The organism is Mesotoga sp. Brook.08.YT.4.2.5.2. (genome assembly GCF_003351125.1).
Classification (GTDB): Bacteria; Thermotogota; Thermotogae; order Petrotogales; family Kosmotogaceae; genus Mesotoga.
Window position 1 is genome coordinate 57,672 of sequence record NZ_JPGZ01000040.1, and the last position, 57,671, is coordinate 115,342.

Sequence of the window (57,671 nt, forward strand, 5' to 3'; positions counted from 1 at the left end):
TGGTAATCAAGACCTCTATCGAGATTTTTTGGGAAACCAACTACGAGCTGATGGATGGACTGAAGCCGGGCGACAATGTTTACAACATAATCTTCGAAGCGGTTGAAAGAGTTCCGGGAGTTCACAACCCTCACAAAGTGAGAGTAAGAAAGATGGGTTACAAGTATCTTGTTGATCTAGACATCGAAGTCGACCCCAGGCTGTCTGTTAGGAACGCCCACTTCCTTGCCAAGCAGGTTGAGGCCGCGATAAAGAAGGATCAGGAAAACGTCTATGATGTACATGTTCACATTGAACCTTCGGGAAATGTTGAAGATGAGAACTTCGGAATAGACTCTTCGAGGGAATTTGGAGAAGGCACAGATAAAGACCAGTAGAAACTGAGGTGCCTTTCTTGAGACCAAGTTTCCGTGTCGGTTTTCTTTAGAGAGATTCGTAATTGTAATCGACTTTGTACTATAATTATGTGGATATGTTCTTTCTCAACTGTAATAAGTTCACACAAAAATATTCGAAAACAATATCTCGTATCGGGGGTGAAATCGTGAATCTAAAAGGCACAAAGACTCTTGAGAACCTAATGAAGGCATTTGCAGGCGAATCACAGGCAAGAAACAGATACACTTTCTACGCTTCCGTAGCCAAGAAGGAAGGATTCGAGCAGATTTCCGCTCTTTTCAGGGAAACTGCCGATAACGAGAAGGAACACGCAGAAGTTTTCTTCAAGCACATCATAGAAGGTATGACAGGCGAACTACCGGTTATGGTCCACGTAGATGCTGACTATCCTGTAGATCTTAGAGGAACGAGAGAGAATCTCAAAGCTGCCGCTGCCGGAGAAAACGAAGAGTGGACGGAACTGTATCCAACATTTGCCGATGTCGCGGAAAAGGAAGGCTTCAGAACTGTTGCAGAGAGCTTCAGACAGATAGCCAAGGTGGAAGAACGCCATGAGACGCGCTATTTGAAACTGCTCGAAAACGTCGAAACCGAAAAGGTATTTAAGAGAGAAGAGAAGGTCCTTTGGAAGTGCGGAAATTGCGGGTATATACTTGAGGCAAAAGAAGCGCCCGAGCAGTGCCCTGCATGCAAACATTCGAAGGCTTACTTCGAACTCTTCGTTGAGAACTATTAGATCATCTTGAAGACATCTGGGTCCGGTATTGCCGGGCCCTTTTTGTCTCTACTATTCCAGGCGGGTCAGAGAACTGAATCCATCTTCGAATACCCTGAATTCCTGATCTTCGAGATCTTTCATCTTCGAATTGTCTATTAGAAACTCAAGAAAACTCACAACTCTTTCACAGGCGATATCGTTATACTTTATGTTCTCAAAACTTGAGCGCGCAGCAGAAACGATCCGTCCGATCAGAGTCTGTAAAGTGAATAGCTCCAGCTTCCCAAATTCTAGATGTCCTGCAAGCTTCTCTAGGAGAACTACCCATGTTTCCAAAGGACCGGAGGTTCCGAAGTGATCTTGCAATACTGGCATGAGTTGCCCGTAATAAAAGTGGTGAGTAGACTCGCTCTGCCAGGGTTCAATTCCAAAGATAGCTTTTGCCTCTTTCTTTTTCTTTTCTGGCATTGAGAAGAGCGCTTTTGCAATCGTGTCCTGCTTTGCAAAAACATAGTACTCCTCTCCGGCAAGATAACGCAGTTCGCTGAGACAGTCAAGATATCCCTCTTTCATGAAGTTTCGAGAGACTTCGGGATCGAAGTCAAGAACATCTCCATAGAATTCTCTCGGTTTGATTACAAGATGTTTCACTTCATCAAGTCTCTTTAGTGAAACAAGAGTCAGAAGATCTCTAATTCTCTTCGGACCGAGATCGACAATAATAATCTCCTTGAACCCTCTGCTCAAAGCCATATTAACGGGAATATTTCTGTAAATGCCACCATCTATGAATTTTTCCAAGCCAATTTGCTCTCTTCTGAAGACTGGATGATTAGCGCTTGCCAGAATGTAGTCTTTTAGCTCTCCTTCAGGAATATCTTCGATAAAGAGCTCCCTCGGCTCCATATTGCTGAGAGAATAAGTGACGATACCAACATCGATCGGGGCTTTTCGAACTTCCTCTTCCTTAAGGAGACGGCCAAAGTTTTTTCTAAGTGGAGCAGGATCGAACCCGCCGGTCTTGAGTGCACCAATCGCTTTTTCGATCAAGTTGCCGTCAGTTCCATCTACTACCACTTTATTGAAATCGATTTTCAGCCATAATTCGCGTGCGTCTTCGAACTTGTCCATAGCAACTGCCATTGAGTTTAAGGCGCCTACCGACGTCCCATAGACTCCCCCGATCTCAATTCCACAATCCTTCAGAGCCTTCCAGACTCCTATCTGATAAGCGCCTCGGGCTCCGCCTCCCGAGAGCACGAGTCCAATTTTACCGTCGAAATTGACCCTTTCCTTAGCCGGAATAAGAAGTTCGGACAGATTCAACTTACCCACTTTGGTCACCTCTATCCAATTGTATATTAGGCTCCCTCCGAAATCCACAGAAAATTTCCCTCATGGTGCATGTTCAGCTACAATGCTTAAAGGAGGTGCTATATGAACTTGGAAAGTTTTAGAAAGCGCTTCGCGAAATAACGTCTGAATTGGAGAAGCTAGTTGCTGAAGGTGAGATTCCTGGAATCTACTGCGGGGTACGTTTTAACGACACAGTTGAAACTGCCTCTCTTGGGGTCATGAATATCGACCATCCCTTGAAGGTAAATGATGAGACTTTTTTCAGATCGGCTCGATAACCAAGACTTTCGTAGCTCTTGCTGTTATGAGATTGGTCGATGCCGGCAGGATCGATCTGGAAAGACCAATTAAGGAACTCCTCGAAGATTTCGTTCTTTCAGATAAAGGAGCTGAAGAAAAGATCACGATGAAACATCTTCTGACCCATACTTCTGGCACGAAGGGGGATTACTTCAAGGATTTTGGTTATGGTAAGGATGCCCTGGAGAAACTGGTTAGGAACATGTCTTCTCTTCCTCAGATCAACCCTCCAGGAAGAATCCTTTCTTACTGCAATTCAGGTTTCTATGTGGCGGGAAGAGTCATTGAGGCGGTTACCGGGAAGACCTTCGAAGAAGCAATCATCGAACTGGTTTCTGAGCCTCTCGGTCTGGAGAACATTCATTTCTTCCCCGAAGATATAATAACAGAACGTTTTACGGTCGGGCAGCTGATCGCAGAAGATCGTATATCTATTGCACGTCCTTGGGCCGTTGGAAGAACAATACATCCAGCTGGAGGCATCGTCACTAATATTAAGGAACTACTTAACTATTCAGCCTTTTATTTTAGTGGCAGAGCTTCGGATAGAAATGGAATCATAAGTGTTGATTCCTTCACAAAACTCATAACTGGAAAGATTGGCGCTTCCCCTGCATCTAAGGTCGCACTTGGCTGGTTCGTTGAAGAGATCGATGGAGTGGCGACAATACAGCACAGTGGTGGCACCAACGGTCAAATATCATTACTGATGGTCTTCCCGGAGATGGACTTTTCAGCAGCCATTCTAACCAACAGCAATGAAGGTAGTAAAGCGACCTCTCTCTTTTCAAGAATGGTCGTTGAAGATCTTCTGGGACTGAATCCGGTAATTATTGAACCCGCAACAAATTATCTGGAAAGGGGAGAAGATTGCCGGGCTCTAAAAAGGAGAGATGTCAGATCTGGAGATCTTCATTGAGCAAGGGAAGAGCTTCATTAAGGAAATCCCGCGAGTAGGTTTTCCTGATGAAGACTCGGAACCAGCTTCTCCATCCACTCCACAGGAGATCTCAATATCGGGCGGAGGTTTCATAATTAATCTTAGCGAACCTTATTTGGCAAGTGCGGGGGAGTTCATCGTTAATGAATCCGGCAGAATAGAAGGTCTAAGGATCGGACTTCGTATCTATAATGAGATCCTGAGCTAATAGAATTATTATGGTATGATTCGATCTTTCCTCTGCCCTTACCTCTGATAAAATAAGAGTGCGGTCGTATCTTCTTAACTCGATGAAAAGATTGGAGGGTTATTATGAGCCAGCTCGTTGTTATGGGAAATACACGTCTCAAAGGCGAGATAAGGGCAAGTGGCTCCAAAAATTCAGTGCTACCGATTCTTGCGGCTACAGTAATGATTGAAGAGCCAGTCGTCATAAAGAATGTGCCAGAATTGCGAGATGTCCAGACGATGATATCAATACTTCAGCAAATTGGAAAGACAGTTGCTTTCGAAAATGAAACCGTCACAATAATGCCTGGAGAGATTCTAGTAGGAAACGTTCCATATGAACTCGTAAGAAAAATGAGAGCCTCATTCAACATTATTGGTCCTCTCGCCATGATTTGTGGGTGGGCCAAGGTTGGAAAACCTGGTGGCTGCAATATCGGCCAGCGTCCTGTTGATTTTCATCTCAAGGGTTTGGAGGCTTTTGGATTCAAGATAACCGAAGAGCACGGCGACGTTATGGCCGTAATCCCGCAGAATTTCGAGAAAGAGATAATCTATGCTCTTCCGTTTCCCAGTGTGGGAGCTACCGAGCAGCTAATGACTACGGCAACGCTTATGGAGGGGAGCGTGGTAACGATTGAAAACGCCGCGCGTGAACCCGAAATTTCTGATCTTCAGAACTTTCTTAACAAGTGTGGTGCACAAGTCAGTGGTGCCTCAACTCCAACCATCAAAGTGACAGGAGTTGGAAAGCTTACTGGAGCAGAGTATTCAGTTATTCCAGATAGAGTAGAAATCGGAACGTATTTACTCGGAGCGATCGCCACCAAAGGTGACATTAAAATCCATGGGGCAATTGCAGACCATTTGATCGCCCTTTTGAGAATTCTCGAAGAGATGGGTGCAGGCATTGAAAAGGGCCATGAATACTTGCGAGCTTTCTGGAAAGGCCCCTTGAACCCTGTTAGAGTATCATCTGAACCATACCCTGGATTTCCAACAGATCTTCAACCAATAATAACGGCCGTCTTAGCGACGGTTGAGGGCACTTCGGTGCTTGAGGAAAACGTCTTCGAAAATCGTTTTGGATACGTAGATGAGCTAAACCGTATGGGGGCTCAGATAAAAGTCTCGAGCAGCCATGCGAATATTCGTGGTGTGAAAAAGCTAAGTGGTGCAGAAGTCGTTGCGCCAGACATCAGGGCCGGTGCTGCTCTGGTAATGGCCGGGCTAGCTGCGGACGGAGAGACAATCATCAACAATGCCACACACCTCTTCAGAGGGTATGAAAGATTCCAGGAGAAACTGAGGACACTGGGAGCAAAGATAACTTTCTATCCCGATGAAGAATGAGGGAGAAACGAGGTTAGGGGTTGGTTGGAGGTCGGATCAAGAAAACTATGGGCCGTTGAGCGGTTTTCCGCTGGCGAAGAAAAAGGAACTGGATGCTGAAACAAGTTCAGCTTGACGGGATGTAAGACTCTCAGTACGATGTTAGATTGGTTGTACGTAAGGGATTGTTGGTTAGGCGAACTTGCCCGAAGTGTTCCTTTTCCCTCGCATAGCCCAAACGCAATCTTAGTCTCCCTAGACTCGAATTTGTGTGATAGTATCAGCTCACGGTCTTCCGACAACCTTTAGAGTGAAGAGAAGGAATGGATTGAATGGATTCAAATTTAGAAAAACTCGACAGAGTACATAAAGCAATAGAAAAAACGAGAGAAAGACTGCACTCTTGTGACCTGTGCCCTAAGAAATGTCATGTGAACAGGTATGAGACTTCTGGTTTCTGCATGCAGAGGATTGAACCGAGAGTCTCAGCAACAGTACTACACTTTGGGGAAGAACCACCTTTGGTGAAGGAAGGCGGTGCAGGTGCTGTCTTTTTTAGTGGCTGCACAATGAGCTGCCTCTACTGTCAAAACTTCGCTTTCAGTCAAAAGAACGCAGGCAAGGTCTTTTCTTTTGAAGAGCTATCGCAACACTTCATGAAGATTCAGGAGGAAGGGGCCGCTTGCATCGATCTCGTCACTCCGACTCCCAATCTGTATGGCTTCCTCAAAGCCTACGAACTTGCACTTGAGGAGGGCTTTTCCCTTCCAGTAGTGTTCAACACTAGCGGTTATGAAGAAGTAAGTACTTTGCAGCTTCTCGATGGAATCGTCGACATCTATCTCACAGATATAAGATACACCGACGATGCGCTTGGAGAGAAATACTCCCTTGTCCCCGATTACTGGACTGTCACAAAGAAGGCAGTGAAGGAGATGTTTAGACAAACTGGCTCTTTCAGAGAAGAAAGAATGCGAGGAGTTATTGTCAGGCACCTTGTTCTACCTGAAGGAATAGCGGGTACAGAAGAGATGGCGGAGTTTGTGGCCTTTGAACTGTCTTCGTCCGTTCCCATATCGCTTATGTCACAGTATCGACCAGTTTACAGGGCGAGAGAGCACTACGAACTATCAAGAAAAATCTCGGAAGAGGAATACGATTATGCACTTGATGTGATAGATAGATTTGGTCTCACTGGATGGATGCAGCATTTCGAATCTAAGGAGAATTTCAGGGCCAAACCTTTGAGGTGGGACTAGATGATTTTCACTATTTCTTTCTTCTTGTGGATCACTTTCTTTGGCAGATTCACGCCGGCCTCTGTAGTTTCGGGGCTGCTAGTTTCGGTACTTGCTCAGTATATATCGTCTAGACTTATTCGTCCCGGTCCTGTTCTTGGTACCGTATTTCGAATTATGCTCGCTTTACCTGTTGCGGTCTTCCAATCATTCAGAATTATCTTCTCGAAACCCGTATTCACGGTAAGAAGCGAAAAGGCACCGGAAAACAGAATCGTTGAATTTGGGAAGATCATCTCTATTACAATGACCCCTGAGGAAGTTGTCATTTCGAAGGACAGGGAAGGGCTGTTGATCCACGAGGTGAAAAAGTGACCTTCTATATCACAATGGCGGCAATGATTTCTTCTATTGCGATGCTGGTCTGGTTTGCTGCAAGTAGCGATCCCTGGAAACTACTAATAGCCTACTCTTCCATTTCGACAAGGCTTCTCATAGGCGTCATATTTATTGAAATGGTTACTGGAGTTGATTTCATATCCAGTGTTGCCTTGCTGTTTCTCATTCTCAACACGAGCGGCACAATTATCGCTGCATATTATCTGGGGGTACGACGATGATGAGAATAATCGGATACTTATTCCTCATACCCGGCCTCTTTTTCGTTGTCGCAGGCACGTTTAGGGCAATCCTCGCTCACACAATCATCGGGACTCTCCATTTTCTAACGGTTGCCGACACAGTCGGACTTATATTCATCGTCATCTCTGCTTCTTTCTTTGGCCTGCTGACGATAATTGAGATGTTTGCGTTTATTGTCGCTTTGATGGTCACTGGACCGCTTGTAACTCACGTAATTGCCAGGGCCTTCATAAACTCGGGGGGAAAAGAGAGATGAGTTTCGTCTTAATCGGAATCAGTTCTCTTTATCTTGTTAGCGCGATAATCGTCCTTTCATCAAGGACTAACTTCCAGAGTGTTATCTGGTTTGGAATTATGGGTTCGGTCTCGGCCGTAATTATGATGATAATAGGCGCGCCGGATGTTGCGATGACCCAGTTTTCTGTCGGGGTTGCACTAGTTCTAATAGTCTACATAATGGCACTTAAGAAACAGCGCCGTGTCCGTCTCGGATTTCTCGATGTGCCTTCGATGATAGAGGAGTTGCCTTCCGGTCTGAGAGGGCTGGAGTGGGAGATCATTCGGCTTGTTGACGAAAAGGAAGGTTATCACGTTGAACCAGTTAAGTTCTCTTCAAAGGAAGAAGCATTGAAAGCCGTTGAGAATCATGATGTCGATTTGGTTTGTGGAGCATTTACAGAGGACGACGTTTCAGGTAGAACAAAAGGCATCCCTTATCTGGAGACTTCAATATTTGTCTGTAACGGAGAGGAAATTGATTTTGTGAGACTGAAACACTTGAGCAGAAACGCTATTTCTCCTACGCCAGAATTCCTGAAAAAGAGCAGCTATGTCTTTGTCATTTCCATGAATTCGCCGGATCTGGAAAGAGATATTCTTGAAGGATTGAACGAGATTAGATCTTCAGGGAATATCGAAGAGATAGTGGGGCGGTACCTGTGAAGATAGCAGGAATCATAGCAGTTACAACAATCTTTGTCATTGTTATGCTTTCATTTGATCCCTCTGAAAGTATCCCCAGGCCGATAGAGCAAATAGTGGAACGAGTTAACGTGCCCAACGCAGTTACAAGCGTTTATCTTGAGACGAGACTCTATGACACGATATTCGAGATAATCGTCTTCACTATAACGGCTCTGGGAGTCGCCGCCCTTCTTGCATCGCTTCCAGTGAACATCGATGAAGGCCAGCAGGTATTTGGTACAGTAACTGTCTATAGCGGGGGCTTGGCCGCCTTGTCGATAACCCTTTTCCTATATGTGGTAATAAACGGCCACATCACCCCGGGTGGAGGTTTTGTTGGCGGAGTTGTACTTGCAACAGGCGTAATCACTTACGGTCTCACTTCCAGTTTCAAGAAGGCAAGTCTTCATTATGATATGCTAAAGATCGGTATGTTTGAGAAAATCAGTCTCGTGCTAATTTTCGCATTCTCAACTTTGATCATCCTTTTACCAGAAACCCACTCACAATTACTTTCTGAGGCTGGCTTTGGTTCTACTTTCAGCGGTGGGCTGATCCCGATTCTGAACATTCTTATCGGAATCAAAGTATACGCCGGCGCATGGAAGATGTCCAGCGAGTTTATTAGCAGACGAGGAACACTATGACAGGAACTCTCGTAATCTATTTCTCAATTTTGGGAATGCTGGTGGGAACGATCGGTATGATTCTCTCGAAGGACCTTATAAAGAAGATTCTCTCTTTAGGTATCGTGGAGACTTCTATAAACCTCATGTACACAGGAATCTCAGCAAGAAGCGGGATAATACCTCCCATAGTCAGCGGCGATTTCTCAAGAACCACCTACGCCGACCCCATACCTCAAGCAGTCATAATCACAGGTATTGTGATATCATTTGCCCTGCTTTGTCTTTCACTCGTATTCACGATCATAATATACAACAAATACCACACAATGAACGTCGAGGCGATCGAAATAATCTTCGAGAGGGAAGAACGGTGATCGCGCTCGTCTTTCTGCCCGTCCTGGGAGGAATTGTCTGTCTGGTGCTGAAAGACAGGAAGTCGGTCAGTCCGACTGTAGCGATTGTGACTACTTTTGCAAGTGGAAGCGTTCTTCCTTTCGTTATCTTTGAAGATGCTTCGATTATTCTTGGGAAGTGGGGTTCGCTTGGAATCGGTATGGCTGTCGATGAATTCGCAATTCCCTTTCTTTTGTCTACATTCATCGTGATGCTTGCGGTGATCCTGAATTCTATCAAGAGAGGTTATGACGGCTTCTTCTACGCCTTGATCCTCATACTTTATGGAACTCTGAATTCGATATTCCTTTCGAGGGACCTTTTCAGCATCTTCGTAACCATAGAACTCGCGTCGATTATTTCCTTCATTCTGATTTCCTACGAGAAAAAGCCCCGTCAGGCCTGGGCCAGCCTTAAGTATCTGCTCCTCTCTTCCCTAGGGCTGAACTTCTATCTACTGGGAATCGGGATTGTCTATATGGAGACGGGTTCATTTGCGATGGATAGTCTGGAACAGGTTTCAACTATCGCAACCGTTCTGATCTTCGGAGGACTGGCCGTGAAGTCCGGCCTTTTCTTTTTCTCCATGTGGCTTCCAGACGCTCATTCCAATGCGCCCATAGAAGTCTCTCCAATACTATCCGGCCTCATTGTCAAGCTTGACGTGTACCTGTCTATAAGGTTCATCACGTATTCCTCTTTCGGCTGGATGAGAGATACCTATATGATAATCGGCATCGTTAGCGCAATTGTCGGCGTTATCTTCGCCGTCAATTCAAAGAACGCCAAAAGGGTCCTCGCATACCATACTATATCTCAAGTTGGCTTCATGCTCGTAAACTGTGACAAGTCCTCTGCCTGGCACGGCTTTAGCCATGCAATATTCAAAACGCTACTCTTTCTGGTCGTCGGGAATATATCGGCTAGACTTGGTACAAAGGAGTATTCAAAGTGGTCGGGGAAGATCACAAAAGTCGAGTATGCCTTTCTTTTGATCGGTTCGCTTGCTATAGCGGGATTTCCTATGACATCCGGGTGTGTAACTAAAGAGATCATCATACACGGCGCTTGTTGTCCCTCATTGAAGATCCTGCTTCTTATTGCTTCCGCTGGAACGGCAATGAGCTTCTCGAAGTTTATCTTTCTCAAACCCGGTAAATCTTCCTCCTGGCCGGCCGCGAATACCGTTGCTGCTTACTCCATCTTGTCCGGAGTCATAATAATACACGGGATCATCGGTTTCGAAATATACATGTTCGAATCATTACTTACCGTTATCGCGGGAATGGCGGGGTATCTTCTGCTGCGCAAGTTCCTTAGACCTCTGCCGGTTTACTTCGAGAGAATCGATTCGGCACTTTCTTCTTATCTCATACTCTTTCTTATTTCGATCGTGCTGGCAATAATCCTCTCCTCTTGAAAAGGAGTATCGATTCCGCTATAATCGTCTTTGTAGGCGAGTAGCTCAATTGGCAGAGCGACGGTCTCCAAAATCGTAGGTCGGGGGTTCGAGGCCCTCCTCGCCTGCCAGAAAAGAGAGGAATCATCCTCTCTTTTTCTTTTTATTTATCTCCGATCGCCTTGGCCATATTCATACTGGTTACTTCATATCCCATCTTCTTGTAAAGAGCAACCGCCACGGTGTTATGTGCGAAGACGTGAAGCGAAAGCTGTTCTACTCCGAGCTCCCTGGCATATTCTTCAAGCGCTTCGAGGCTCAGCTTTCCGTAACCTTTTCCTCTGAATTCTTTGTAGATCACGAAATCATAGATGAATCCCTTATTTTCCGTAGCGGAGAAAACATGCAGCCAGAGATAACCTATCTTCTTGCCTGTCTCCCTTTCTATAAGGCTCAGGAGTTCATGATTCTCTGTGTTAAGCCCGTTGGTAAGCAATGAATCGATTTCTCTTCTCGATTTCTCGAGCGCGTCCTTCTCTTCCCATCTTCCCGATTTGACATTCTCTATCGCATAGTTTCTTACCAATCCTTCGGTAAAGATCTCGAACTCATCGGGCTTCATCTTTTCCAGCCTTATCATTCAGTTACCTCCTTCCTAGACAAGATCCAGCAAGTGTTTCTTCAAGAGTTCTTTTACTGAAAAGACGATGATTATCCCAAGAATGGTTATAGTTGCAGTTCTAACACTGAAACCGTCAAGAGTCAACCCCAATGCAAGTCCGGCAGCCGGTGGATGCTCTGAATCGGTTATCACCATGGCAAACATAGTTAGACCTATCGCCAAAGATCCCATGAAGGCGAATGAGATGTTATCAGACCACTGAATATTAGTATGTTTAGTCAGCAGATCCAAAACATGAACTCCAAAAGCTACCAGCAGACCGATTGCGTTGCCTCCCAGAACGTACCTTGCGCTGGATGCCCTAAGATTTGGCATCGCAAAGACAATGAATGTCGATGCCCCAAACGAAGCAACAACAACTGCTTCAGAGAGCGCATCAATAAAGAGCAGAATCACGAAGACCGAAATGATCGTGAGCAAAGTCTGGAAAACGTACTTGAGCGGATATTGTCGGAACTTGGAATCTAGTGTTATCATCTTACCTCCTGATTCGCCAAGAAATAACTGCATCTCTCAAGAGAAAGATTTAGGTACCATCAACTGATAGAATCTTCCTATGAAGAGATAGGAATATTCTAAACCATAGGGAGGTCAAGTCGTAGTGTGAGAACGGTTGAAGTTACTCTCGAAGGGAGAGTTCAGAGAGTTGGAATGAGAAACTTCGTGAGGCGGCTTGCAGAAAAACACAGAATCACCGGGTATGTAGAAAACCTGGAAGATGGGTCCGTAAGAATTGTCGCTAGAGGCAATGAGACTGAACTTGCATTGTTCTTGAGAAAAGTGAAAAAGGGATCTCTTCCCGTAAGGCTTTCTGGAGGAAAGATCACCAGAATAATCGAACAGCCCTCTCAAGAGCTGGAATTCAGGGGCTTCGAAAAGAGGTAATTCCATATGGAGGGAAAAAATGATAATTGCCGTAATAATTTTAGTTGCTGTTGCATTTCTGGCCATTGTGGGATTTGTTCTCTCAAATAGGGTCATAAAACCCAGACAGATCCCTTACGAAGAGACCTACCGCATCGAAGTCGAGAATGGCAGAATGGATCCAGATTGGTTCGAAGAGGTCGAAAAGGAAGAGATTTGGGTTGATTCTCCTTATGGATACAAACTCCACGGGTTTCTGATTCCTAACGACAATTCCGAAAGAACCGTAATTATCTGTCACGGCATCACTTATTCACTTTTCGGTTCCATAAAGTATGCAAAGGTTTTTCACAAGCTGGGCTACAACATCATCGTATATGACCACAGGAATCACGGAAAAAGCGGAGGTACGAATACGACTCTAGGCTTCTACGAGAAGCATGATCTTGCCGCTGTAAAGAAATGGGTTCTGGAAAGACTTGGGGCGAATACTCGAATCGGCCTACACGGAGAATCGATGGGTGCTGCAATAGCTCTTCAATACCTTTCTCTTGATAACGAGATCGATTTCTGCGTCGCCGACTGCGGTTTTTCTGACCTCGAAGAATTGCTGTCGGTAAGGTTGCGTGAGGACTTTCACCTTCCCTCGATTCCATTCATTTGGCTGGCTCGATTCTTTGCAAAACTCCTGACTGGCGCGAATCTAAAAGAAGTAAGCCCAATAAAATCCGTAAGAGAGTCGTCAGTTCCAGTGATGTTCGCGCACGGAGCTGAAGACCATTACGTTCCAACCTATATGAGCGAAAAGATGTACAGAGAAAACAATTCGAAAAACCATCTTCTAGTAGTTCCCGGAGCTGCTCATGCAGCGTCTCTCCCAACCGATCCGATCACATATGAAAAAGAAGTTGAAAGCTTCCTTCGCAAGCATAAGCTCCTATGAAAGATTACACTCTCCTTATCATTTATCATATTAAATAAAATATCCAACAAATCGCACTTCAGACTTGAGAATCTAATCTCCTTACCGTACTTTTTCGTATTTATGTGCCTATGTTTGTCATATTAGCAGTCAAAGGGCCTTATAACTTTGAAATTAGCTGCACTTTATGGATAATCACTTCTCATACTTCTTAATCATTGAATACCTTAACTTGGCACTCTTAGAATTATTATGTTGGACTTTGTAATACTTTGATATATGTTCTAATTATTGCAAAATACTGTTGTGTATTACTATGTGTTTTTATAATAATTGCCATTGAGATGATAATAGTGCACCAAAAAAAATTATTCTACACTATACGTACTAATTAGACGTTCTGTGCAATGTCACAGAACTAAATTAAAAAGGGGGCGAAAGAAATTGCGTAAGAGACTTACCTTGTTTCTTCTCGTAACTGCACTAGTTTTTGGTGGCAGTATTTTCCTACTGAGAAGGGACCAATATCTGATATCATCTACTTCAACGTTAAGATGTCTCAAGAACTAGGTCTGAGGGCAGTCGCCGAAGGACTAACGGATATTTTCATGGAAGGAGTTCCCGGCCCAACCCTGATGGGAATGGATCAGGCAACTCGAGAAAAATGGATATCTACTCCGTTCCGTCGCTGACTTATACTCTTTTCGTCAATCCATACCCGAACGAAGCTCCTTATGTGGGAGAGGTTAATGGAAAAGACTTCTTCAACGTAATGGCTATCAACGAGTTCAGGTATGCTCTCAATGATCTGATCAACAGGTAGTATATCGTTGACGAGATCCTCGGAGGAGCCGGCGGACCGATGCTCTCTATCGCAACTCCAGGTCAGCCCGGTACCTACAGATACGGTCTGGTAGCGAACAAACTCGGCCTTAGCTTTGAAGGTAACGAGACGAGAGCTATCGAGGCCATGAAAAAAGCTCTTGAAGAAGCCTCCAAGATTCCTGAGAATCAGGGGAGGCTCGTTGAAAGAGCCGGCAAATGGTGCTTCGACAACGAACCCGTCACCGTAAGGTTCGTTACGCTATGAACCCTGCACTCTCGCAGTGAAGCTCTCGACAATGCTCTTTCTCGATTGATCCTTTCGGTGGACGGGTTCATGATCTGGGACGATGGACCAAGGATGTCTCCTCAAAGCTGATCGCTGCTAAAAACAACGTTGAACCCAGCAAAAGCTTCCCAGACGAAGTGGGCATTGCGTCCCTGAACAATCTTCGCCGGCATTCCGATTCGGAGGACGATGGACCGTTGACGGTCAACGTTGTGCTCAGCAGCGTTCAGCGAAAAGCGTCTCTTTCCCCGCGAAGCGGGCACTGCGACCTAGCGTGATCTTCGCTAGCCTTGCGTCTGATGTTTTATTCCAGCATCACTTTCTGGGGCAGCCAACCTTGCGCCCCGCCGAAGGCGGCAATACATCTTGTGTCAGCGATAACCGGCTCTTGCCATTCGTCTTATCGACTTCCAGGAAGATTTCTCAACTATGAAGTGAAGGTATAAAATCTTTCTCTTCAGTGATGACTCTGTTTATTTCGCCAACTTCAGCCATCTTGAAGGGAGCAATAACATCGAATTTGCTCCTGTCTATTAGAAGTATTCTCTCACTCGAGTTGAGAAGCATTTTTCTCTTTATACTAGCAGAAAACGGACTGAGTTCGAAGGTACCTATCTTGCTTCTGAACGAGGCTGCCGAAAAGAAGAACTTGTTTGCATATATGGAGCTCACGAGACTTTCGGCTCTAGGTCCGATGAGCGAATCAAATCCATACTGTAGGCTTCCGCCGCTCGATTCAACTGAAAACCCCTGTATTTTCGATAGGGCAAGCAGGATGTTGATTCCATTCGTGATTATGTGCAGTTTATTGAAAGCCCTGGATAGCTTCAAAGCAAAAACGTAGCATGTGGTGCTTTCATCTATGAAGAGGACATCGTTTTCTTCAACATACTCTATAGCTTTTGAGGCTATTATCTCCTTTGACTCTCTCTCTACTCTGAGTCTTCTCAAGAAGAAGCTGTTGGGATCTGTTTCTTGATTCACCGCTCTTACGACTCCGTATCCGTTGATAAGGAGGCCGGATTTCTGCAGATCTCTCAAGTCTCTTCTCAGCGTGACGAGAGAAACATCCATTAGGGATGCAAGTTCTTGAGTATTGATCGATTCTCTTTCGGAAAGAACGCTGAGAATGTTTTGTCTTCTGTCTTCTTTCTTCAAAGCCATTTGCTCAACTCCAGCATATCTGTTTTATCTGACTCTCCTCCTGGCTAATCTTAGAGCCTCTACACCAAGGAGGAGTGCACCCCAAAGCGCCAGCGTGAGAAACTGACTTATCCCAAGAAGGTTCAGGCCGCTTGAGATCACTTGCAACAAGACCAACCCAAGGAAAACACCGGACACCTTTCCAAATCCACCATTTGGATTGATTCCACCCAGAACTGAAACTAACACGGTAACTAGAAGATATGAAGAACCATAACCGGCTTTTGCGGAATTGAATCTGGCTATCATTATCAGTGATGCGATACCTGCAAGAAGACCAGATATCATGTATACGAGAATAATCACTTTGTTCGTATTTATCCCAGAGAAACCGGTCGCCTTGATGTTCGAACCAATCATGTAAGTGGATAGACCCAGACGAGTCTTGTTAAGCAAAATCGCCACTGCTATCGCGACCGCTATCAGAATGAACATAGGAACGGGGACTCCCAGAAATGTACCGTTGCCGATTACCAGAAGACTCCTGGGGAGGCCCGAAATCACGTACCCCCTTGTTATTACGAGGCTTATTCCTTCTAGAAGCGTCATCGTACCAAGTGTCGCAAGAATCGGAGAGATCCCTATATATGCTATTATCACTCCGTTCGCAAGACCCACTATCAGCGAAATGGACATTCCTGCGAGAATCGCCAGAAACACTATCCAGCCCAATTCACTCCCTCCCATGTTGGGAGTCACATTTCTTGTCAGAATCATTGCCATGATTATTCCCGAGAGATTCGCCGAGCTTATTATGGAGAGGTTTATCCCACCCGTAAGCATAGTTATCATCATCGCGAAGGCAAGCACTCCCAGTTCGGGAAGCTGGAAGGCCATAGACTGAAGATTGCTTGGTCTGAGGAACTTGCCGGGGAGAGCGAGTGAAAACAGCAAGACGAGAATCGCAAGTATTACTCCCAGGGAGAAAATCTCTGAGTTCTTCGACAGTATTCCTCTCTTAGTGTCACTCTTCGACATTGATTATCGCCCCTTTTCTCTCGCGCAGTTTCCTCTGGTATGCTGTTATTCCTACGCTAATGACAATTATGGCCCCAACGAAGACCTTGTGCCAATAAGAAGAGATTCCCAACAGCGTCAACCCGTTCTGAACAATTACTATTAGACCAAATCCCAGAATCGTTCCGAGGATGCTCCCAGTACCTCCGGCCAAACTCGCACCTCCGAGCACCACCGCAGCCAGGACTTCGAGCTCTCTTCCCATAAGAGCATTGGGAGCTACAGTGAGCATCATATTCGCCTGGACCGTAGAAGCTATGCCTGCTAGAAAGCCCATGTAACAATAGACGAAAAGCTGCGTCTTGAGAACGCTTATGCCCACACGTCTTGCGGCTTCTTGATTTCCGCCCACGGCGTATATGTTTCTTCCCAGAGCCGTGTGCTTAAGTATCAGCCACGTAAGAATGAAGGAAATAACAAGAACTAGAATCGGTATAGTAATTCCCGGGTTGTCTCCGAATCTGACGAGATTCCTCTCCATGAACCACATTGGGAAGCCGTAAATCCAGGTACCGCCGCTTATAAATATCAGAAGGCCGTAGAACAGGTTCATGGTTGCGATCGTCACTATTATTGGCGGAGTTTTGAGGAAATAAATCAGTAAAGCGTTGATAAAACCCAGAGCAATTCCTACAACCCCTCCTATAGCAAAGGCCAGGAACATATTTCCGCCCCAATGTATAACGATAGTAGCCATTACATACTGCGCAACAGTAGCGATGGCAGTGAAAGAAATGTCAATCCCTCCAGAGATTAGGACAACGAGCACACCCGCAGCCATAATTGCAAGGAAAGAATTGCTTTCCACCATGCCGTAAATATTGGTGAAGGTCAGGAAGCTTGGCTTCATAATAGTGAAAAACAGAGACACTACGACTATCACAAGCAAGAGGTAGAATTCGCTCTTGCCGAATGCCTTTCTCAATACTGAATTACTGTCCGTTGATCTTCTCATACAGCTCTTTCTCCGTAAGCTCGCTGGAATTATACTTACCGACTATTCTGCCCGCACTCATTATGTACGTCGTATTTGAATGGTATATGGCTTCTTCAGCTTCATCGGTGATCATGATAATAGAAATGCCTTCTGCCGCCAGTTCTCTTACTATCTTATATATGCTGTCTTTTGCGGCAACATCGATTCCCACCGTCGGCGAATCAAGGATCAACACCTTCGGGTTTATTGCAAGCCACTTGGCGATTACAACTCTCTGCTGGTTGCCGCCGGAAAGAGTATTCACGGGAGAATCAACAGACGGAATCTTTATCGAAAGTTCATCGACCCAACGCCTCACTTCTGTTCTCTCCTTGACCTTGCTCAAGAGCCTGATTTTCGACAGTATTCTCTTCAGAAACGTAAGCACAATGTTCTTGCTTACTGACTGTTCCATAACGAGACCATGTTGCAATCGATCCTCGGGCACATATGCAATCCCAGCTCTCATAGCGGCCAGGGCACTTCGAGGGTTGATTCTCTTCCCTTCTAACAAGATCTCTCCGTCGTCGGGAGGATTCATTCCGAATAGAGAGAGAACGAACTCGGTTCTGCCTGAACCCATCAACCCTGTAATACAGACTATCTCTCCCTTGTGAACCTTTAGATCAATGTCTTTGTAGTTGTCGGTTCTGGAAAGCTTTCTCACTTCAAGAACGACTTCATCGCCAGAATATGGAGGAAGCTTCGAGTATTCGAACTCTTTTCCCGTCATGAGATATGAGAGTTTCTGTCTTGTAAGCTCCGAAGCGTCAAACACTCCGACTTTCTTTCCGTCGCGAAGAACCGTAACTCGTTGGGCCACAGCCATTATTTCATCAAGTTTGTGGCTGACGAAAAGCGTGGCTATCTCTCTGTTCTGAAGCTCGTTGATCACTTTAATGAGAGACTGAACTTCATTCTTGCTGAGAGAAGCTGTCGGCTCATCCATAATCACCAGCCGTGCATTCGCGTTTATTGCCCTGCAGATAGCAACTATTTGTCTTTCTGCAATGGATAGCTGGCTGACTTCCCTTCGAGTATCAAGAGAAACTCCGATCTTCTTCATGGTTCTGACGGCCTCTTTTTCGGTCTCTTTCCAGTTCATTAGACGGCTTCCGGTCTCCACTCTGGAAGAGATGGCGATGTTCTCGGCCACAGTCAAATTCGGGAAGAGCGACAAATCCTGATATATTACCTGAATACCTTCCCTTACGCTATTTGAAGACTTCTGGTGACTTATTCTCCTGCCGTCAACATATATCTCGCCGCCGGGATCGGGCGAGTGAATACCCGAGATGATCTTTATCAGGGTACTTTTGCCCGAACCGTTCTCACCAACCAGGCAGTGGACCTCTCCCTTCTCCATTTCGAAATCGACTGAATCGAGGGCAAGTACACCTCCGAATCTCTTCGAGATATTCTTCATCTCCAACAACTTCTCAGCCATAATTACATCACCGGAAAGAGAGGGGGGCGGACCCCCTCTCGAAATCAGAACCCGTAAGAAAGGGCGTTTTCAGCAGTTATATCGATTTGCGCGTCAAATTTGACTATGTTTCCTTCGAGAGTTGCCTTTCCAAGACCGGGTATCTCAAAGCCATCGACGACCACCGGCACAATACCTTCCGGAACTCCGGCCTCTGCAAGAGCATTCTTTGCGTCCAGCAGTGTTTTCGCAAGATAAACCTGTGCAAATCCGGCATCCTTCGGATCCCACAGGTAACCCCACTGCATCAAACCCTGCTTCAGGTAAGGGTCAGCGTGACTCGGAATTACCGTACCTACAATCTGAACCTTTCCCTTCATGTTCCTTGCGTTGAGAGCCTGAGAGGCACCGATCGGGCCTAGAGAGCCGAACCCGACTATGCCCTTCAAGTTCGGGTAAGCATTGAGAAGCTCGAGTGTCTTCTGATAGGAAAGCTCCACACTTTCGCCACACGGAATCCTCTCGGTCACCAACTTCATGTTCGGATACTTCTCTGCAACATATGCAAGGCCTACATCTGCCCAGAAGTTGTGAAGCGGAACTGTAAGCCCGCCGACAAATACCGCAAACTCTCCTTCTCCGCCCATCAGCTGCGCGAGCTTTTCGAAGTTCGCCTCTCCGAACTTGACGTTGTCTATCGTTTCAACGTCCCAGTCGCCACCCTTCTGCTCTGGCGACTCGTGAGTGATGATAATGATGCCGTTCGCTCTTGCCTTCTCGAAGACAGGCTCAAGAGCCTTAGCATCATTAGGTACTACACAGATTGCATCGACGCCCTTGGCAATAAGGTCTTCAACAATCTTCACCTGCTGAGCAGGATCTGCATCTGAAGGCCCTATCTGGTAAGCGTTCACCCCGAGTTCTGAAGCGGCATCTTTGACACCGACTTCCATTCTGTTGAACCAGGGAATTCCACCGATCTTAACAACAACGGCGATTTCATAGTTGGCTGCTAAGACAGCAACTGTAAACAAGACACAGAGCAGGAGCATCAGAAATTTCTTGTTCATTCGCATCCCTCCTTCTATGTGACCGGTAGGCCGGCCCATCAAAAAACCATAGAAAACTACTTAAAACACTAACCTGATAACTTGTGATCAAACTCATTTTATCAATTCATTCTTTCAAATCCATACCCGAAGGAATCTGATTATTGAGACTTACGGCTGATGAATGACATTTAAGCTTTGATAGTCTCGATTCTTGTATGATATCGGCCGTGGTTCCTCTTTGAGAAGAATAATGAGTTTTATGATGATTAGAGAGTCCGAACTCCTGTAACTCAAGTCCCTTCTAAAGCCCTTTGTGGAATAGCGATTGACGCACGTTTTTGACCCAGAGCAGTTGTAATCGCAAGAGTCTCCCGTTACTTGTCTCTAATCCGATTTCACATTGCTTGAATCTTTTTGGTAAGCTTAATAAGTGTAGGCGATATGAAGTAATCACTTTGTTGATACACTTTACTCACACTGTTAATCAGCAAAAGTGTTGTCCACAAGTGCAGATGGAATATCAGGAGGCAGTAATGAAGGAAGGGATTCTGTCCATCGATCTGGGAACAATGGGAGTCAAAGTCACTCTTGTCTCCATGAGTGGTGAGATTCAGCGATCTGCTTATGCCGAGTATCCTATAATTTCTGAACTACCGGGACAGGCCGAGCAGGACCCTGCGCTCTGGTGGAAGGGGATTATCGATTGTATAAAGGAGCTCAAGTCTCATGACGCCTGCCTTCCCAAACTTGTAAATGCGATTTCGATCTGCGGTCAGATGCACACTCACGTCTATCTCGACTCTGAAGATAATCCTATAGGCCCTTCGATTACCTGGCTCGATCAGAGAAGCAGCGAAATAATAGAGCAATGGAACAAAGATGGAAGGGCAGATAGGCTCTTCGAACTCACATGGAACTTTCCAACGACTACATATGCAGCACCGCAGATTTGCTGGGTGAAAAAACACAGACCACAAGTCTTCGCGAAAACGAAGTCGATAATGATCGCCAAGGATTACATAAAGTACCTGCTGACCGGCAACAAAATCACTGATCCATCCGACGCGTCCGGGACAGCAGTTTTCGACATAAGAACCAACAAATGGAGCCCCGAAGCCCTTGACCTGATAGGCTTGGACGGCCATCTTCTTTCCGATGTAATGCCTTCGGCAAGAATAATGGGCCACATAACCGAAAGGGCAGGGAAGGAAACTGGTCTGCTGGAAGGAACTCCAGTTGTCAACGGAGGCTCAGACCACTCTGTGGCCGAATTAGGCTCCGGCCTTCTCGGCGAAGGCGAGGTATCCTGCATAGTTGGCACTGCCGGAGTTGTGGCGGCATGTACATCTACACCCGTTATCGACCCAAAAAAGAGAGTTATGTGCTGGAGCTATCCCCTGGAAGGCTACTGGGACATTCTTGGAATAACTCAAACCGCCGCTTCCAGCTTAACGTGGTTCAGAAACACATTCGACAAAGAAAGAAGCAACGAAGTCTTCGACGAATACTCTTCGATGGCCGAAAAGGTTTCTCTCGGATCCGAGGGGCTGGTCTTCCTCCCCTATCTTATGGGAGAGAGAACGCCTCTCTGGGACTCAAAGGCTCGCGGTGTTTTCTTCGGACTTACAATCAAGCATTCCAAAGCCCACATGGTTCGGGCAATCATGGAAGGGGTCTCCTTTTCAATAAAGGATTGCATGAAGGTCGTTGAAGAGCTGGGTGTGAGTTTCGACAGCGTGAATGTCATGGGCGGAGGAAGCAAGAGCCCTGTTTGGAGAAGGATCCAATCCGATGTCTATGGAAAGAAAGTCATGACGCTCGAGACCCAGGACACAGGCTCTATAGGAAACCTAATACTCGCCCTTCTTGCAACAAAGGAGATACGCGACCCCCTGGAGGCGGCCCATCTCATAAGGCGTGTCGAGAGGGTCGATCCCGATCCCGCTAGAGCAGAAAAATACGACAACTTATTTGGTATATACAAGAGAATCTACGATAGAACACGTTCAATGATGGCAGAATTGGAGGCGTATGCGGATGAATAAAGATGAATTTGCAGGACTGGTGCTGGATGCCTGTAAGAAAATGGAAGATCGGGGTATGACTGTTGGAACATGGGGAAACATAAGCGTTAAAGTGAATGATGAAACCTTCCTAATAACTCCGAGCGGGATGAGCTATGGCTGCTTGAAGATCGATGATATTGTGATGGCAGATATGGAAGGCAATACTATTGACAGCAAGCGAAAGCCAAGTATAGAGCATGCGCTGCACAGGATGATCTACAAACACCGGTCAGATGTTGGGGCGGTGATTCACACTCATCCTCAGTACTCAACGGCATTCGCCATAGCAAGAAAAGATGTGCCCGCAGTTTCGGAGGAACTCGTACAGATAATCGGAGAAGGCGTCAAGTGTGCAAAGTATGCGCTTCCCGGGACTGAGGAATTGGCCATTAACGTTGTGGAGGCTCTCGGAAACAGTAATGCAGTGCTTCTCGCGAACCACGGAGCAGTCTGCGTTGGTAGCAACCTGAGCGATGCTTTCAAGGTGGCCGAGGTACTTGAGAAGTCGGCAAAAACGATTATCATGGCAACAATCATAGGAACTCCTCAGGTAATTTCTCACGAGGAGTGTCTTAAGATGCAGGACTTCGTAAAGAATCACTACGGACAGAAATGAATCCTAAAAACCCTTACCACCGATCGACCAACCGCTAAGAGCCGACCGATGTCGGCTCTTTTCTTTTCCGTTGTCAATTCCAACCGATACTTGTCAAAGACTCTCCACGAGTGGGAAAATGATATGACAATATGGCATGATTGTGATTGATAAGTATACATTACCTGGAGGGGGTTATAGTATGGTTTCGCTGGGAATAGATGTCTTGCGGAAAAGAGGTTTCAAAGATCTAAGAAACAAGGCGATCGGTCTCGTCACGAACTACTCATTCGTTGACTCAGATCTGAAGTGGGGAATTGACCTCATGTTCGAAAGCAAACTCAATGTGAAAAAGATCTTCACCCCTGAACACGGACTTGGAGGAGTAGCCGACGGGGCGCATGTAAACGACGATCTCCATCCAAAATACGGCATTCCTGTGGTAAGTCTATACGGGGATAAGCGCAAACCTTTGCAGGAAGATCTCGAAGGGCTTGATGTAGTCGTATACGACATTCAGGATGTTGGCCTGAGATTCTACACATTCATCTATACTCTCGCCTATACAATGGAATCAGCGGCGGAAGCCGGAATTCAGTACGTAATTTTTGACAGGCCGAACCCGCTGGGCAGAGGGGTCTTCGGAAGCAGAATAGATGACGAGTTGCAGACCTTTGTTGGTGGCTATAGACTGCCCCTCCAGTACGGACTTACGGCAGGAGAGCTTGCCCAATATTTCAAGAAGCTCATGAAACTCGATCTCGACCTGCAAGTCGTGAAGCTTGAAGGTTGGAACGGCGAAACTTACGATGCCACGTCTCTTTTGTGGAATGTGCCTTCACCAAATGTGCCGACCTACGAATCTCTTCTAGGTTACGCGGGAACCTGCTTCTTTGAAACCACAAACGTCTCTGAAGGCCGCGGCACATTCAAGCCCTTTATCTTGATAGGCGCTCCGTGGATCAATGGATCGGATTTCGCAGCATTTCTGAAGAGAGAGTTTCCCGATCTCAGATTACGAAGCCGTGAATTCATGCCCTTCTACCGGAAGTACGCAAATGCCAGCTGCAGCGGGGTAGAGTTCTTTCCGAGAAATGACGACAACTTCTTTGTGATAACTTTGAAGATGATGGATTATTTGCTAAAATATGAACAATTTGAGATAATGGACCGCTCAGATGATCTTATCGGCATTGCGAATAGCGCACAGAAGATTAGAACCGGAAAGCTTGACTACAGCCAATGGAAACAGTCAGGGATGGAGTTCATAGAGTTCGCTGAGGATTGTCTCCTCTATCCCGGTGAACTGAATTATCGTGATTGAAGGGGGCCATCATGGGTGAAACGCCGATTCCACTATACTACAAGTTGTACGTTGACTTGAAGGAATCCCTCAATTCCGGAAAGTATCAGAAGGGCGATAAGCTTCCCACGGAAAAGGAGCTTTGCCAACAGTACAGCATAAGCAGACTTACTGTCAGGAGAGCAATGGATGAGCTAAGAAGAGAGGGGTTCATCGAAAGGCTTAAGGGGAAGGGGACCTTCGTCACAGGATCTAAGCGCGAAGAGCAGCTTGCCATACTCACAGGATTCACGGATGAGGCTAGAAAGCGCGGCAGTGAGACCCGGTCTGTAGTTTTGGAGAACAGACTAGTCAGAGTCCCAGCAGATGCAGTAGAGCTCTTCGATATCCCAGCAGACGCAATGGTCGTGCTCCTGAAAAGAGTTAGATTTCTCGAAGGAGAACCCTACGCAATTGAAGAAGCATATCTAAATGTGGGAGCGGATATCCGTTTGCTCAATATTACACAGAGAGACATGGAAAAGGAGTCTCTGTACGGAATCCTAAGAAAGGAGTACGGAATCAATATCTCTTATGCAGAAGAAGAAATGGAACTCACAAGGCTAAAGAAAGAAGAAGCCCGTTTTCTTCGTCAGGAACTGGATGACTGCGCAATAATGAGAAAGAGATTCACGTACACAAAGAGTGATATCTGCATCGAGTATGTTATCTCATTGTACAGAGCAGACAAAAGCAAGTTTAAAATAGTAAGAAGGATATAGATGACCGAGGTTACGGGTAACACCGGTTGGGGGTTGGAGTGGAATAAGACGCAAGGCTCCGAAAAGCACGATATCCTGGCCTGAAGCAGGATGTCGCGAAGGGATGTAGTGAGCAGCCCTGCCCCGAAGATCCGCTGCGCGCTTAAGAACTTGAACCCGCTGATCGCTGTGAAATACGGTTCACCGTTGACCGTTCAAGATCATGGACCCGTTCACCGAAAAGGCCGCTGCACGCTTAAAAGCGGAGAACCCGCTGATCGCTGTGAGATTAAGTTCCCCCATCAACTTTTTGTGGCAAACGGATTTTGGTCTTCCGAGCGTTCAGCGCTCAGCGAAAAGCGGTTCTTTCCCCACGAAGCGGGGCTTGGGTCCCCGGATGCTTCTCCGGGCATTGCGACCTGGGCCGTTCTTGCCCAGCCCTGCGTCTGATGTTTTACTCCAGCATCACTTCCTCGCGCCAGCGAGCCTCACTTCCTGCCGAAGGCGGCAATGCGTCTCGTCTATGCGATTGTTTTGCCACGACAACGCTCTTTCTTGTTCTTCTGAACTAACCGCGCTAGGTTAGCCGTCAAATATCATGACATAGATGGAAGCGTATGGTGCAGCATTATTGAGTAAATCACAAAAGCCTTGATTTGATGTTTTGCAGACGTTACCCGAAGTATGATATAACTAATTATTAGAAAGCCGAGTCTATCAATCCATTTTGATGAAGTAGTGATTTAAGGTATTATTGTATAGATGTTTTCTATACTTTTTGGTAGTGGATAGTACTTTCATATTTGGGGAGGAAAGGATGAGGATCAAGGACCTGCGTTTCACCGAAAAGAAATGGGACTTCGTAAAACCTTTTCACATTGCAAACAATGTCTCCAGCTCCAAAGTAAATATTGAAGTTGAATTAGTTCTGTCGGACGGAACGATCGGTCTGGGCGAATCTTCTTCGTCTTTCAGAGTTAATGGAGAGAGCGGAGCCGCCATTTTTCAGCTCCAGAAAGAAATTCTCGAGATGATAAAGGATCTCGATGTTCGAGACTACAGAAGGATTTTCGCAAAGCTCGATTCATATTCTAGAACGGCGCCAAGTTTGAAAGCTGCCATTCAGTTTGCCACTCTTCACGCCTTTTCCAGATTGATCTCTACACCTGTCTATCAGATTCTTGGCGGAATGAAGGATTACGTCGAGACCGACAAGACGGTCAGCATAGGCAGTCTGGAAGAGACGGTCCATGACGCTAAGGAGATCTTCGAAGCGGGGCATAAAGTTATCAAGATGAAGGTCGGCGAAGATGTTAAGAGCGACATTGCCAGGGTACTGGCAGTCAACGATGTGATCAAGGGTGTCAGGTATGTGATAGATGCAAACACAGGCTATACACCCAAAGAAGCTTTGAGATTCATAGATGCAATGTACAGAAACGATGTGCCCGTGGGGATATTCGAACAACCGGTGCCTGCCGAAGATTTCGAAGGGCTGAAAATAATCAGGCAGGGCTCCATGTATCCTGTTGGCGCAGATGAAAGCGCAAAGACGAAGTATGACGTTATGAGACTCATAAAGGAAGGCGCAGTTGATTACGTGAATATCAAACTCATGAAGTCGGGACTCTCAGACGCTCTTGCGATTGTAGAGATGTGTAACAGCGCGGGTATAGGTCTTATGATCGGCTGCATGAGCGAGTCTGGTGTAGGAGTCTCTCAAAGCGTCCATTTCGCTGCTGGAACCGGCGCATTCACGTATCACGATTTGGATTCTCATTTATTGCTTAAGAATGTCGATCCTGTCGGATTCAGACAGGAGAAAGATAGACAGTATCCTATTTTGTTCTAATTTTGTCATCACCCTGTACGTGGGAAAAGGAGGTGCAAGAATGAAGCGAAGCTTCATATTGATTTCACTAATGGTACTTCTTGTTGCAGCCATGGGATTTGCTGCAACTCCAAAAGACACTCTTGTAATAGGCGCAAACACCGGTATTTTTATTACCATGGATCCTGCCGTTGCCTATGAGGTCTTTCCGAACAAAATCGTCGCTGCCATCTATGCTCAATTAGTCAAGCTAGAGGCAATTGACGGCGTCATCGTTCCAGTCCCAGACATTGCCGAGAGCTGGGAGATTTCCGATGACGGACTTACCTACACCTTTAATATCAGGAAGGGAGTCAAATTCTCCAACGGTGATGCCCTAACAGCCGAGGATGTTCTCTTCTCTCTGAAGAGACCAGTTGTTCTCGAGTCTGTTTCTGCGTGGTTCTTGGTCGATATCTTCGGCATAAACAAGGACAACGTGGACGAGAAGATAAAGCAGATCGACGATTACACTGTGTCCATAACCTTGAACGCTCCTTATGCAGAAAACATCACACTTGGGATTCTATCCAACATGTTCACAGGTATCGTCAACAAAGACGTAGTCCTTGAACACGAAGTAGATGGAGACCTTGGTGGCGCATGGCTTACAGATCACTCCGCTGGTGCAGGCCCATACGTTCTCGTTCAGTGGGAGAGAAACAACGTTATCCTTCTTGAAGCCAATCCGAATTACTACGGCGAACAGCCCCCTCTGAAGAGAATCATGATTAGAGACATCCCCGAAGCATCTAACCAGAGACTTCTTCTTGAAAGAGGAGACATCGATGTTGCCTGGGATCTTACGCCACAGCTGCTTGAAGAGGCCAAGAGAAATCCCGACATAGTTGAAGTCAAGGTTCCGGGACATTCAAACGAGTATCTCGCGATGAATGCTACCTGGGGACCCCTTGCGAACCCTAAGGTAAGAGAAGCCGTAAGGTTCTCGATCAATTACGAAGAGATCGTCGAAGACATTATGCTCAATAACGCTCTCCTAGTACAGGGGTTCATAAACAAGGGCTACTTCGGCTATGTGGAAGAAAACCCATTCTACCAGGATATCGAAAAAGCTAAGGCTCTTCTCGCCGAAGCAGGATACCCTGATGGATTCGAAGTTGAGCTTCTGACCAGCAATACTGACACGAGAAAGGCAGAGGCCGAGAAGATCCAGGCAGACCTGGCGCTTTCAGGAATAAAGGCCAATATAGTAATAATGCAGTCTTCTCAGATGTACGCCAAGTATCGTGCACAGGGTCATCAGATGATCATTGCCGGCTGGGGCAATGACTATCCCGATCCGGACAACCTTGCAATGGCTCATGCAAACTACAGGGCAAAACAGCTAGCGTGGAGAAATGCATGGTTCGACGATTATGCAGCGACACTTTGTGAATGGGGTCAGATAGAACCCAATCCAGACAAGCGTGAACAAATTTACAAGGATCTTACAGAATACTGGTTCCATAATGGGCCTTTTGCGATGCTATACCAGACTGTAGAGTTCTGGGGAATTCGCAAAGAAGTCAAGAACTTTGAAGAAGCGGCTTTCGGCTACGGAATGCTGTTCGACTTCACAAAGGTTTCTAAGTAATGTGTCCCCCGCCCCGTTCTCTTGAACGGGGCGTATTCTTTCTGAAAAATCAGATATTGATGCGGGGGTAATTCTATGAACTTCGGACAATTCTTACTCAGAAGACTATTCTTGATGGTCATAGTGCTTTTCGGTGTCGCCTGTATTGTCTTCTTTATAGCAAATGTAATACCCGCCGACCCGGTTGGGGCTATTCTCGGGGGAAACGCACCGCCTGAGGCCGTTGATAGATTGAAGGCGAAGCTTGGATATGACCAACCACTTGCAATTAGATTTGTCAACTTCATTACCGGCGCGGTTAGAGGTGATTTCGGCGTTTCTTTGAAGACCTCGAATCCCGTCATGAAAGATATAATGAACTACTTCCCTGCCACGATGGAGCTTGCCTTAGTTGCGATAATCATCTCTATCTTTTTAGGTATTACTCTTGGAATATTGTCGGCCGTTCACCGTAACAAAGCTATAGACCAGTTTTCGAGAGTCTTTTCGATACTGGGTGTCTCTATGCCGGTATTCTGGATAGGACTTCTTCTTCTGCTTGTCTTCTACTTCAAGCTGGGATGGCTTCCCGGAAGCGGAAGGCTGGGCTTTTTTACCAACCCACCTCCGAGAGTTACGGGAATGTACCTGATAGACTCGATTATCGCCGGTCAGTGGGACACTTTCAAGGAAGCCTTGATGCACATTCTTCTTCCTGCTTTTGTTCTAGGCTATAACGCTACGGCATCCATCGCAAGGATTACGAGAGCCAGTATGCTCGACGTACTGCGACAGGACTACATAAGAACTGCAAAATCAAAGGGTTTGAGAAAGAACGTCGTAATTTATCGCCACGCGCTGAGGAATTCTCTGATACCAACCGTTACGATAATCGGGCTCGTCTTTGGAGGCTTGTTGGAGGGAGCCGTTCTTACAGAAACGGTCTTTTCTTGGCCAGGTCTCGGAAGATACATTACCACCGGAATGCTCTTCCTTGACTATCCTGCAATAATGGGTGGTACTTTGTATATAGCACTTATTTACTCGATTGCGAATCTCATTGTAGATATTCTCTACGCTCTTCTCGATCCAAGGATGAGGATGTGATCTAGATGGAAAAGACAGTAAAAGTATCTAAACCATTCATGGATGATTTAAAGCATACAGTCTTTCTCTGGAGAAAGAGCCGCCTCACGATGATCGGATCGGCGATAATCCTGATATTCCTGCTCATGGCCGCCTTCGCGCCTCTGATCGCGCCATTCGATCCGGTCCAGCAAAATCTACAGAACAAGCTCCAGGCTCCCAGCTGGCAGCATCTCTTCGGAACAGATCAGTTCGGTAGGGACATCTTCAGCAGGGTAATTATCGGATCGAGAATCGCTCTGTGGATCATATTCCTGGTTTCGGTGATCAGCGGATCGATCGGTATCATAGTGGGTGTCACGGCAGGCTACTTTGGAGGGATTGTTGACGAAGTTCTCATGAGGATAACCGACATGTTCCTAGCCTTTCCAAGTCTGGTGCTCGCCATGGCCTTTGCGGCTATGTTGGGGCCAAATCTGACAAACACGATAATTGCCATATCTGTTGTCACTTGGACAACTTATGCGAGGCTATCAAGGGCAGAAGCAACAAAAGTCAAATCACAGCCATACATTGAAGCTATACGTGCGGCAGGTGGTGGCAATCTCAGGATAATGTTCCTTCACGTTCTACCGATGTGCATCTCTCCCGTTCTAGTTCAGCTGACCCTAAGGATGGGAACGATAATCCTCACCGCAGCAAGTCTCGGCTTTCTCGGATTAGGAGTTCAGCCCCCGACGCCTGAATGGGGAGCCATGGTTTCCGACGGCAGGAATTACCTGATAGACCAGTGGTGGATATCCACCTTCCCTGGAATATTCATCGCGTTTGTCGTCCTGGGATTCAACCTCCTCGGTGACGGAATAAGAGACATGCTCGATCCAAGGTTGAGGAGGTAATCTTATGGAGCTGAAAGGAAAACTACTGGACGTATCCAACCTGAAGGTATCTTTCTACACATACAGGGGAGTCGTCCAGGCACTCAATGGTGTCGACCTCTGGATGGATTCCGGTGAGAGACTGGGAGTCGTCGGGGAGACCGGTTGCGGGAAGTCAGTTACATCTCTGGCAGTAATGCGATTGATAGAACAGCCCGGTGAGATTCAGGAAGGAAAAGTGATTTTCAATGGCACGAATCTCGTCGAACTCACCGAAGAGAAGATGAATCGGGTAAGAGGCGCCGAAATGTCTATGATATTCCAGGAACCACGTTCATCGCTGAACCCGGTAATGAAGGTAGGCTATCAGATCGGTGAGTCAATAGCGAAATCCAAGAAACTCAAGATCAAGCACACCTACCCCGAGGTCAAAGAGATACTACGCCTTGTCGGGCTTGATCCCGAAAGAGTTATGAACAGCTATCCACACGAACTCAGCGGTGGAATGTCTCAGAGAGTAATGATTGGCATGGGACTTGCAAGTCATCCAAAACTGTTAATAGCCGATGAACCAACATCTGCTCTGGATGTTACCATTCAAGCTCAGATTCTTGAGTTGCTCGACGAACTGGCTAGAAAGATGGGGAACGCCGTCATGTTGATTACACACGATATGGGAGTCGTTGCGGAATTCTGTGACAAAGTACTTGTAATGTACGCCGGAAACTCGGTCGAATATGCATCTACTGCCAGACTGTTCGAAAAGCCGTTACATCCTTACACGGGTGGTCTGCTTCAGGCGGTACCGAGAGTAGGAAGAACAGATGAACTCAAGGCAATAAAGGGAACTGTTCCCGATCTGGTGAACCCTCCTTCCGGTTGCCGATTCCACCCGAGATGTCCGCACTCGATGGATATCTGCAAAGTGGAAAGACCACCATTTGTGGAGATCGAGCCCGATCATTACGTTGCCTGCTATCTCTTCGAAGGAAAGAGCGAGGTGAGAGAAGATGCCTGAGACCTTAATCAAAATAAGAGGACTTAAGACTTACTTTCCGGTGAAGAAGTCGATCTTCTCGAAGAAGCTCTTTGTTAGAGCAGTAGACGACGTGAATATGGACATTCCAACGGGCTCAACCTTTGCCGTGGTCGGAGAGTCTGGCTCGGGAAAGACGACTCTTGCAAGAACCATTCTCAGACTAATAGAACCGACTTCAGGTGAAATAGAATTCGAAGGAAAGGACATACTTGGACTCAAAGGCAGGGACCTGCTCGAAGTTAGAAGAAATATGCAGATCGTTTTCCAGGACCCATACAATTCTCTTCATCCCAGAAAGCTTATAAAGAACATAATTGGGGAAGGGATGAAGATTCATTTCAAGATCACCGACGTCGAAATACGAGACAGGATTGCGGCCGTTCTTAAAGAAGTAGGGTTGATAGACGATCACATGTACAGATACGCACATGAATTCTCTGGTGGGCAAAGACAGAGGATTGCATTTGCGAGAGCCATGGTTCTCAAACCGAAGTTCATCGTTCTTGACGAACCTACATCGGCACTGGATGTCTCAGTTCAGGCAATGGTTCTGAAGATGATGAAGGAAATAAAGGTTCAAGAAAACCTGACGTATATGTTCATAACACACAATCTATCCCTTGTGGATTACATCGCCGATAGAGTGGCCGTTATGTATGTCGGAGAAGTAGTTGAGATGGGAGACAAGAATACGATCTTCAAACATCCCTCTCACCCATACACTGATCTGTTAATGGCTTCCAACCCTGTCCCGGATCCGAAGTTCGTAAGGGAAAAGCGTTTGTTGAAAGGGGAGATACCCAGTTCGATCAATCCCCCTTCCGGCTGTAGGTTCCACAACAGATGCCCCTTCGCAGACGAACGCTGCGCTAAAGAGGCCCCCGCTCTCAAGGAGATAGGACCCGATCATCATGTGAGGTGTCACTATCCTCTCTAGTTCTTGAGACTGATTTAAGGCATGTCTCTCAAGACATGCCTTTTTTGTGCAGGGAACCGTGCTACCCGACAACTTTTATCTTTGACTTCTGAACTATGAGTACCCCGAGAAGAATCGCACCCATTGCCAGGATCATGAGGAAGTTGATCTTTTCATCAAGGAAGATGGCTCCTAGTGAGACGGCAACCAGTGGATTTATATAAGCATAAGTACCCGCCTTCGTGGCCGGCCACTTCTGAAGAAGATATATATAACTGCTGTAGGCAATCAGGGACCCGAAAACAACGAGATAAGCAATTGCCAGAAGCGAGTTCATCGAGAACCTAACTCTTGAAAATTCACCAGTTATGCCCGAGACAAACATAAGCCCCACACCACCTGCAAACATCTGAATCCCGATATTTGATACTATCGAACTGTTCCCCTTGAAGGTTTTTGACAGTACCGTTCCAGTAGACCAGAGGAAGCTGGCAGAGAGAAGCATAAGTATTCCTGGGATGTCGATAGAAATACCGTGTTCGGCCGGAACCAGAAGAAAGTAGACACCGAAAAAACCCAGCAGAAGTCCCGAAAGCGCCTTCAAAGTCAACCGTGTCGTTCTTATGAAAAAGTGCTCCAATACCCCGGCAAAGATCGGGATGGTAGCCATTATGAGAGAAGCAACGCCTGAATCAACCCACTGTTCGGCATAGACGACGAGTCCATTTCCACCAAGAAGCATGAAAAGACCAACCAGCCAAAGTCTAGAAAGCTCCGACTTGCTCGAAGGAAAGGAGTATCCTCGGACGACAGAGAAGACCAGCATAATAGAGCCCGCAATGAGAAATCTCACTCCGGCAAAGAACATAGGCGGCATGCCTTCAACGCCGATCTTTATCGCCAGATAAGTAGATCCCCAGAAGAAACTCACTAGAACGTACGCAAGTATGGCCATTCCATCTCCACTTCTCTTCAAAGCTCAACCTCATGCGTCCGAACAAAGCACGGAGTAATGATCGAATTATCCGACAACAAAAGATGAAAAACAATACGGCTTAGAAACTTTTGTGAAAAGAAGGGGCTATTCACGCAGCTCTGTTCACGGAAATACCTGGATCCAGCTGGACGATCCGAGGTCCTAGATATCAAGATAAGGCTGCAGGTGCTTCTCATAGACAGAATACTGAGAGTTCTCACTGAAAAGAGACAATTAAGTGGCACATATTATCCGTTAATCTTTGGCCTCAGGGGCTGAAGGACAAGGCAACACACATAAACCTTCAACAGGAGAAGCTCTCTGATAAGCCTGGCAGTTGTAACCGTCTTCTGAGAAGTTGAACTGCATTCATCCATGCAGCCTTCTGATGGAAGAGAGCAAGCCGGCCACTGTTTAATCGAACTATGGGAATCAGCGAACGGTCGTACTACTTCAGAAAAGCAATCAACTGACCGGCGATCTTTTCCGGAAACTGATAGATAGCTCCGTGCCCTCCGTTACTAAGTCTCACGAGACATGAGTTTTCTATCGCTTCTGCGAGGATCAGAGAGTTCTTTGCGGGAACAATAATATCGTCCGTTCCCGTTATTATGATCGTTTCTGACTCGATCGACTTCAGTCTCTCGAAGGTTCCGCTCCAGCTGCCAGCGGCAGTGTACTGATCAGAAATTCATCTTTGCTCTCCACTCTCTTCCTGACTGGAGGAGCCCGTAAATCTCGCAGCGACCTCCAGATGAGCCAGGGTCCAGTCGGTGAGGAAGAGAACCTTCAAAAGCACCTCAGGATCGCCCATGTTCTGGAGCATAGAGATCTCCTCATCCGAAGGAGGTATCGACTCGGATCCTCCGCAGCTTGTCGAGAGAAGGATGAGTTTACCTGTCAACTCGGGATATTTTAGAGCGAACTCCTGCGCGATATACCCTCCCATAGACCAACCCATCACACTGACCTTTTCAGAACCGATGGTTCTGACAAGATCGGCTGCATCTTTTGCAAACGGCTCTATTGAAGGAGTTGCATTAGAAGTTGTCGATCTTCCGATCCCTCTGTTATCGAATACTATAACGGTGAACTCTTTTGAGAGTGCAGAAACAACATACGAATCCCAGCTCTCGAGGGGCGAACCATATCCTGCGATCATCAACAGAGGAGAACCTTTTCCAAAGACCTTGTATGCCATTCTTTTATCGCCGACCTGCACTTTCTTAACCGGAGCGGAATACAATTCAGGAACGTCTTGAGCGAAAAGCGATGCCGATAGAAGAGCAATTACGGCAAGAACTGAGTTTTTCATCTCAATCCCCCCGTACAAATAAACAACAGATTATACTCCAGGAACTATAACTGCAATCTCTTTCCTTCGACAGAATCGTGCGCTTCCCACGCTTCACACAAAGAATGAATCCCGGAACTCGATTGTTTGCAGTGTATCTGTCTATAGCTATCGGGAAAGCAACCTTTCAATACCTTACCCAGTCTCGTCGCCTACACTTTCAAGTGTCATCGATGGGTCAACTATCTGGGTCATCGAGATCGCATCCGGGTCGCTTACAGCGGCCTATATCTAATCTAGCTCATAGATGTACTGAACTTGGCCGTATTGGGATCGATTTTCAAATCCAGATCAGTCTATTCTCTGGTTGTTTCTTGTCTTTATCCAGATTTGACGTCAAACGATAACCATTACTGAGCAACCGGGAGAAGCTTGGCTAAACAAATACCGCTCATTATTCTCTCCGGTATCTTTCAATGAGCTGTACCGTTCGTTTAATTGCCTCCACTGCAAAGTGATGATCTTGAGAGAAATTGATCCGAAAACTATTGGTAAACTGAGGGCCAAATTCCGTTCCGATTGTCACCGTAACATCGGCTTGAAATCTTAGGATTTTCACAAACTCTCTCATGGTGACTCTCAACTCGGGAATTCTCACAAAAAGATAACTACCGGCTTCTGTTTTTCTGACTTTGACACCTTCCACGCCGTGAAGCAGTGCCACCAGATCATCTCGAATCCTTTGATGTGCACTTATTCGATCTTCCATCCATCCCTCTGGTTCGTTGAACCACGATGTAAGTACCGCTTGAGAATATCCTCCGGCCCGCAGAGAGACTATTGCCTGTAGTTTTTCCATTCGTGCAATGATGTTTTTGGAGCCAAAAGCAACTCCCAAACGATAGCCGCTTAAAGACTCTGTTTTGGATGGACCGATGATTGTGATTAGACTGACGGGTTTCGTGTCTTGGGCACACAGATGTGTATACACTCTGCCATCGAATATCTGTCTTGCATACAGTTGATCTGCGATAACTGATACATCATATTTCTTTGCAAGGAAAGCGATAGATCGAATCTCATCATACGAATAAATGACACCGGTCGGGTTATTAGGATTGGAGAACAAGAAGACCCTAACACCAGTTTTGAAAGCATCTTCAAGCTCGGCTAAATTCAAACCGGCTCGTCTACCAGATTCCAGAAAATCCAATGCAACTGGAATGACTTCTCCATCGAAGAATTGCACCAGTTTTCTGTTGGCGAAATAGTCGGGCTCAACTATTGCAACCTTATCTCCACGGCCAATTGACGATCCCATTGCCAGAAAAAGCGCCCCCTGGGTTCCCGGTGTAATAATGAGTTGCGTATCTGGAGAAATTGTAGTGTTGGTGAAAGCAGAAAGCTTTTCAGACAACCATTCTCGTATGTTGCCTCTTCCTTTGTACTCAGTATACGCTTGCTCACCGCCCAAGTGAACGCCTTCTACAAATGCATCTAATGACCCCGGGATCGGTTCAAACGCATTGACATCCCCATGAGAAAAATCAACCGGTCTTCCGGTAATCTTCTCTCCTATCAGTCGAAGCCCCTCGCCATCTTGAAGAGTCTCCTGTCCAGGAGCGTTATCTACACCAAGCATTGAAAACTTTCCTATTAACTGATCCATCATCACATCGTCCTTCCATATGATATCGTTCCACACTCGGTTCACTCACAGACGCCCGATGCTTCAACGATCTGCCCATTTATAGAAATCACTCAAGATCCTCTTCAATAAAGAACCAACAGTACAAGCAAGTTCGGATTTCTTTTGCTATGACACTTCTCTTCTGGCGGAAATCTGCGGCTACATTTATCGAAGCTCTCCTCAATAAGAATGCATACTAATCCTGAAGAAAACCAAGAATGCCCTCATTTTATCATTTAGTAAATGAAATCGAAACTGCGGAAAGCCGTTGTCGTGGATAGCGGGTTTGGGTTGGAAAGAGTGGAATAAGACGCAAGGCTGGGAAGAACAACCCAGGTCGCAATGCTGCCTCCGGCAGGAAGTGAAGCTCGCAGCGCGAGGAAGTGATGCTGCTCAGGAAGTGATGCCCGGAAAAACGTCCGGGGAAGTTATGCGCCGAAAAGCATCAGCGGAAGTGATGCCACCTTCGGTGGGACGTAATGCACTGAAGAGCATCAGTGGACCCAAGCCCCGCTTCGCGGGGAAAGAGCCGCTTTTCGCTGAACGCTGCTGAGCACAATGTTGACCGTCATCGGTCCACCGTCCTCCGAAATCAACAAGAGTAGAAGTGATGCTGGAATAAAACATCAGACGCAGGGCTGGGCAAGAACGGTTCAGGTCGCAATGCGTGCTTCGTGGGGAAGCTTTTATTGGTTCAACGATTCTTCAGCAGCGATCAGCGGGTTCTTGTTTTTAAGCGTACAGCGGAACTTCAGGAGCCAGTCTGCTAACACAGGTCAGTTCCGACTTCTCGGGCGAAGGAGGCGTTGAACGCTTGAGAGAACATGCTGGGCGCTGTGAAGAGCAGTTGCAGGGAAAACGAGAGACGAGGTTGGGAATCGGAAGAGCAAGGCGAGATCGGTTGGCCGTTGAATGGTTCTCTGGTCGCTGAGGGAAAAAACCTGTTTTTCCAGAGCGAGGGTCTGTTCTTCTTAATTCAACCATTTATCCAAAGAATAGAGAGAAGGGGAAAGCAAAGAGGCCAAGTAACGATCTGAGATCTCCAAAAGCCTTGAAGGGTTCTTTAATCCCCTCTCGAGCTCATTATTTCCATAAGTCAGAGAGTTGGTGAGAAATCATATGATGCTCTTCCTCCCTTAACAAGATATGCTGTGTCAGGCTCTTGATTATCTTGATCTTATGTCCTCTCTCGCGATGGATCGAGATCTTGGCCAGAATCATGCCAGATGACGTGAAGTAGGAAAAGACTGGGGATTCCAGATCTGCTCTTCCGACCTCTTGCCTCTGACCTCAGGCTCTTCCCAACGCCAAGGACGGGTCCATGATCTGGGACGAAGGACTAAGGACGGCTCTTCACAGCGTTCAGCGGGTCTTTGTTCTTAAGCTTACAGCGGATCTTCGCCCAATGTACAAAGGGGATTTCATACGACCTCATCTTGTCTGTTTGCTCCTTCCTTGTCTCTGTTCACAGTTCCTCCCTTTCGGTTGTCTGCACAGAGTTGGTTGACTAACCTACAAAACTGGATAACACAGTCCCTTCGCTCCACTCCCATTACAGGAGCTTCATCACTACTACGGACTGTTCCGCCCCTGAATCTGGCATCGGTACTTTCACCCTCGTGGGTCTTCCACTTGCGGCTTTTCCCTTAACATCCAGATCCAGGTTCCCAAGTTCCTAATCGAAGCCTGTACCAGGGTCACGCCACCTATATGCCGGTCACCATCTGGACAGTAAGCAGGTTTCCTCCAGACTTATCCCGGGATAGTTCCACCCCCCGGTTTAGATGACACTAGTAGTTCTTACGACACGTTCACGGTGGTTCACTTGTATTTGTCTCCTCTGGTACTCACCTGACGGGATCGCTGTCCCGCCTTTTCCCGTAACGTTCACTACCATGGCTCTTTACCAAACAAGTTTAAATGACCACCGAAGGTGAGTGGTGTGTTTTACGCCTTCATTTCTTCCATCTCTTTCCACAGAGTCTTACACAAAAAACTGAAGACCCTTTAGAAAGTTATGGAACGGATCTTCAGTTATTTGGTATGGAGTATTGTAATGGATTTTCTCAATTTACACGCCTCGCCTTCTTCTCAGCTGTGGATGGAGGTCATGTATCTCTTCAGAGCATCGGTCTTTACCTTCTCTAAATACCTATCCACATCTGCCAAATTCTCTCTTCTTTTCTCTCTAATGATCTCACCTCCTTCTCCACGGAGTTAAAACCTTGGACGTGTCATCAAAGAACTGAACGCACTCTCTCTTACCTTAGAAATCATCCTGTCTACTTCCTTCATGCTTCTCCTTTTCATCTTCATCCCTCCTCTTCTTAGAATCTTGGACTGAATAATAGATTGCTGTAAACGCTGTCTCTTTCACTCTCGATCAATCTGTCTATTGCCTTCAAGTTTCTCTTCTCTTTAAATCTCATCTACTCTCCTCCTTCTCTCTTACCTAACGTTAATCGGTCTAGCTCTCAGTGAATCTTCAACGATCTCCGGGTAGAACTCTCTTTCCTTGTAATGAATCTTCCTTTCTCTTCCTTTCATCTTTCTTACCTCCTTCATAGATACTGTGGGAAAGACTCCTTGGCAACCTTTTCCTTGAACTTCTGAACGGCTCTTTCAATGGAAGCTGGATCCTTAACTTTTCTCATATCTACACCCCTTTTTATTAATCTCAGGTTCTACATTCATAATATATCACAACAAAACATAAAAAGTCAAGGCGTCAACTAAAAGAATCTTCACTTACAATAACTAATTTTCAACTCAATTCCATAATTTGCTCTGTAATAAAGAAAAATAGTGAATGTCACCATCTTTCGTATGCTCTTTGGAGAAATATGCACTTCAATGACAAATGATTGTTTCCAAGTACTGCAAGATTGTTGGAAATGATCAACTTCACTGTGCATAAATTCTAGTTACTGCATCATAGAATCTCATAATAACCCAAATGGTGTACTCGTTTGCCTTCACTAAACAACTCGACTGGACGCCAGATGTATAATCTAAAAGAACTGAAGGAGGCAATTTTGATTGATGAAAGGAAGGCTGTTAACTGCCTAATATGCGGCTCGAAAACCGAAAGAATTGTTCACCGCAAATTCGGGGTGGGTTACAATTGCTGTGATAACTGCGGTTTCATCTCGAAACACGAGGCAGATCGGATCTCTCCGGAAGATGAATTAAAGATCTATAGAAGACACAACAACAGCATTGACGATCCGAGATACGTTGCCTATTTCAGAGACTTCATCGATACCGCAGTCACCGATTTTCTATCTGAAGGAAGAAGAGGGCTTGATTTTGGGAGTGGTCCGACACCGGTTCTTGCAAAGATACTTGAAAGGGATTATGGATTCAATATGGAGATATACGATTACTACTTCTCGCCAGAGAAGGTCTTTCTGGGGAAAAAGTACAACCTCATAACCTCAACAGAAGTCTTTGAACACCTAGATGAACCCATTGCGTATTTCAAAATGCTTTCCGACTGTCTAGAAGATGATGGAGTTCTATCAGTGATGACGCTCTTCCATCCTGAGGACAGACAGGAATTCATAGAATGGTACTACATGAGGGATATGAGTCACATATCTTTCTATACCTTAGATACAATGAAGAGAGTTTCTGAGATTGTCGGTCTCAACATAGTGTTTACCGATAACAGACGATACACCTCGTTCAAGTTAAACAGATAAGTGGCCGAGGACATTTATACAACAATAAACAGACCCTCTCTTTGAGGGTCTGTTTGCGATTTGGGAATTTCCGAACAGGGGTGGGGTTAGAATATCTGCATCTGTTTAATCGTGTCGTGTCGAACAGCAAAGCTGGTGTTTTTAAGTTCTGCATTAGGTTCTAGTTCTTGGATTATTCTAGTTGAAACAAGCAATATGTCAATTAACTCGACGTGACCGTTTCTTAAGTCTCTATGTATTTCTTTTCTCTCTGTCGGAGTAAGTTACGAAGTTTCGAAGTAGTTTGACTTTTGGATCACTTCCTGGCTTCCATCAATCTCTTCATCGCTTCTTCAAGTATAGCTCTGGGGCATGCGAGATTTACTCTCATGAATCCTTCTCCTTCGATACCGAATACTGAACCATCCTCAAACCCGACTTTTGCCTTTTCGTAGAGAAAACTTCTAAGTTCTTCAACGCTCATACCCGTTGCTCTAAAATCGACCCATGCGAGATAAGTACCTTCAAGCTCAGTGACTCTCACTTCTGAGTAGTTGGTTTTCAAGAAGTCTCTCATGTACTCAAAGTTGGCATTTATGTACTTCAGCAGCTCTTCCAACCATTTTTCTCCATGGTTGTAAGCTGTTTCGAGAGCAACTGTACCGAAAACATTCGACATCCCTAAGCCCAAAGAGTTCAGCATGTTTGAGTATTCGTCGAGAAGTCTTCTGTTTGAAGAGATCACTGCTGCAGATGAAAGCCCTGCGAGATTAAAGGTCTTGCTTGGCGCCAAACAAGTCAACGTGATAGATGATGAACTTTCAGAAATCGCCGCGGTTGGAATATGTTTGCAGTTGCCAAAAACCAGGTCTGAATGGATCTCGTCTGATACTATTAGCACGTTTTTCCTGAAACAAATATCAGTGAGTCTAGAAAGCTCATCTTCCTTCCATACTCTTCCAACCGGGTTGTGAGGACTACAGAGAATAAGAATCTTCGTTCTTGAATCGATCTTCTTCTCAAGATCATCAAAATCCATTGTGTAATGTAAACCGGATTCTTTCAAAGGGTTCCGAACCATCTGGCGTCCTGTCTCTGTAATCGCTTTGAAGAAAGGATAGTAGACTGGAGTTTGGACAATCACTTTGTCACCTGGATGGGAAAACGCCATCACCGCTATGTGAACTGCCGCTACTACTCCCGGTGCATGTGAAATCCATTCCTTTTCGATTTTCCATCCATGTCTCTTATTGAGCCATCTTACAATCGATTCGTAATATCCGTCTGATCTCGCAGTATAACCATAGATGCCGTGTCTAGCTCTGGCAACTATCGCTTCAATAACTTCGGGAGGTGACTCAAAGTCCATGTCGGCAACCCACATAGGTAGCAAATCATTCCGCCCAAAGAAAAGGTTGGCGTGGTCCCATTTTATGCAATTCGTTCCTCTTCTTTCGATAACTCTGTCAAAGTTGTACTTCACATCTTCCCTCCGTCATCCACGAAATTGTTAGCCGGCTACTGCGGGTTCTTCGGCAGAGCTCCCCGGAATGCCAATTGTTATACAGGCAGATTACTCAATGAAGGGGATGTCATCACCAGAGTAAAGATAGTCCGGGATTTCAGGCTCTGGATATTCAGACCTGATTTTCTCTTTGATCTGGTTAAGATAACCTTCCGCAGTAGAACGCCATGTGTATTTCTCAGTAACACGGTCAATACCTCTCGAGCTCAATTCATTCCAGAAATCTTCACTGGTGAAAAGGACCCTTTTCAACCCTCTGGCGATATCATCCGTTTCAAGAGGGTCCACCAGAACTCCGTATTCAACATTGTTTTCTCTCATGCTCTCTGTAGGGCCTCCGTTAGATGTTGCAACAGCCGGTAGACCGCAGGCCATAGCCTCGATTGGGGCAAGTCCGAACGGTTCATACAGGGAAGTAAGGGCAAAAACAGATCTTCTCTTTGCCCCTATTCTGTATAGAGCTGAAAGCTCCAACTGATTCTCTATGTTCATAAAGAGGACTCTCTCTTCGAGATTATTCTTGAAAATGTGATCAATAATCTCGCCCAGAACAGTTCGGTCAGGTTCTTGAAGAGATTTGTACTCATCATAGGGATTATTCAGACCCCGAGTAACAATAATAAGGTTGCAGGAAATGTTCAGTTTGCCATCGCTAGAAAAGGCCCTTACTACTCCCATGTGATTCTTCTTCTGTTCCAATCTGCTAGAAATGATGATCATCGGGAGTTGGAGTCTGGACGGTTTAGAGAATCTCTCTACCGCCTCTTTGTATCTCTTTTCAATGATTGTGTCAAGTTCAGTAGGACTTGCAGCGAAGATGTCTGTGTTGACTCCCGGGGGAACAACGGAGTATTTTGAATCGTTGCCCACTTCTGAAAAGTCTCGATAGAGTCTGTGACTGTACTGCTGGAACCTCTCCATAGAAGTGGAAACAAAGTTGACTGCCGAATACTTCATCGAAATGCGTTCAGCCGCTATTCGGAAGGAAAAGTTGAATCTCGATTCTATCTCTGCACGATCAGCTCCAGTCTGCAGTAGTTTGTCGAGTTTTTGAGCCCCAAGGGAGTGGGCTGTGAAAGAGTAAGGGATTCCTGTGTCTTTGAATAGCATAGCTCCCGTCAAACCTCCGTCCCCATAATGAGTAGTAACGAAATTCGGTAAAGTTCTTTCCGACGAATAAAATTCTCTAATTCGTCTTGAGAACTCCCCCAAGAAAGGCCAAAGTCTCTCCTTGCTCAAGAAGCCTTCTGGACCAAAAGGGATTCTTATGATTCTGAGGCTATCTTTTCCTCGATAGGAATCGAATTCCTCGGCAAACTCAGGCCATTTGTCGTCGATAACCCTTCTCGTTATTATGTCACAGTTGATTCCCATTTCTGACATAGCCGATGCAACTTCCTTCACATAGACCAGCTGACCTCCAAAGTCCGGATGCGTTGTCCAGTAGCTGTCATTCTTATCGAAGTTTCCCTGGGGATTTATAAATGCCACTCTCACAAGTCATCACCTGCCTCGAAAATGGCCTTCAAAGCGTCTATAGAAGGCAGAATTACATCCTTTCCCTCATGTTCGATTCTAAAGGCGGCACAATAGTTCCCATAAGCGGCCGATTCAAAGATATCCTTCCCTTGAAGGAGGCCATATAGGATACCGGACCAAAAAGCATCTCCCGCACCGGTGGTGTCCACTACTCTTCTTGCGCATGGAGAGAGTGTTTCAGTTTTGTGACCGTCAGAAATCACAGATCCTTTGTGGCCCAAAGTCAGGACGACATTTGAGGCGCCGGCATTATGAAACTTATCAATGTATTCATGAGGATCTCCGGTACCGAAGATATGTAAGGCATCATCTTCAGAAGGTTTTACAATGAATGCGTACTTCAGGAATTCCTTTATGAATTCCGAACCATCATCCTCTCGATCCCAGAGAACCCTTCTGTAGTTGGGATCAAATGTTATCTTTATTCCCGCTTCCAATGCCTTTCTCACCAGCTTCATGCATGCCAGCCGCGACTGCTCACATGAGAATGGCCAAGATGTGAAATGAATGAATTCCACATCTTTGAGAAAACTCACGATATCCACCGGTTCTTCAAGAAAACAATCCGCACCTCTAAAAGCTATGAACTGTGGGGATGATTGTGACTTCGAAACGAATACGATTGAAGTATGTGCTTCCACGTCTCTCTGAACATAAGAGATATTTATTCCTCGCGAAGCGAGGTGTTTAAGATAAGCTCTTCCAAAGGAATCATCGCCTACTCTGGAGAGAAGAGTAGCGTCAACACCTAGATCATGAAGATTTACAGCAAGGTTTCCTGGAGAACCGGCAAAGTATCTTTTGAAAGAAGTAGCTTCGCCAAGATCTCTCACAAAACTGCTTGATATCAGGTCAATAAGCAGTTCACCAACAACGGCAATTCGCGACAATTTAATGCCTCCTTCTAATGATAAGTCTATCATTGCAGGAACGATTTCCAATAACTGAGCCAGGATCTGCTAAAACATTGGTTATGGAGATCTAGTGTTCAACGACTGAAGGGCAGACCGTGTATAATTTAGTTTACACTGACTACACATATTCGAGACAGGAGGTTCAATAATGAGTGGCAAGACAATTAGAGAGCTTCAGAGAAGATATGTCGGCGAAGACGTTGACCTCTCCATATGGGAAGACCTTGAGAAAGAGCTCAGGAGACTGGAAGAGTATCCGATAGTAGACAGAGCTTCTCTTGAGGATTTTCTTTACTTCTGGAGTGAGTTGTTCATGATTCTTCAGGAAAGACTCGCGTGGAAGTATATAGACATGACTAGGGCTGCCGACAGCGAGGATAAGAGGCAGGAGTACTCGAGATTCTACGCTGAGGTATATTCCAAAGCGGAGCCTTATAGGATTATGCTGATGAAAAAGTATTTAGACAGTGATTTCAGAAGCGAATTAGATCGAATCAGATACGAGAACTTCGATACGATCGTCTCCAATACAGTAAAACTATTCAGAGAAGAGAACCTTCCTCTGGAGGTTCAGGAGAAGAATTTAAGTTCTGAATATGCGGCAAGTATTGGTTCTCTGACTGTTAAGTATGGAGAACAGGAGTACACACTGTCTCAACTCTCAAAGTTTCAACTTGAACCTGATCGTTCAACCAGGGAAGAGGCATGGCGCCTTTCGATGGTAAAGCTGAAAGAAGTTCATGAGAGCATGGAGGATCTGTTTGGCAAACTTCTCTCGATAAGAGTTCCGCAGGCGAGGAATGCAGGTTTTGCAACTTACAGGGATTATATGCACCAGAAGAAAAACAGATTTGCGTATTCGGTCGAGGATGTGCTTAGATTCCACGATTCAGTAGAGAAGGTAGTGGTTCCTTACGTTTCCAAGCTAAATGAGAAAAGAAGTCGAGAGCTTGGACTGGAGAGGTTGAAACCATGGGACATGAATGTTGTACCCTCAGGGAAGGTGCTTAAACCATTCAGTAATATGAATGAGTTTGTTGACAAAGCTATCAGGATTCTTGAGAGAGTCGATCAAGAGTTCGGTAAAAACTTATCTAAGATGAGGGATAACGGCCTGCTAGATCTTGAAAACAGAAAGGGAAAGGCTCCAGGTGGCTATAACTATCCTCTTGATGAAACTGGTGCTCCATTTATTTTCATGAATGCTACGGGAACTCCTGCAAACGTCCGGACAATCCTTCACGAGTCTGGCCACGCAATGCATTCATTTGCTACGGCAGACGAAAGGTTGATCACGTACAGACATACAACGCATGAAGCAGCCGAGCTTGCCTCTATGTCTATGGAACTCCTGACGATGGATTACTGGGACGAGTACTACAGCGCAGATGAGATAACAATTGCCAGGCGAGAAGAACTGACCGGTACTTTGAGCTTCTTACCCTGGTGCATGGTTGTTGACTCGTTTCAGCAGTGGATCTATACATATCCCGATCATTCTCCCGATGAAAGAGACGAGAAGTTTGCCGAAATCTTTGAACGCTTCAATGCAGGTGTTGACTGGACTGGCCTGGAAAGTGAAAAGAGAATCCGATGGCTTCTTCAGCCTCATATTTTTACGAACCCCTTCTACTATATCGAATACGGAATAGCTCAGCTCGGTGCTCTCGCGATATACAGAAATTACAAGCAAAATGGATCAAGCGCAATAGAAGATTACAAGAGGTTCTTGTCAATGGGTTACTCAAGGCCGCTTGATGAGTTGTTTGAAAGCGCTGGGATAGAATTTGACTTCTCAGAAGAGTACTTGTCGGAGCTCATGATCTTTGTCGACAGTGAGCTGGCGTCTTTCTAGGAATAGACACTTCAACGTGGTAGCTATGCACTACCGACAGCGTTAGAATTGTCCGAGGAGGTGTTTCGATGAAAAGACTAATATTCGTACTGCTTCTACTCATTACGCCGCTGATTGTGACGGCGCAAGTTGAAGAACTCAGAGCCAAGCTGGCCGAGAATCCTATGGATGTGGAGAGCCTTCAGGCTTTATTGAAGATCTACGATGATAACTATGACTTCGAGAGCTACGGAACGCTTTTGAAAGATGTAGTAGCTTCGATTGATGAAGTTCCAGAACCTATGTTTCAAGTGATCAAGTACGGAATTGAGAGACTTCTCGAGAACTATTACTCAGACTATGCCGAGGATGTCTCTGGAGTCTTCTTTGAGCTTAAGCCCAATAAAGATTCGCTGCTTCTGTATCTTAAGGCAGTGAACAGCAGCTGGGATCTATCTGAAGAGATAGTCCGCGAATCTGTTGACAGACTTGGAGAAGGGCAGCTAGAAACATACATCTTCCTACATGATCAATCTGTTGAACTGTATCCTGCAGATCTGAATTTGATAGTATCTAGAATTCTAGTTGAGGATTTGGGGGAGACAGACTATCTAATACCTTACATCATTGGGATGATAGATGACTATGACTTTTATGCTGCAAGAAATCTGCTGAACGAGAGCTCTCGATTGCTAGAGAGGGAACCGATGTTCTACTACCTGAATGGGATTCTTGATCTTGAGAAAGGCTTTTACGATGACGCAGTAGAATGGTTTCTGCAGGGTAAAGCATATGATGATGGAACGGAGATTCACGAAGCCCTGGCTCTGATCTACTATATATATGTCCCGGACAATGTCAATGCGTTATTCAGAGCGATTGTGCTTTCAGATGACGAAACGTCGTTGCACGCGAATATTCAGGAGTTTGTTGCGAATTATCCTGAACTTTCCTGGATCTTCTCCTGGGTTTCCAGAGTTCCTGAGCCGAAGAGATTAACCGAAATCCTTGCTGAGGAGGCTTCGGTAGTATCATATACTTCAGTAAACTTCGATTTTGAGAAAATCAGCATAGGATTCTACGATATTGAGGGAGTTCTTCAGGGTACGCTAGTCAATTCCATATACGGGCAGTTCTTGGATGCCAGTACTTACGTTTACATCTCCGAAAATATGGGCGGGGTTGTCGTAGAAGGTGAGAAAAAGGCGAGATTCGATGGAGTTGACGTCTATTCGCTTTCGCCTGACAGAACAAGGTTCTTGCTAATGGACACCTGGCGAGAGACAATTTCGATGGTTGACAGTGATATTGGCGTCCTATGGTCAATGGAGGCAGATTACGGTATGATACCGGTTGCATGGTCTCCTGATGGATCAAGAATAGCTGTGTCCACCGGTTGGGATGTGTTCTCGATTATAGATGTGGAATCTGGAGAAGTGCAAGAAACGATTGAAGACTACAATCACTTTGTCTTTCTTTCAAACGAGAAGACGTTCGTGATAGATTACGAAGGAAACATAGTTCAGCTTGACACAGAGTCTGTACTGAATACAGATGCGCCGGCTTTCTGGGCTGAGTTTGGTGAAGACGGGAAAATAGTCTATTTTGAGTATCCTGAGGACTATGCGGACTTCTTGTACGCCTCTTTGCATGTGTTTGACACGGTGAACGGCCGGGATAGGGTAATATCTGACAGCACTCTCTTCATGGATGCGCCGGTACCTTCAGTGAAGATAGAAGGGAATCTCGTATACTTCACTGAGAAGGACCAGCAGGGCATGCACAGGATTGTAGTGATGAATTACATAACAAATGAAGTGCTTTTCGTGGGTCTGCCAAGTAAAGACGTAATTGTCTTTCCGGATGTGAGACCTGAATGAAAGTAGAGGGGAAGCCGGCTCTTAGCCGGCACTCCTCTTCTGATTGACTCAGAGATAATCCCGTAGCGTTTACTGATCTTGTTTGCGACTTGTATTGATCTGTTTGAACAGCCTATCTAGATGCTCACTCGTTATTAGCTCCGATGATGTTCCCTTTTTTGTGCAGCAATATCTAGCAGCTATCTGACCCCTCAGAATCGCGTCTTCTATTGAATAGCCTTCGAAGTAATGACTTGAAAGAAAACCTACGGCGAGGCTGTCGCCGGCCCCATTTGCGTCCACAACGGGTTCTTCCAATTCAACTGGATCGAAGTACTCAATATCCTTATTTGAGCCAATTGCGCAACCCCTCTTCCCCATTCCACATACGACTATCCTGTCGCCTCTAATTTCGAGATACTTCTTGATCAGATGATACGGGTCAGCGAAGTTTGTTGAAGAGAAGAATAGAACATCAGCCTCTTCTATGAAGTCCTTTCTATAGGGATCGTCTGAGTCTGTGACATCCTGGATATCTACCGAAAGAATTAGGCCCTCTTCTTTCAGTGGTTTAAGCAGAAATCTAGTCCAGTTCACGATGTTTACATGGGCTAGCTTTGTTCCAGATAGATGTGACCTAATGTCTTCGATATTGGGGCAGAGGTTCATTGCCCCTTTGCCATCATAGAAGTTCTTTCGGCCTCCGTTCATATACATGAGGTTTACGCTTCTCTTCGTTCCTAGTGGGTCTATCATCAGCAGACTGGTGTCTATACCCAACTCTGTAAGAATCTGTCGAATGTATTTCCCTGAGAAGTCTTCGCCGACATAACCAACAAAGCAGACTCTATAACCAAGTCTCTCAAAACCCTGGCAGGCATATCCACCTGCTTGTCCTATGCAATCAAGGTTCTCGCCAAAACTCGTTTCGACAGAGAGATTTACTTTAGAATCCGACAGATAGACATTCGTATCGATTCCGACCGCACCAATGACTGCAACATCGAAGGCCATGTTAATCACCCTTGTTTGGAAAGCTCTCCAAAGAGCTCAAGATTGTTCCTGAGCAGGTCTCCTTCCATAAGGTCTGAGAGAGCTAGTTCGAAATGTTTAACGGTTACACCTGGAATAAGCCCCTCATGAGCAATCTTGCCCATGAGAACTACGTTTTGCATTCTAGAATCTTTCAAATTCTCGACCAATACCTTTACTACCTTTACATCTCTCTTGTCGGCTTCTCGCTCAATATCTTCATTCTTAATCTCTTCTGCTCTTCCTAGACGAACTTCCAGTGGTTGCCAGACAGTATCATAGTATATAAGTGTTCCGCCTTTCTTCAGATAGTTTCCCATTCCTCTCAGAGCCTCATGGCGCTCAAGTGCTATAACCATGTCTGCGCTGTGCTTCATTATCAGAACCGAGTAGGCTCCGTGACCGATTCTTAAGTGAGAAGAAACCATGCCACCTCTCTGAGCCAATCCGTGTGTGTCTGCCCCAATACCCCTCTGCTCGGAATGGTCGATCGCTCTTAATAGAGCTTCACTGAGGAGACCTATTCCCTGACCGCCAACTCCCGTAATGTATATGTCGAATTTCTCCATTCTCTCACATCCTTTATCTATCTTCGGAAGCAATCGCATCCGAAGGACATGTCTGGACGCAAGATCTGTCTCCTATGCAGAGATCGTTTTGTACCCAGACCGAACCGTCATCAGAAAGCTGGTAGCTGGGACATGCAAAGTCACTGACGCAAATGTACTTCCTGTTGCATTTGTTGCCGACTCTCACGGGGTTCGGCAGTGACCTACCGCTTCTGCGCAATTCTCTTGTGAACTTCAACATACATGGATGTTTGGCGATAATGACCTTGAGGCCGTCTTCTGCCAGGGCTTCTTCAACGTACTGCTTAAGCTTTGACTGGTTGTAGGCATCGACTTCTCGAATATTATCTACACCCAGTCCTTCCAGAACCTTCCTAACGGGAATCTTCTGAGTCACTTCTCTGAAGTTCCGCCCTACGGCGGGATGATTCTGATGACCTGTCATTGCTGTTGTGCCATTTTCCATGACAATCAGTGTGAAATTATGTTTGTTGAAGATCGCGTTGACAATGCCCGGTAGTCCTGAATGAAAGAAAGTGGAATCACCAAGGAAGGCCACGACTCTTCTTGTGTCATTGAATAATGAAAGGCCAGAAGCAGTTCCGCTTGAATGCCCCATGCAAAGAAGTACTTGCCCCACTCTATACGGCTCGAGATACCCGAGTGTATGGCATCCAATGTCTGCCACGGAAATATCAGAGGCATGCAGGACTTTCTTGATGGCGTAGAATGCTGATCTATGACCGCAGCCAGGGCACATCTGAGCTGGTCTTGGCGCAAGCTCGATTGGCTCAGTTTCTACTCCAGGAGGACTGACAACGTCAGGCCAAATTCTTGACAATACCTCCCTAACTTTGTCTGGTGTATACTCTCCTATCCAGTCCTCGATGTCTTGCTTTCCAGTTATTCTTGTATTCAGTTTGTGGTCATACGCAATTGCCTTGACTTCTTTCTCTATCACGTTGTCAAGTTCTTCAAGGACCTTTACCTCTTCATGAGAAGAAAGGAAATCCACAACTTCCCTTTCAGAAAGAGGATGCACTATTCCCAGCTTGAGAATATCCGGACGTTTATCTGACAGACTAAGGACGTCCTGAAGAGAGAGAAATGGGGCTCCGGCCGTGATTACCCCTCTTGATTTGTCTGAGCCTTCAATGACACTATTCAGGCAGCTTTTCTCCGTAGTCTTTCTGAACTCCTCGAGTTTCTTCAGAGCTCTTCGCTTCATTTTAAGAGCTTCAGCAGTTATTGGAATATATGGCCCATTCTCAAGACTGAATTTTGGCCGGTTATCTTGCACCTGGAAAATCAATTCCTTAAACTCCACCTTTTCTTTGGCGTGGCATACGTGAGTCGAGAGTCTCACAATTACAGGCATACGCATCTCTTGCGAAAGTCTTGATGCTTCTAGAAACATCGAGTATGCTTCTGAAGGTGTTGAAGGCTCTAGGATTGGAGTGTATGAGAGATGCGCATAGTGACGGTTGTCCTGCTCATTTTGTGAGGAGTTTGCTCCCGGATCATCGCCCAATACAATTACCATGCCTCCAATGAGTTCCATTAGAGAGAGTTGAACGAAAGTATCTGCAGCCACATTTATGCCGACGCTCTTGAAGAACACGCACGAAAGATGCCCATTAACTGAGGCCCCGAAGGCAACCTCCGTCGCAACCTTTTCATTTACAGAGAACTCGAAGTACATAGGGTTCTTCTCAGCAGGGAGAGAGGCTATTGCAGCTGCAATTTCTGGAGTGGGAGATCCGGGATACGAAGTAACAACCCTAACACCTGCTTCCAGCATCGCTCTTACAATCGCGGTATTTCCTATCATTATTTCTGAACCGCTATTCGGAGATAGTAACATATCACCCATTCTCTTCATAACAACCAGCCTTTCGAACAAAGCTCAGGTCAACAAAACTCACTTCCCAGTTGATTTCTGCTACACCAGAAATCGTCTTATATATCGAACAATACTTTGTGGCCAACTCAAAAGATTTCTCTACTGATTTCCAATGAGACTTATCTGTTCCGACAATAATGACTGTGATGAAACAAGATTCAAGAGTTGTTGGGATTTCTCGCCTCTTCTCACCCGACACCTCGATTTTGGTTGAGGTGAAACTTATCTTCTTCTTACCGAGGATCTCCAGAAACGTTGCGTACAAGCAAGAGCCCAGACCCATCAAGAGCAAGTCGTAAGGGACCGCGCCATCAGCGCCAATTCTAATCTGGTATCCGGAGTCAGTTATTCCCGATCCAGAGAAGCCTTCGCTGAATTCTAATAGTACGTGGACTTCATCTCCCATTATTACCTCCCACAATTCGATTACAGAGATTATGATTTCAGAATAAAATCCCGAAGATAGAACATCACTCAAAAGGAATCACAGATCAGACCGATTCTGCATTCAAATCTCGGCGGCTGTTAACCTATTTAATAATAATCAATTTTAACATTAAGCAGTTCTGAAGGAACTGTATACTTGAGAATATTGCAGAGTATCCCGTTTCAGACAAATAGTATCTTTGTGGAGGTGCTTCGTGAATCTAAACGCGTTGTTCGATTCAACCCTATATCATGGCAGTGCTTCTAAAAAGGGCTTCTTTGAAGGATGGTACTTCAAGTTTGTTGACAGAAGAGGGTATAAATCCTTTGCTGTCATTCCAGGAGTATCCATGTCTTCCGGATGAACCGAATCGCACTGCTTTATTCAGTTTCTTTCGGGAAACAGGAATGAATCTTGCAACATCTCTTACTTTTAGACAGTTTTCGTTCCGATCCAAAGCGCTTTGCCGTAGAGATCGATAATAATCGGTTTTTGACTGACAGAGCGGTTTTGAATATGGAAGACGATAATCAGAAAATCGTCGGTGAAATTCGACTGATTGACCCTTTTCTATGACCAAGGAGATTCTACTCTCCCGGGATTATGTGACCGTTCTCTTTTGTGCCTTACATGGAGTGTTATCACGGTGTAGTTAGAATGGACCACTATCTGGAATGAGAGGTCGAGATAGATGATGAAGTGATAGATCTAACTGGAGGCAAAGGCTATATAGAAAAGGATTGGGGAAGATCCTTGCCAGACGCCTGGATTTGGATGCAGAGCAACAACTTCGATTAGAATAGGACTTCATTAATACTTTCTATTGCAACAATTCCATGGTTGGGGAAGAGTTTCACCGGTTGTCTCTGTGCGTTCATTCTGGGAGAGAAGCTTTACAGGTTTACCACGTACAAGGGCGTAAGCATAATCATGTTAGACGTATCTGAGGATAGAGTGTACATTGAATTGAGACAGAGGAGGTTTCTTCTGCGAATTAATGCAAGAAAAACTAACGGACCACAGCTCATTTCGCCTGTTGAGGGAAGGATGAGTGGAAAGGTAGATGAGTCACTTTCATCTGAAATCAAAGTAGAGCTCTTTGAAAATGAAGTCGTCTCGCATAAGGGAACCGGAGAAAATTCGGGACTCTTGAGTTTATCACTTAATCTTCTGAAAACAGCTAAACAAGCGAAAGTATTTTTAGAAACTAAGAATTTTGCCACTACAAACTCTGTATTCAGAGAGTGAGTTCTTCTTGAGGCGTTACCTTGTCGGGTTGTGTTATCTTCATTAATGAAAGAATCTTCGAAGCAAGGGGTAGTGATTTGGCTTTCATGTAGTAACTTTGCTCACCATGGCTGAACTTCATCACTTTGAGTGAGTTTATCGCTCGTTGTATCTCCTGGGTTGAAGTGTGTATTCCTTTCTTTCTCATTCTGAACTCAAGCTCTCTTTGCACCAAGAATGCAAGGAAACATACAACGAAATGACCCTTTATCCTTCTCGGTGTCCAGTGGAACATCGGTCTCACTTCATTTCTGGCATGTCTCTACCTTCGAGTATTGATGCTCGCATTCCCCTGAGTGCATAAGTTGCAGGGGATAGTTTACCAACCAGCTGCATCCACAACGGTAGTACATCTATTTCGTAATACACCCCCGAAAACATGAGGAGCAAAGCCTGAAAGATGTGCACTACCTGAACTCCCTTCTCAGGTGAAATCAGGGGCAGTACTGCAGCAACTATTCCCAGTCCTACAAATGAGAAGCTCGATACTGCAAGAATCCCGGCTGCCGAAAAGAAGTTAGCTCTACCCTGGTTCAGATCAAAGAATATCGAAACTACGATCAATATCAGTCCGCTTCTCAGTATTCCATAAAGAAAGGCATAGCCACAAGTACTCAGCAGATGGGATGCCCTTCTAACAGGTGCCATGAATGTATCTCTATCGTCTCTTCCCACCTCTTTCAGGCAGCGGTTTCGGCCACTATCTCAAAGAGAATAGAGAGATAGCCCCAGAGTATCGATCCGAGCAACATGTAGAGGATCAAGTAACTAGTATCAAGTTTTGCTCCGGAAAACGATTCGACACCCTTACCAATGAACCCCATAGTCACAGAGTTTGCGATAGTATAAGCGAAGAATACGACTTCCCATTTCCAGTACCTCTTTGTGAAGTTGAAGTTCCGTTCAATGAAGGCCCAAGAGGCTCGGAGCTCTCGAGCAGTTGACTGCGAACTCATGTCGACTCTACCTCCTGATACTCTGCTTCCTCCATGCTCACATCGGTGAACTCGAGAAGGGCATCTTCGAAGCTCGGGTTCTCAATCCTTCCGAGCAACTGCTTCTTAAGCTCCAATGGTCTTCCGGAAGCTACAATTCTTCCGAGATGGATTATGGCCACATAGTCGCAGAGCTTCTCTGCTTCGTCCATGTTGTGTGTTGTCAGAAGCATCGTCGTGTTCATAGTCTCTTTTACATCTTTTATTAGGCTCTGTACATCTCTTTTTGCTCTTGGATCGAGTTCTGTTTTTGGTTCGTCGAGCAAGAGCATTCTCGCTTCAGTCATGAGAGCTCTAACTATGGCTACCTTTTGCTGCATGCCTCTCGAAAAGTCTTCGAGAGGATCTTTCAGTCTCTTCAGATCCAGACCAAACCTCTCTGCGAGAGAGTTGATCTTCCTCAAGGCTTCTCGTTTTGGTATTCCATAAAGTCCTGCCGCGAAACAGAGGTTTTCGACAGCCGACAGTTTTCCGAAAAAACTGGCCTCGACGGATACCCTGTTTATCACTCTTTGAACCGCCGCAGAGTTATTCACTGAGTCATATCGAAAAATCGATATGCCCCCCTGTCAGGTATCAAGAGTGTGGAGGCAATCCTTATAAAGGTAGATTTTCCTGAGCCGTTTGGACCGAGAAGACCATAGATCTCTCCTTCCTTTATTCTTAAACTAACTCCTTTCAACGCTTTGACTTCCTTCTTGTTCTTCTTGAAAGTCTTTACGATACTATTGGCAAGCAAAGCGTCTGCCACTTTTTTCACCTCCTCAAAGATAATGAGGTCTGCTGAATTTGCTTTCCATTTCAACTTTCTGCTTTTCAACCAAACCATCGATAAAAGCACTCTTTGAGCCTCGTATTCTCCTCATAGTTGGGTTTCCTCCTGTTATCTGTTTACTTCGGAAGGTTATCAAGACTTTCCGTTTTGTGTATGAATGGCGGAAGGGCCCCGAAATCGTCACTTCTTTTCTTTCTTAGCGGAACGATTACTGTTGACATATTTACCCCCTTGGCCTTTCGGAGAACCTGTTCTGTTTCCGGCGGGAGAGGCTGGCTGTAACTAATGACGGGCTCTCCTCTCTTCGTTCTTGCATCCATTTGCTTCTCCGTAAAATCCTGCTAACTCAATGACCGCAATTTCCCATGACATTTGATTACCTCCGATAGTCAAGAAAAAAAGACCGTGGCTCTTACTCGCCACGGTCCTTCATTATTCCTTCTCGTTATACGATCTTATACCCCAAACGACGGAAGAAGGCGTGGCATAGCGCGGCATCACCGAAAATCCGGTTGAGGAAAACGGTTGCCTGAACTCTGAATCTAATTAACATCAAAATATACCTCCTTCCATAAGCTATTTTTTGCTGGCAAGTTATAGCACAACAAGTAAGTATTCTCAACTTCAAAGTCAAAGATTCTCTAAAGCGTATTTTAACTTTAATGACCTTGTTTTGTCATGAGGTAAATAATTCTAGTTCTGCCTAAGATTTCTGAATTAGGAGGATAACGGAATAAGCGGTACGACCGAGAGCAAAGTGAGCCAAATAGCTCGCTGCAGCTGAGCATTAGACGTCCCGCCCTTCTGTTATTTGAACAGCAGATCAATCAGCTCTCCATTACTATCAATAACATCGTCTGTAAAGGGGTCGCCAGGAAGTAAAATTACCTCGCCTCGACCCAGGGGGTATCTTCCTGATTCTCCGACCAACCGAGACAGCCCATCAAAGAAGACTCCATCAATCTCTCTTACTTCTTCGGTTATGCGTCCTTCATAGCTGCATGCAATACCCATATCTTCCAATAGCATGTTGTATGTGGACAAAACCTCCTCACTGATCTCTTCACCAGTTCCGGTAATTATTAGTGTCCCCCCATCTTCGACAAACTCTTTAATGATCAGTGCCTGTTGCGGCATGAGCATCTTCAGTCGCTCAAAACTTCCACCTGCACCTGGTAGAGGGAGGAGAAGAACGTTTATAGTATCGAGCTCTCCTGCCTTGAAAATCCTATCGGCAGCAAGAAGCTTATGACCCATATCTTCGAGTGACGTCTGCAACTTGGTTCGTTCGTTACTGGCGAAGTTGACGTGACTCCTATCCAGTAGAATGTTCAATGAAGATGCGCTCCTGATATTGAGTTTCAAAACTGAATATAGAATTGAGTCGAGAAAGAATGATAACTCTCCATCGTATTCCTGTACTTCCCTTCTTAAGTTAATTATTTTGGATTCAAATCCTTGGAGTGTGACGATTTCGCTGTGTATCTCTCCGCGGGAATTGGTAATCTGCAACAATGAAGAAGCCTCTCCTTGCTCAACATTGGAGAGCTGAAAGGAAAGCGTAACGCTCTCTCTCGGCTTCACGCTCTCAGGATAAGCGCTCGGGTTGTGAAGATGGATCGGGTGAGACCTCTGAATCCAGATTGGTGAAGATACCGCTTCCTCACCGTCTTTTCCCCTTGCGTATATGAAGAAGTACTGGAAACCCGTTCTTATATCAACGGCGAGCTCAAGAACACATTCATTGCCGTCAACCAGAAACTCTGCAAATAATCCTTCCAGAGAATAAATCCTAACTATTTCCAGCGGATCGTCTGCTGTATCCTTTATGGAGATACACAAATTAACTTGATCTGTATCATACACGATATCTCCCATGAAGGCTTCTTCGGTCGAGAAGTGAATCAAGATGTCCTTGTCTTCAGTCGCGTAGGTCCTTCGATTGATGAATGCCTCTAAAATCGCTTCTTCCGTCAGCTCGCGTGCATATACGGCTGTTCTGGAATCGTTTGCTCCTCCCCAGTTAGGTTTGTGGTTGTCTTGACCAAGAGTTGCTCCGAGATGCCAACCCTTGCCAAGTGCCTGAAGGTAAGCTTCGAACATCTCGTCTACAATTGTATCGTTTTCCCACCAGTTTCCGTTTCCTACTTCTATAAGGTTCATATAGAGATCTGCTTCCGGAGAGTACTGAAAATCTTTGAAGTTGTCTCCGAAGACTCTCACCGGGTGGTTGAACTGCCCAACTGCGTTACGTTCGATAATCCAGTCGTACAAATGCCATAGATCAGACTTGACTCTATCAGTCCAATCGCTGGTGCCGTAGACGTTGATGTGTCCGGTTCCAGTAGCCGTCCACTCGAATCCGGCAAGTGCCAGGAAATCGGCAGATGATGCTTGCCGGGCCGCCTCTATAGTCGCTGCCAGCTTATCTCTTCCGTCGGGGAGGTCCTGAACGAAGTAATAAGCATGATCAGTTATAGCAAGAAAGTCAAGATTGGGTACACCCTTTGCATACGAATACGCTTCTTCAGGGAATCCAGTGCCATCAGAATAAGAAGTGTGAGAATGAGGATTTCCAAAGAAAAGCGTTAACTCCCCGCCAACGAGAATTATAGAAGCAAAGACCAGGAGAAACACTAGGATAAAATTCTTCATCAAATCACCCTTTCGCAGTTTGATTGTATGTGGATACGGAAAAAGACAACGATCAGTTGTTAATACAATCTATCTAGGCTGAAGCCTGATTTATCAGAATTCAGACTCCTTTTCGTTCTCTCGTTCACCTAAGTATAGTCTGCTTTGAAACATCTTTGAAAAAGCAGTCCATTTGCTTCCCTTTGAAGCTGTGGAAGCGTTAGTCTCGAAGCTATCAAGCTTCGAATCGAGATTGTCACAAAGCCATATGAGAATTGCTTCGCGGGTCTTTGGAGTAACGGGAGAACCGAACTGCAGTTCCCCATGATGACTCAGAACTATGTGGATCAGTGTCTTTCTTTTTTCTTCAGGAAAACCCTTGATCTTTGAAATCTCAATCTCAATGATTCTTGCGCCGATCGCTATGTGTTCCTCAAGGTAACCCTCATCTGAGTAGTCGAATTCGAATGATTCTGTGGTATATGATATTGTCTTTCCAATATCGTGGAAGAGTCCCCCGGTGATTATGAGGTCCCTGTCGATATTTGCTCTTGATCCAGAAACCTCAGTCAGAGCAAGTGCGTACTTGACTACCGAAAGGCTGTGTTCCGCAAGTCCTCCTATTCTGGCGTGATGATACATTTTGGCTGCCGGCGCTTCAAAGAAGTCTGGGCAAGGCCCGTCCTCTGAAATAAGCTTTTCTGCAAGGGCCTTCAGATAGTCGTCTTTGACAGATTCGATGAGTTCGCGTACTTCCGATACGATTCTCTCAGGATCTTCGACAACCGGAAGTAACTGTGAAATCGAACCGGAACTGTAGTTTTCCATCTCATCTACCGAGAACAGCCTTCTTATTTTAATACTCAACCCGTATCTATC

At 45.6% G+C, this 57,671-nt stretch carries 59 protein-coding genes and 1 tRNA gene (2 of these 60 cut by a window edge); 34 read left to right on the top strand and 26 right to left on the bottom strand.

Going from position 1 to position 57,671, the window contains the following annotated elements; genetic code table 11:
- Both Q502_RS10530 and rbr read left to right on the top strand, forming a co-directional pair.
- Window positions 1-377: the end of a cation diffusion facilitator family transporter gene (locus Q502_RS10530; RefSeq protein ID WP_112109466.1), read on the top strand. 571 nt of this gene lie to the left of the window's left edge; only the last 377 of its 948 coding nucleotides appear in the window; its start codon lies off the left edge, out of view; it ends in the stop codon at window positions 375-377.
- A gap of 164 nt (window positions 378-541) precedes the next feature.
- Window positions 542-1,135 carry a rubrerythrin gene (gene rbr / locus Q502_RS10535; RefSeq protein WP_219724923.1) on the top strand — a complete coding sequence of 198 codons (594 nt, stop codon included), beginning with the start codon at window positions 542-544 and terminating at the stop codon, window positions 1,133-1,135.
- Between the two features lie 51 nt (window positions 1,136-1,186).
- Here the strand turns inward: rbr and Q502_RS10540 are convergent, their stop codons facing one another.
- Window positions 1,187-2,452, bottom strand: a complete 1,266-nt coding sequence (locus Q502_RS10540; RefSeq protein WP_102818779.1) for a patatin-like phospholipase family protein — start codon at window positions 2,450-2,452, stop codon at window positions 1,187-1,189.
- 286 nt (window positions 2,453-2,738) lie between these two features.
- On the opposite strand from Q502_RS10540, the gene Q502_RS10545 reads away from it, so the two are divergent.
- The 12 genes from Q502_RS10545 to Q502_RS10600 all read left to right on the top strand — a co-directional run bounded on the left by Q502_RS10545 (window position 2,739) and on the right by Q502_RS10600 (window position 10,668).
- The gene (locus Q502_RS10545) at window positions 2,739-3,692 is read left to right on the top strand and encodes a serine hydrolase (protein ID WP_258394234.1); all 954 of its coding nucleotides are present in this window, start codon (window positions 2,739-2,741) and stop codon (window positions 3,690-3,692) included.
- Window positions 3,667-3,921: a hypothetical protein gene (locus tag Q502_RS10550; protein WP_102818766.1), complete on the top strand. Its 255-nt coding sequence runs from the start codon at window positions 3,667-3,669 to the stop codon at window positions 3,919-3,921. The genes Q502_RS10545 and Q502_RS10550 overlap by 26 nt, the downstream gene beginning before the upstream one ends.
- 104 nt (window positions 3,922-4,025) lie before the next feature.
- Window positions 4,026-5,294, top strand: coding sequence for a UDP-N-acetylglucosamine 1-carboxyvinyltransferase (gene murA, locus Q502_RS10555; protein WP_102818767.1), 1,269 nt, complete (start codon window positions 4,026-4,028; stop codon window positions 5,292-5,294).
- Between the two features lie 440 nt (window positions 5,295-5,734).
- Complete coding sequence (locus tag Q502_RS10560) at window positions 5,735-6,532, top strand: radical SAM protein (protein WP_258001629.1); 798 nt, start codon at window positions 5,735-5,737, stop codon at window positions 6,530-6,532.
- On the top strand, window positions 6,533-6,886 hold the full coding sequence (locus tag Q502_RS10565; RefSeq protein ID WP_102818769.1) for a Na+/H+ antiporter subunit E: 354 nt from the start codon (window positions 6,533-6,535) through the stop codon (window positions 6,884-6,886).
- Complete coding sequence (locus Q502_RS10570) at window positions 6,883-7,131, top strand: hypothetical protein (protein ID WP_102818770.1); 249 nt, start codon at window positions 6,883-6,885, stop codon at window positions 7,129-7,131. The genes Q502_RS10565 and Q502_RS10570 overlap by 4 nt, the downstream gene beginning before the upstream one ends.
- Complete coding sequence (locus Q502_RS10575; RefSeq protein WP_102818771.1) at window positions 7,128-7,409, top strand: monovalent cation/H(+) antiporter subunit G; 282 nt, start codon at window positions 7,128-7,130, stop codon at window positions 7,407-7,409. The genes Q502_RS10570 and Q502_RS10575 overlap by 4 nt, the downstream gene beginning before the upstream one ends.
- Window positions 7,406-8,095, top strand: a complete 690-nt coding sequence (locus Q502_RS10580) for a hydrogenase subunit MbhD domain-containing protein (protein WP_102818772.1) — start codon at window positions 7,406-7,408, stop codon at window positions 8,093-8,095. The genes Q502_RS10575 and Q502_RS10580 overlap by 4 nt, the downstream gene beginning before the upstream one ends.
- On the top strand, window positions 8,092-8,763 hold the full coding sequence (locus Q502_RS10585; protein WP_102818773.1) for an MnhB domain-containing protein: 672 nt from the start codon (window positions 8,092-8,094) through the stop codon (window positions 8,761-8,763). Before Q502_RS10580 ends, Q502_RS10585 begins: the two co-directional genes overlap by 4 nt.
- On the top strand, window positions 8,760-9,119 hold the full coding sequence (locus Q502_RS10590) for a sodium:proton antiporter (RefSeq protein WP_102818774.1): 360 nt from the start codon (window positions 8,760-8,762) through the stop codon (window positions 9,117-9,119). Before Q502_RS10585 ends, Q502_RS10590 begins: the two co-directional genes overlap by 4 nt.
- On the top strand, window positions 9,116-10,558 hold the full coding sequence (locus tag Q502_RS10595) for a proton-conducting transporter membrane subunit (RefSeq protein WP_102818775.1): 1,443 nt from the start codon (window positions 9,116-9,118) through the stop codon (window positions 10,556-10,558). Before Q502_RS10590 ends, Q502_RS10595 begins: the two co-directional genes overlap by 4 nt.
- A gap of 34 nt (window positions 10,559-10,592) precedes the next feature.
- Window positions 10,593-10,668: transfer RNA gene (locus Q502_RS10600), tRNA-Trp, on the top strand.
- 32 nt (window positions 10,669-10,700) lie between these two features.
- On the opposite strand, the gene Q502_RS10605 is transcribed toward Q502_RS10600, so the two are convergent.
- Together Q502_RS10605 and Q502_RS10610 are read right to left on the bottom strand one after the other, a co-directional pair.
- Window positions 10,701-11,177, bottom strand: a complete 477-nt coding sequence (locus Q502_RS10605; protein ID WP_099828493.1) for a GNAT family N-acetyltransferase — start codon at window positions 11,175-11,177, stop codon at window positions 10,701-10,703.
- A 15-nt stretch (window positions 11,178-11,192) separates the two neighbouring features.
- Window positions 11,193-11,696 carry an HPP family protein gene (locus Q502_RS10610; RefSeq protein ID WP_165775308.1) on the bottom strand — a complete coding sequence of 168 codons (504 nt, stop codon included), beginning with the start codon at window positions 11,694-11,696 and terminating at the stop codon, window positions 11,193-11,195.
- Between the two features lie 126 nt (window positions 11,697-11,822).
- Between Q502_RS10610 and Q502_RS10615 the strand changes: the two genes are divergently transcribed.
- From Q502_RS10615 to Q502_RS14815, 4 genes are all read left to right on the top strand, one after another.
- Entirely contained in the window at window positions 11,823-12,104 is a 282-nt protein-coding gene (locus tag Q502_RS10615; protein WP_099828495.1) for an acylphosphatase, read from the top strand.
- Window positions 12,105-12,123: 19 nt separating this feature from the next.
- Window positions 12,124-13,026 carry an alpha/beta hydrolase gene (locus tag Q502_RS10620; RefSeq protein ID WP_099828496.1) on the top strand — a complete coding sequence of 301 codons (903 nt, stop codon included), beginning with the start codon at window positions 12,124-12,126 and terminating at the stop codon, window positions 13,024-13,026.
- A gap of 643 nt (window positions 13,027-13,669) precedes the next feature.
- Window positions 13,670-13,828, top strand: coding sequence for a hypothetical protein (locus Q502_RS14810; protein WP_243392172.1), 159 nt, complete (start codon window positions 13,670-13,672; stop codon window positions 13,826-13,828).
- Between the two features lie 39 nt (window positions 13,829-13,867).
- Complete coding sequence (locus Q502_RS14815) at window positions 13,868-14,095, top strand: hypothetical protein (protein WP_243392173.1); 228 nt, start codon at window positions 13,868-13,870, stop codon at window positions 14,093-14,095.
- Window positions 14,096-14,539: 444 nt separating this feature from the next.
- On the opposite strand, the gene Q502_RS10630 is transcribed toward Q502_RS14815, so the two are convergent.
- From Q502_RS10630 to Q502_RS10650, 5 genes are read right to left on the bottom strand one after another with little or no spacing between them, the layout of a single operon-like run.
- On the bottom strand, window positions 14,540-15,280 hold the full coding sequence (locus Q502_RS10630; RefSeq protein WP_099828497.1) for a DeoR/GlpR family DNA-binding transcription regulator: 741 nt from the start codon (window positions 15,278-15,280) through the stop codon (window positions 14,540-14,542).
- Window positions 15,281-15,304: 24 nt separating this feature from the next.
- Window positions 15,305-16,297 carry an ABC transporter permease gene (locus Q502_RS10635; RefSeq protein ID WP_099828498.1) on the bottom strand — a complete coding sequence of 331 codons (993 nt, stop codon included), beginning with the start codon at window positions 16,295-16,297 and terminating at the stop codon, window positions 15,305-15,307.
- Window positions 16,284-17,291 carry an ABC transporter permease gene (locus Q502_RS10640; RefSeq protein ID WP_099828499.1) on the bottom strand — a complete coding sequence of 336 codons (1,008 nt, stop codon included), beginning with the start codon at window positions 17,289-17,291 and terminating at the stop codon, window positions 16,284-16,286. The genes Q502_RS10635 and Q502_RS10640 overlap by 14 nt, the downstream gene beginning before the upstream one ends.
- A complete protein-coding gene (locus Q502_RS10645; RefSeq protein WP_099828500.1) occupies window positions 17,269-18,759 on the bottom strand; it encodes a sugar ABC transporter ATP-binding protein in 1,491 nt (496 codons plus the stop codon). The genes Q502_RS10640 and Q502_RS10645 overlap by 23 nt, the downstream gene beginning before the upstream one ends.
- Window positions 18,760-18,803: 44 nt before the next feature.
- Window positions 18,804-19,808 (bottom strand): autoinducer 2 ABC transporter substrate-binding protein, encoded by a 1,005-nt coding sequence (locus Q502_RS10650; protein WP_099828501.1) that lies wholly within the window; start codon window positions 19,806-19,808, stop codon window positions 18,804-18,806.
- A gap of 515 nt (window positions 19,809-20,323) precedes the next feature.
- On the opposite strand from Q502_RS10650, the gene xylB reads away from it, so the two are divergent.
- From xylB to Q502_RS10705, 10 genes are all read left to right on the top strand, one after another.
- Window positions 20,324-21,835, top strand: coding sequence for a xylulokinase (gene xylB, locus Q502_RS10655; RefSeq protein WP_165775310.1), 1,512 nt, complete (start codon window positions 20,324-20,326; stop codon window positions 21,833-21,835).
- Window positions 21,828-22,472 carry a class II aldolase/adducin family protein gene (locus Q502_RS10660; protein WP_099828503.1) on the top strand — a complete coding sequence of 215 codons (645 nt, stop codon included), beginning with the start codon at window positions 21,828-21,830 and terminating at the stop codon, window positions 22,470-22,472. The genes xylB and Q502_RS10660 overlap by 8 nt, the downstream gene beginning before the upstream one ends.
- 181 nt (window positions 22,473-22,653) lie before the next feature.
- Window positions 22,654-23,775: an exo-beta-N-acetylmuramidase NamZ domain-containing protein gene (locus Q502_RS10665; RefSeq protein ID WP_099828504.1), complete on the top strand. Its 1,122-nt coding sequence runs from the start codon at window positions 22,654-22,656 to the stop codon at window positions 23,773-23,775.
- A gap of 11 nt (window positions 23,776-23,786) precedes the next feature.
- The gene (locus tag Q502_RS10670; protein WP_099828505.1) at window positions 23,787-24,515 is read left to right on the top strand and encodes a GntR family transcriptional regulator; all 729 of its coding nucleotides are present in this window, start codon (window positions 23,787-23,789) and stop codon (window positions 24,513-24,515) included.
- Between the two features lie 796 nt (window positions 24,516-25,311).
- Window positions 25,312-26,346, top strand: coding sequence for an L-Ala-D/L-Glu epimerase (locus Q502_RS10680; RefSeq protein WP_099828506.1), 1,035 nt, complete (start codon window positions 25,312-25,314; stop codon window positions 26,344-26,346).
- 40 nt (window positions 26,347-26,386) lie between these two features.
- On the top strand, window positions 26,387-27,958 hold the full coding sequence (locus tag Q502_RS10685; RefSeq protein ID WP_099828507.1) for an ABC transporter substrate-binding protein: 1,572 nt from the start codon (window positions 26,387-26,389) through the stop codon (window positions 27,956-27,958).
- 75 nt (window positions 27,959-28,033) lie between these two features.
- Window positions 28,034-29,044: an ABC transporter permease gene (locus Q502_RS10690; RefSeq protein WP_099828508.1), complete on the top strand. Its 1,011-nt coding sequence runs from the start codon at window positions 28,034-28,036 to the stop codon at window positions 29,042-29,044.
- A gap of 5 nt (window positions 29,045-29,049) precedes the next feature.
- Window positions 29,050-29,922: a nickel transporter permease gene (gene nikC / locus Q502_RS10695; RefSeq protein ID WP_099828509.1), complete on the top strand. Its 873-nt coding sequence runs from the start codon at window positions 29,050-29,052 to the stop codon at window positions 29,920-29,922.
- Between the two features lie 4 nt (window positions 29,923-29,926).
- On the top strand, window positions 29,927-30,919 hold the full coding sequence (locus Q502_RS10700; protein ID WP_099828510.1) for an ABC transporter ATP-binding protein: 993 nt from the start codon (window positions 29,927-29,929) through the stop codon (window positions 30,917-30,919).
- Window positions 30,912-31,877, top strand: coding sequence for an ABC transporter ATP-binding protein (locus Q502_RS10705; RefSeq protein WP_099828511.1), 966 nt, complete (start codon window positions 30,912-30,914; stop codon window positions 31,875-31,877). The genes Q502_RS10700 and Q502_RS10705 overlap by 8 nt, the downstream gene beginning before the upstream one ends.
- A gap of 61 nt (window positions 31,878-31,938) precedes the next feature.
- Here the strand turns inward: Q502_RS10705 and Q502_RS10710 are convergent, their stop codons facing one another.
- From Q502_RS10710 to Q502_RS10720, 3 genes are all read right to left on the bottom strand, one after another.
- Window positions 31,939-32,832, bottom strand: a complete 894-nt coding sequence (locus Q502_RS10710) for an EamA family transporter (protein ID WP_099828512.1) — start codon at window positions 32,830-32,832, stop codon at window positions 31,939-31,941.
- Between the two features lie 691 nt (window positions 32,833-33,523).
- Complete coding sequence (locus Q502_RS10715) at window positions 33,524-34,147, bottom strand: alpha/beta fold hydrolase (protein ID WP_099828513.1); 624 nt, start codon at window positions 34,145-34,147, stop codon at window positions 33,524-33,526.
- 433 nt (window positions 34,148-34,580) lie between these two features.
- Complete coding sequence (locus Q502_RS10720; RefSeq protein ID WP_099828517.1) at window positions 34,581-35,795, bottom strand: pyridoxal phosphate-dependent aminotransferase; 1,215 nt, start codon at window positions 35,793-35,795, stop codon at window positions 34,581-34,583.
- A gap of 3,056 nt (window positions 35,796-38,851) precedes the next feature.
- Here Q502_RS10720 and Q502_RS10735 point away from each other — a divergent pair.
- On the top strand, window positions 38,852-39,520 hold the full coding sequence (locus Q502_RS10735; protein ID WP_243392437.1) for a class I SAM-dependent methyltransferase: 669 nt from the start codon (window positions 38,852-38,854) through the stop codon (window positions 39,518-39,520).
- A gap of 295 nt (window positions 39,521-39,815) precedes the next feature.
- Here the strand turns inward: Q502_RS10735 and Q502_RS10740 are convergent, their stop codons facing one another.
- The 3 genes from Q502_RS10740 to Q502_RS10750 all read right to left on the bottom strand — a co-directional run bounded on the left by Q502_RS10740 (window position 39,816) and on the right by Q502_RS10750 (window position 43,453).
- Window positions 39,816-40,982: a MalY/PatB family protein gene (locus Q502_RS10740; RefSeq protein ID WP_099830868.1), complete on the bottom strand. Its 1,167-nt coding sequence runs from the start codon at window positions 40,980-40,982 to the stop codon at window positions 39,816-39,818.
- A 90-nt stretch (window positions 40,983-41,072) separates the two neighbouring features.
- On the bottom strand, window positions 41,073-42,521 hold the full coding sequence (locus Q502_RS10745; RefSeq protein WP_099830869.1) for a glycosyltransferase: 1,449 nt from the start codon (window positions 42,519-42,521) through the stop codon (window positions 41,073-41,075).
- Entirely contained in the window at window positions 42,518-43,453 is a 936-nt protein-coding gene (locus Q502_RS10750; protein WP_099830870.1) for a carbohydrate kinase family protein, read from the bottom strand. The genes Q502_RS10745 and Q502_RS10750 overlap by 4 nt, the downstream gene beginning before the upstream one ends.
- Window positions 43,454-43,625: 172 nt before the next feature.
- Here Q502_RS10750 and Q502_RS10755 point away from each other — a divergent pair, with 172 nt between their 5' ends.
- The gene (locus Q502_RS10755; RefSeq protein ID WP_099830871.1) at window positions 43,626-45,332 is read left to right on the top strand and encodes a M3 family oligoendopeptidase; all 1,707 of its coding nucleotides are present in this window, start codon (window positions 43,626-43,628) and stop codon (window positions 45,330-45,332) included.
- A 68-nt stretch (window positions 45,333-45,400) separates the two neighbouring features.
- A complete protein-coding gene (locus tag Q502_RS10760; RefSeq protein ID WP_099830872.1) occupies window positions 45,401-47,191 on the top strand; it encodes a YncE family protein in 1,791 nt (596 codons plus the stop codon).
- Between the two features lie 69 nt (window positions 47,192-47,260).
- Here the strand turns inward: Q502_RS10760 and Q502_RS10765 are convergent, their stop codons facing one another.
- From Q502_RS10765 to Q502_RS10780, 4 genes are read right to left on the bottom strand one after another with little or no spacing between them, the layout of a single operon-like run.
- Window positions 47,261-48,184, bottom strand: coding sequence for a carbohydrate kinase family protein (locus Q502_RS10765; RefSeq protein WP_099830873.1), 924 nt, complete (start codon window positions 48,182-48,184; stop codon window positions 47,261-47,263).
- Window positions 48,185-48,189: 5 nt separating this feature from the next.
- On the bottom strand, window positions 48,190-48,771 hold the full coding sequence (locus Q502_RS10770; protein WP_099830874.1) for a 2-oxoacid:acceptor oxidoreductase family protein: 582 nt from the start codon (window positions 48,769-48,771) through the stop codon (window positions 48,190-48,192).
- Window positions 48,772-48,784: 13 nt separating this feature from the next.
- A complete protein-coding gene (locus Q502_RS10775; RefSeq protein WP_099830875.1) occupies window positions 48,785-50,653 on the bottom strand; it encodes a thiamine pyrophosphate-dependent enzyme in 1,869 nt (622 codons plus the stop codon).
- Window positions 50,637-51,080 carry an OsmC family protein gene (locus tag Q502_RS10780; protein WP_099830876.1) on the bottom strand — a complete coding sequence of 148 codons (444 nt, stop codon included), beginning with the start codon at window positions 51,078-51,080 and terminating at the stop codon, window positions 50,637-50,639. Before Q502_RS10780 ends, Q502_RS10775 begins: the two co-directional genes overlap by 17 nt.
- 235 nt (window positions 51,081-51,315) lie before the next feature.
- On the opposite strand from Q502_RS10780, the gene Q502_RS14820 reads away from it, so the two are divergent.
- The 3 genes from Q502_RS14820 (at window position 51,316) to Q502_RS14830 (ending at window position 52,349) form a co-directional block, all read left to right on the top strand.
- A complete protein-coding gene (locus Q502_RS14820) occupies window positions 51,316-51,465 on the top strand; it encodes a hypothetical protein (protein WP_243392438.1) in 150 nt (49 codons plus the stop codon).
- Between the two features lie 335 nt (window positions 51,466-51,800).
- Window positions 51,801-51,899 carry a tocopherol cyclase family protein gene (locus Q502_RS14825; RefSeq protein ID WP_243392439.1) on the top strand — a complete coding sequence of 33 codons (99 nt, stop codon included), beginning with the start codon at window positions 51,801-51,803 and terminating at the stop codon, window positions 51,897-51,899.
- A 156-nt stretch (window positions 51,900-52,055) separates the two neighbouring features.
- Window positions 52,056-52,349 (top strand): hypothetical protein, encoded by a 294-nt coding sequence (locus Q502_RS14830; protein WP_258553713.1) that lies wholly within the window; start codon window positions 52,056-52,058, stop codon window positions 52,347-52,349.
- Here Q502_RS14830 and Q502_RS10790 read toward each other — a convergent pair.
- From Q502_RS10790 to Q502_RS10815, 8 genes are all read right to left on the bottom strand, one after another.
- Window positions 52,339-52,623 (bottom strand): hypothetical protein, encoded by a 285-nt coding sequence (locus Q502_RS10790; RefSeq protein WP_133117326.1) that lies wholly within the window; start codon window positions 52,621-52,623, stop codon window positions 52,339-52,341. The two genes, Q502_RS14830 and Q502_RS10790, sit on opposite strands and share 11 nt — an antisense overlap.
- A 5-nt stretch (window positions 52,624-52,628) precedes the next feature.
- Window positions 52,629-53,036, bottom strand: a complete 408-nt coding sequence (locus Q502_RS14835) for an ABC transporter permease (protein ID WP_243392315.1) — start codon at window positions 53,034-53,036, stop codon at window positions 52,629-52,631.
- A 32-nt stretch (window positions 53,037-53,068) separates the two neighbouring features.
- The gene (locus Q502_RS14840; RefSeq protein ID WP_243392316.1) at window positions 53,069-53,344 is read right to left on the bottom strand and encodes a hypothetical protein; all 276 of its coding nucleotides are present in this window, start codon (window positions 53,342-53,344) and stop codon (window positions 53,069-53,071) included.
- Complete coding sequence (locus Q502_RS10800; RefSeq protein ID WP_279300414.1) at window positions 53,341-53,892, bottom strand: ATP-binding cassette domain-containing protein; 552 nt, start codon at window positions 53,890-53,892, stop codon at window positions 53,341-53,343. The genes Q502_RS14840 and Q502_RS10800 overlap by 4 nt, the downstream gene beginning before the upstream one ends.
- Before the next feature lie 23 nt (window positions 53,893-53,915).
- Window positions 53,916-54,134: an ATP-binding cassette domain-containing protein gene (locus Q502_RS14965; protein ID WP_279300415.1), complete on the bottom strand. Its 219-nt coding sequence runs from the start codon at window positions 54,132-54,134 to the stop codon at window positions 53,916-53,918.
- 140 nt (window positions 54,135-54,274) lie between these two features.
- On the bottom strand, window positions 54,275-54,478 hold the full coding sequence (locus tag Q502_RS10805) for a hypothetical protein (protein WP_099829846.1): 204 nt from the start codon (window positions 54,476-54,478) through the stop codon (window positions 54,275-54,277).
- 487 nt (window positions 54,479-54,965) lie between these two features.
- Window positions 54,966-56,813 (bottom strand): CehA/McbA family metallohydrolase, encoded by a 1,848-nt coding sequence (locus tag Q502_RS10810; protein WP_099829847.1) that lies wholly within the window; start codon window positions 56,811-56,813, stop codon window positions 54,966-54,968.
- A gap of 93 nt (window positions 56,814-56,906) precedes the next feature.
- Window positions 56,907-57,671: the 3' portion of a 3'-5' exoribonuclease YhaM family protein gene (locus tag Q502_RS10815; protein WP_099829848.1), read on the bottom strand. 273 nt of this gene lie beyond the right edge of the window; only the last 765 of its 1,038 coding nucleotides appear in the window; its start codon lies beyond the right edge, outside the window — the gene reads right to left on this strand; the stop codon is at window positions 56,907-56,909.

Bases quoted from the DNA above. Each gene is read 5' to 3' on its own strand.
- Q502_RS10580 (WP_102818772.1), top strand. From the start codon at position 7,406: ATGAGTTTCGTCTTAATCGGAATCAGTTCTCTTTATCTTGTTAGCGCG.
- Q502_RS10590 (WP_102818774.1), top strand. From the start codon at position 8,760: ATGACAGGAACTCTCGTAATCTATTTCTCAATTTTGGGAATGCTGGTG.
- Q502_RS10620 (WP_099828496.1), top strand. From the start codon at position 12,124: ATGATAATTGCCGTAATAATTTTAGTTGCTGTTGCATTTCTGGCCATT.
- Q502_RS10640 (WP_099828499.1), bottom strand. From the start codon at position 17,291: ATGAGAAGATCAACGGACAGTAATTCAGTATTGAGAAAGGCATTCGGC.
- Q502_RS10700 (WP_099828510.1), top strand. From the start codon at position 29,927: ATGGAGCTGAAAGGAAAACTACTGGACGTATCCAACCTGAAGGTATCT.
- Q502_RS10610 (WP_165775308.1), bottom strand. From the start codon at position 11,696: ATGATAACACTAGATTCCAAGTTCCGACAATATCCGCTCAAGTACGTT.
- Q502_RS10630 (WP_099828497.1), bottom strand. From the start codon at position 15,280: ATGGCTTTGAAGAAAGAAGACAGAAGACAAAACATTCTCAGCGTTCTT.
- Q502_RS14815 (WP_243392173.1), top strand. From the start codon at position 13,868: ATGCTCTCTATCGCAACTCCAGGTCAGCCCGGTACCTACAGATACGGT.
- Q502_RS14810 (WP_243392172.1), top strand. From the start codon at position 13,670: ATGGATATCTACTCCGTTCCGTCGCTGACTTATACTCTTTTCGTCAAT.
- Q502_RS10770 (WP_099830874.1), bottom strand. From the start codon at position 48,771: ATGGAGAAATTCGACATATACATTACGGGAGTTGGCGGTCAGGGAATA.
- Q502_RS10575 (WP_102818771.1), top strand. From the start codon at position 7,128: ATGATGAGAATAATCGGATACTTATTCCTCATACCCGGCCTCTTTTTC.
- murA (WP_102818767.1), top strand. From the start codon at position 4,026: ATGAGCCAGCTCGTTGTTATGGGAAATACACGTCTCAAAGGCGAGATA.
- Q502_RS10670 (WP_099828505.1), top strand. From the start codon at position 23,787: ATGGGTGAAACGCCGATTCCACTATACTACAAGTTGTACGTTGACTTG.
- Q502_RS10550 (WP_102818766.1), top strand. From the start codon at position 3,667: ATGTCAGATCTGGAGATCTTCATTGAGCAAGGGAAGAGCTTCATTAAG.
- Q502_RS10605 (WP_099828493.1), bottom strand. From the start codon at position 11,177: ATGATAAGGCTGGAAAAGATGAAGCCCGATGAGTTCGAGATCTTTACC.
- Q502_RS10690 (WP_099828508.1), top strand. From the start codon at position 28,034: ATGAACTTCGGACAATTCTTACTCAGAAGACTATTCTTGATGGTCATA.
- Q502_RS10805 (WP_099829846.1), bottom strand. From the start codon at position 54,478: ATGGATGCAAGAACGAAGAGAGGAGAGCCCGTCATTAGTTACAGCCAG.
- Q502_RS10755 (WP_099830871.1), top strand. From the start codon at position 43,626: ATGAGTGGCAAGACAATTAGAGAGCTTCAGAGAAGATATGTCGGCGAA.
- Q502_RS10765 (WP_099830873.1), bottom strand. From the start codon at position 48,184: ATGGCCTTCGATGTTGCAGTCATTGGTGCGGTCGGAATCGATACGAAT.
- Q502_RS10680 (WP_099828506.1), top strand. From the start codon at position 25,312: ATGAGGATCAAGGACCTGCGTTTCACCGAAAAGAAATGGGACTTCGTA.
- Q502_RS10780 (WP_099830876.1), bottom strand. From the start codon at position 51,080: ATGGGAGATGAAGTCCACGTACTATTAGAATTCAGCGAAGGCTTCTCT.
- Q502_RS14835 (WP_243392315.1), bottom strand. From the start codon at position 53,036: ATGGCACCTGTTAGAAGGGCATCCCATCTGCTGAGTACTTGTGGCTAT.
- Q502_RS10810 (WP_099829847.1), bottom strand. From the start codon at position 56,813: ATGAAGAATTTTATCCTAGTGTTTCTCCTGGTCTTTGCTTCTATAATT.
- Q502_RS10775 (WP_099830875.1), bottom strand. From the start codon at position 50,653: ATGAAGAGAATGGGTGATATGTTACTATCTCCGAATAGCGGTTCAGAA.
- Q502_RS10645 (WP_099828500.1), bottom strand. From the start codon at position 18,759: ATGGCTGAGAAGTTGTTGGAGATGAAGAATATCTCGAAGAGATTCGGA.
- Q502_RS10705 (WP_099828511.1), top strand. From the start codon at position 30,912: ATGCCTGAGACCTTAATCAAAATAAGAGGACTTAAGACTTACTTTCCG.
- Q502_RS10665 (WP_099828504.1), top strand. From the start codon at position 22,654: ATGGTTTCGCTGGGAATAGATGTCTTGCGGAAAAGAGGTTTCAAAGAT.
- Q502_RS10565 (WP_102818769.1), top strand. From the start codon at position 6,533: ATGATTTTCACTATTTCTTTCTTCTTGTGGATCACTTTCTTTGGCAGA.
- Q502_RS14840 (WP_243392316.1), bottom strand. From the start codon at position 53,344: ATGAGTTCGCAGTCAACTGCTCGAGAGCTCCGAGCCTCTTGGGCCTTC.
- Q502_RS10660 (WP_099828503.1), top strand. From the start codon at position 21,828: ATGAATAAAGATGAATTTGCAGGACTGGTGCTGGATGCCTGTAAGAAA.
- Q502_RS10650 (WP_099828501.1), bottom strand. From the start codon at position 19,808: ATGAACAAGAAATTTCTGATGCTCCTGCTCTGTGTCTTGTTTACAGTT.
- Q502_RS10760 (WP_099830872.1), top strand. From the start codon at position 45,401: ATGAAAAGACTAATATTCGTACTGCTTCTACTCATTACGCCGCTGATT.
- Q502_RS10560 (WP_258001629.1), top strand. From the start codon at position 5,735: ATGCAGAGGATTGAACCGAGAGTCTCAGCAACAGTACTACACTTTGGG.
- Q502_RS10685 (WP_099828507.1), top strand. From the start codon at position 26,387: ATGAAGCGAAGCTTCATATTGATTTCACTAATGGTACTTCTTGTTGCA.
- Q502_RS10635 (WP_099828498.1), bottom strand. From the start codon at position 16,297: ATGTCGAAGAGTGACACTAAGAGAGGAATACTGTCGAAGAACTCAGAG.
- Q502_RS10715 (WP_099828513.1), bottom strand. From the start codon at position 34,147: ATGAAAAACTCAGTTCTTGCCGTAATTGCTCTTCTATCGGCATCGCTT.
- Q502_RS10720 (WP_099828517.1), bottom strand. From the start codon at position 35,795: ATGGATCAGTTAATAGGAAAGTTTTCAATGCTTGGTGTAGATAACGCT.
- xylB (WP_165775310.1), top strand. From the start codon at position 20,324: ATGAAGGAAGGGATTCTGTCCATCGATCTGGGAACAATGGGAGTCAAA.
- Q502_RS10790 (WP_133117326.1), bottom strand. From the start codon at position 52,623: ATGTTCCACTGGACACCGAGAAGGATAAAGGGTCATTTCGTTGTATGT.
- nikC (WP_099828509.1), top strand. From the start codon at position 29,050: ATGGAAAAGACAGTAAAAGTATCTAAACCATTCATGGATGATTTAAAG.